Source organism: Vibrio sp. D401a, from assembly GCF_030248515.1.
GTDB classification, from domain to species: Bacteria; Pseudomonadota; Gammaproteobacteria; order Enterobacterales; family Vibrionaceae; genus Vibrio; species Vibrio rotiferianus.
In genome coordinates, this window is the sequence record NZ_JAHGAI010000034.1 from 57,672 (window position 1) to 114,474 (window position 56,803).

Genomic DNA, 56,803 nt, shown 5'->3' on the forward strand with positions numbered 1-56,803 from the left:
TTTCATATAAATACCCTTCTCCACTTTGAGGAGAAGAGTATTTAAATCGATCTAGCAGTTTACCAGCATCATAGCGTTAAGAGCTGGTACCTTAATGGGTTGGCCAAGTTCAAACTGTTCACCTGAGAGTAGATCCGTAACTAATGCATCGCCAGGTAGCTCTAACGTCTGGGAGCGTAGAGACTTGTTAAGAACCAAAATCCCCTTATCACCTCGCTGCAGCACAAGCATATCATCATTACCTTCTACCATTCTCATCGGCTCACCATGCGTTAGGTTGTGAAATGCGATCATCTTCGCCATTCGAGGATCACGCCATGAGTTTTGCCAACGAGGATTTCCAAGACGATCTTTGATACCACTTGGGTCAAGATCGGTATATACCAAAGGGACTCCTCCGTCGCGCCCCATGATATACGCATACGCTAACCATTCTTCTTCCTCACCCATTACATGCTCTAAAAATACATCATTGTTTGGGATATCGTGAGTAATGGCGAAGGTGATAGCTCGGCCATTGGATAACGCCTGCCCAAAGCAATACGGGTCGATGAGTGACTTGAAGCTACCACTTTTCTTAAGCGCTTTCGAGATTGTTGAAAACAGCGGAAAATCATACGCACCGAGTCGTGTTTCTTTCAAATAAGGTTCAAGAAACAGCTCATATTCTTCTTCAGTCGCGCCACCATCAGTAATTATTTCACCAAAAATGTGGACGTCATGCGTGATATCCTCAGTCCAAACCTGCTTCAAGTGCTCCAGCGTCATGTGCTTTGCTGCGTCAATACGGAACCCCTTCACGCCAAGCTGTTTCAAAGCTTGAAGATACAGTCTCTGCTGAGCGACAACATGCTCACACACTCGTAAGGTGGGTAAACCCGGATCGGTCGGCCCCCCTGTGATACGGCCATTTTGTACTTGCCACTTATCTTTCCAATCTTTGATTCCAAAAGCTTCGACAAAATCATTTTCATCAAACAGCGGCTCAGATAAGTCCCCAAATAGAACGAGGTCTTGATACTTATCTGCATTTTGCTGGTACTCGTCCATCACAGCTTGGCGCGGGTACTGCAAATCCGCGCGGAGATGGGCTTCATTAGCCATATGGTTAAATACTACGTCGGCATAAACTAATACACCTACACGGTCGAGAGCTTCAACCATGTTTTTGAAATCTGTGGTGTCTCCAAGTGCATTATCGATAACACGGTAATCTTGAGGTTGGTAACGCTGCCACCAGCGTTCGTCTTGTGCACTTTTCATTGGTGGAGAAACCAAAACCGAGCCATAACCTAGCTCGCTAATCTCCGCTGCACGTTGGCCAATATCAGCATACTTCCAATCAAAAGCATGCAAGATTACATTTGCACCCGTCGATTGTGTGTCTTGTAAGCCACTCATGTTTCTCTCCTCGTCGCGTTCGCTCACCCATTTATTGCTCGAATTCGTCGTGAGCGAATCCAATAGCCGAAATTATAAGAACTATTGGCGCCTCTCCCTCCCCCCTAATATGTTTGTGCTAGGGGGAAAAACGAGGCGTAGCTCCGCCTTGGGTACGGCTTAAAGGAGTACTTGAATACAATGTTCACTAAAAACAAACACCAGAACGACTCAGGGGCAATCATAAGTAATTGTTTTAAAAGTACTTTTAAAATAAACATTGGAAAGTAATGATATCGCTATTACGCCTTTCCTTGAGCACTTCGTCTAAGCCGATGCGCAAATTCAATATGTAACAAATATTTAAGAAGACGAAACTGTCGCTTATGTCACAGTTGGTGCGAGCTATAAAACGGCAACATTTAATGCTTGTCCGGTTTACTCCTTACTAAGGGTGATAACTGAGCTGGTTTTTGTAGCACTTAAGAATCAAACAAAAAGACAAGATGAGAAAAACTATGAAGTACGTCGTTACAAAAACCACGGACATTCACCTTTCTAAGCTTGATATGCAACAATTTGCCTTATTTTGAGTATGTGAGGATAAACATGTCTTTTTGGGGAGTGCTACTGGCAATCTTTGCCCAGTTTATTGCTTTTGGTATTTGTGGGTTGTTTCTCTTAATTTGCTGTAGTTCAAATACAGAGAAAACTTATAGAACGACCGAGCGACAACGATTGTTCTTCGAACTTAACCTGTGCGGCTTCTTCATTTCTTTCTTTGCATCCCTTGGCCTACTCATATATGGTCTGATATCTAGCAACTCATCTCACTATTATGCTTATTTAGCGATACCTTGGCTGTTTGTTTTGACAGGCCTTTGTTACGACCGCTACTGTCAAAAAAGGTATGGCTACTTAATCAATGCTAATTTTCAAGCTTGGCAGAAATACTGGCACAAAGAGCTAGATAAGCTGGAGAATGAAGAGCTGCCAAAGTACCGATATGACGACGTTGTTGTATTTGATATTTGGCAAGCATGCCCTAATAAGCAGGCATCTTGTATTGGCGCATTACCGAAGGGACAAGAACTTTACTCGAAGATTGAAAACGCGAAAGAATTCGCCAAAAGCTCAGAGTCAGTGGATGATGAAACGGTTCTAGACAAACTAAAAGAGTTTGAAAGCGCAGTCTCAAAAGTACACCAGACCTTTCTGAACACCCCTGACTTTTTGGGTTTCAATAGCAAAGGCTCTCATGCTTTTCGACGAAAAATTTATAGAGGATATAAGGAATCGTATCCAAACCTGTATGACGAGACTCAGTTCATACTCTTCGAACTGCAACAAATTATGCGAACAACAATAATCAATAACTTCGATGTAAAAATAGAAGATGCTTACGTCTTCTTACAATATTCGTTAGATGGGTTATTTGAAGAACAGGATATATTCACAAATTACGTACTCTGGACTTATGTTGAAGAATACTACGATGTCAATCCGTTTCGGTTAGCAATGGAGCTATCGCAAATGGGTGTCAAAATACTTAAGAATAACAATGAGTACTTTGGATTTATCGAACAACCAGTCTACGCCCCTTAAAAGCACGGGCTTTCAGTAACTTCCAGTTAAACAAAAAAGCCAAGCAATGCTTGGCTTTTTCTAATTCTAAGTGCGGTACAACACCTTCACAACGTGCCAACCGAATTTGGTTTTGACTAGATGTGGAGTTAGTACCTCTCCTGAAAAACAAACTTTATCGAACTGCGGCACCATTTGACCACGGCGAAATTCACCTAGATCGCCACCACGTTTACCAGATGGGCAAGTGGAGTATTTCTTTGCCAATGTCTGGAATTTAGCACCTTTCTTAAGTTGCTTAATGATGTCTTCAGCTTGTTCTTTGTGCTTTACAAGAATATGCAATGCAGCTGCTGTGTTTGCCATTTGTCTGTCTCTCACTATTTGTGGGGGCGCAAGTTTAACCAATGTATCCACTTACGCTCAAGCGTTAGTACACTTTTGTATGAAAATAAAAGTCAAATGAGATTTGCGATATTTCGTTAAGAGCTCAACTTTCTTCAGCCAATAGTTGAAGAGTAAGGATTATAAGATAAGATATACTACATAAATCAGTAACATTGATAAGGTTATTTCATGGCAAAGGTCGCAAGCAAAGCGAACCAATCTCAAGGCATGTTGGTGTTTAAACTCACCCTGCAACAGAACTTCGCAATTGGCACACTTAAAGTCCGTGAAATTGTTCCTTACATGCCAACGACCAAGATCCCTTATTCACATCACCATGTGATTGGAACCGTAACAATTCGCGATTTAACTGTACCCGTTATCGATATGGCTGCAGCGATTGGATTCCGTCCTATTCAAGAAGAGGAATACCAGAATTGCTATTTAATCGTGACCGACTGCTTACGTACGGTAGTTGCGTTCATGGTTCGAAGTATTGAGAAAATCATTGAATGTGATTGGAAAGCTATTGAAACACCACCAGAAAGTGCAGGTCACAACATCTTTGTAACTGGCATTACTCGTTATGAAGAGAAAATAGTTCAAATGCTGGATGTGGAGCTTTTGCTTTCGAAGATCTACCCTCAATACGAAAACACTAAGATTCCAATGCTGACAGACATCGAACGTGAACGCCTGAAAGCCCTGAGTATCCTCTTAGTGGACGATTCTTCTATTGCACGTAAGCAGTTAAGCGATGCATTAGACCGCATCAATATCCCTTATCAGATTTGTAAAAACGGTACTGACGCGCTCGACTTAATGAAACGAGAAGCTGAAGCCAACCGCCCTATTGACCTTCTGGTGAGTGATATTGAAATGCCAGGATTGGACGGTTACGAACTTGCGTTTGAAGTTCAAAATGATGCTTCGCTGAACAATTCTTACCGTATTCTTCACACATCACTCTCTAGCGAGATTTGTGTCGACCGAGCTCACCAAGTTGGCGCGCATGAAGCGTTAGAGAAGTTCAATGCTGGCGAACTGATTGAAGCAATGCTGCGCGGTGCAAAAGAGCTAGAAGCAAAAGCGATGGCTTCTTAACGACTTTAATTTGTCTCGTTATTTACTTGGCATTGTGTAGCTGCGAGACACAAACTCCGTTTCTTCTACTTTATATGTGTGGTTGATATAGGAAGCCAAGCTGTAGAGAACGTTGGCAAGCAGGTTTGAATATCGGAACAAAATTGGTGCGGGTTGCTTTTTACCCGAATGCTCTACCGCAACCAATGCACGAACGACCTTTTTGGCTTGGCAGCGACACAAATGCAATTGGCTGGAAGTTGGGTGACCACCGGGAAGGACAAACCCCTTAAAGCCGCCGTCAATGCGCGCTTTGATTTCATCGTAGTCGGCTTTGAGCTCATCAACTTCCGCTTCTGTGATCGCCAGCTTGCCGCGGATAGAACCATTAACATGGTACACGTTTGGCTGCATGCGAGTTAGGAGGTCGCGGCTAAAATCATCCAACTCCATCGATAGCACAAGCCCAATTCGACTGCACAACTCGTCTGCCGTAATTTCAAAATCGCAGACCGGGCTGTCTTCATAAATGAATGGGTAACAAATCTCGCCAAGTTCCTTACTTACTGGTCTCATGCTCTTTCTCTGTGCTTTGGTTCTAATAAAAAAGGGAGTTAGTATAACCTAACTCCCTTTGGGCATTCACATCCGTTTAGACGATAATAAGTTAGAAAATCGGCTTATGCGTTTTCGATTTTCTTGTGACCTTCTTGAAGGTGAACGAAATCAACCAGATCATCGCCTGATACTTGGTAAGCTTGACCAAAACCTTTCACGAACAGACCTTGTTCTGCTTTTAGGTTGAACAGAACGAAGTCTTCTAGTTGGCTCAGACCATCAATGATCTCACCGAAACGATCTTTCATTTGACCAACAACTTGTTGCCACATTTCAGTATCACGCTCAACAACGGTTGCAACCGCATCAAACGTTAGACGCTTACGAGCAAACAACTGCTTCGACGAATCTTCATCTTCAATCATCATCAAAGATACATTTGGATTCTCTAATAGATTACGTGCGTGACGAGCAATCTGAGAAATAAGAACGAAGTAACCTTCCTGGTTTTGAACGTATGGGGCGTAACTTACGTTTGGACGACCTTCCGCATCAACTGTTGCTAGTTGAATTGTACGGCGCTCCTGACGAAATTCCTTAATTTCTGGTCCTAGACGACCTTGTAAACGCTCTTGTTTAACTTGCTGATCCATTTTGATACCTAACTTTACTTGTTTTGTGTTTCCGAGTTTAAACTCGGTTATTCTTTGATAAACGACGCCACCCCACCTGTTGGCGGATGGAGCAAGCGTCGTACGCATTTAACATTATTAAACTACTGGTTGAACTCAGCTTGCATTGCACGGAATGCAGTTACTTGCTCTTCAATCAGTTCGCGCTTTTCATTACGACCGAGGTAGATCTTAAAGATGTTGCTACCGCACTCAGAGAAGAAACCAAAGTAGTGGCTTTCGCGTCCCATAAACGGCTTACTTACTAGCGCGATGTTTTTCACGTTATCCAGTTTAAGGTGGCCATGAAGCTCGCCTTCTTTACCCATTAAGTTATAGTAACCACGTGCTACTTTGCCTTTCGGGAACGGTGCTTTCACTTCAAATATTGAGCCGAAAGAGTGAACAATCGTCGTTACAGGACCAAAGCCAACAAGACCTTCCAAAATGCCTTGTGCTTGCTCACCCGGAGCCACCGCTACCATTTCTTGAGGTAATGCTGCAACCACTTCAAATTCAGATACGCCAAGGCGCTCTGCCATCGCCGCTGGCAGCAGTTGTGGTTCTTGTTCTAGTAGGGCTTCGACCTGTTGCTTAATTGATTCCATTGTTTTTTCCATTTCTTTCAGATTAATTGTTAGATACTTTTGGCACGTTTTCGTTCATTTCCGACGTTAGTACCTGAATACATGCCTGCGCGAGAGAAACTGCCCAGAAGCTCCCTGCAAGGGTTAGCACTAGGCTGCGCTCTTGAAGTTCTACCAAGCCCTTGCCATGCCAGACTTTGAACAGCGGCATTAGGAAGTTAAAGGTATCTTCACCCATGAAGTTTGGCAGTTTATTCCCTTGGACAATGCCACGGTCAAAACCTGACTTAAGCGCAGCAAAGAGTGGCTCTAGTGGGCTTTGCTTCATCATCATCACGATAGTGCTTTGCCCTTCATTCACGGCCTTCACATAAGTGTCTAGCGTGCGGTGTTGCATCATGCCGTAACCACCGATATTACCGCCAGCACCGCAGCCAATAGGAAGCACTTCTGCATACGTCTTCGCTAGGCTGTTGTACAAGCTTCGTTCACGGTTATCGATCGCCCAGTGGTTAACGCTGAGTTGCTTCATGTGGTGCTTCGACATGAATTTCGCACCAAGCTCGTACATACCAGCTTTTTCAGGCGCGGTTGCCGGTGGCGGCATCTTACCCTTCTCAACTAGGTTCAACATTGGGGCTGTCCCACCAACAACCAGTTGATATAGGTCCAAACCGTGCGCGCCAGTAGACATAAAGTCGTGCAAATCTTGTTCGAGCACTTCCTTTGTCTGATAAGGCAAGCCATATAGCAGATCTATAATGACGGGAATTTTGTCTTCTTTAGCGAGCTCAGCAACGCGGTTCAAGACATCTTCACGATCATCTAAACGCTTAGCACTACGACGTACTTTGGTATTGAAGCTTTGCACACCAAATGAAAAACGGTTGAAACCTCCGTCTAGCGCTCCCTGATACAGCTCGTCCGAGAATCGGTTAATACGCCCTTCTAGGGTAATTTCACAATCGGCGGCTAAAGGGAAATAGTCATGAATTGCCTGACCAAGAATACGAACTTGATCTGCAGATAAGTCTGTAGGCGTGCCTCCGCCGATATAAACCGCATGAAAAATGCCACTTTGTGTCCATGGCAGTGCAGCTTTCTCTTTCAGCTCTTTCATTAGAGCATCAAAGTACTCATCAACAAGCTTACGGCTCGCCGCATTTTGGAAGAAGTTACAAAAAGTGCAGCGCACACGACAAAATGGCACATGAATGTACAGGCAACGCTTATTGGTCTTTTGCGTTGTTTCGGAAGTGATCCGTGACAGAATTTCACCTTGTTGTGGCGGTGGCACTGGCATGCTGCTACCACCCGCATGTGCGGAGTGTTTTTTCACAAAAGCAAAGCGCAGCGGATCGGGGCTATCACTCCCAAGAATTGATTCGCCAAATTTATAAATGTCGACGCTCATATTTACTCACTTAAAGCCCACCACACAAAGGATTGAGGCTCATTTCAAAAAAACTGCAAAGATCATAATTTGCGCGTAATGATAATGCAATTGATAATTGATCTTATTTCCTTTTCGCGTAATAATCCCTTCCACTTGATAATGATTCCTACTACCGAGATTTATCCGTGAACGTTAAAAGATATGCCATTGCCGGAGGCGCCTCTTTAGTGGTGCACGCTGCGCTTCTTTTTGTCTCTCAAGAGACGAAAGTGTTTGCAATGCCAGCAGGCAATCCCACCAGCTCGGTAAGCTTGAATTTAGTCTCAGCGCCAAAACCGGTACAAGCGGCTCCAACGCCACAAGAAGTGGTGGAAGAAAAGCAACCGGAGCCAAAGAAACAACCTGAACCTAAGAAACCAAAGCCTGCGCCGGTTAAAAAAACGGTGGAAAAACCGATCGTAAAAAAAGAAGCGGTGAAGAAAAAACCCGTTGAAAAGAAACCTGAACTGGTTAAAAAACCTCAACCACCAAAACCCGTTGCAAAGAAAGATCCGCAACCAAAAGAAAAAGTGGAAGAGAAAATCGCAAAAGAACCTCAACCGCAACAAGCGGCTCCTAATAATCAATCTAAAGGGGCGACATCACAGCCTGTAATGGTTGATCAGCCTGCTTTTGTGTCTCAACCAGTTCAGCCCCGCTACCCACGTTCAGCACGCAAACGCGGTATTGAGGGTGTCGCCCTCTATGAAGTGTGGCTAGATGCAAACGGCAACCAGATTAAACAGGTTCTTATTGAATCATCAGGTGCAGAGATGCTTGATGTTTCTGCTCTACGTGCCATCAAACAATGGCAATTCTCACCACATATTTCTGGTGGGCAAAAAGTTGCTCACCGAGTTCAAATCCCAGTTCGTTTTAAGTTGGATGGATAATGGAACAGCTACAACATTTACAAAACCAATTTGGTCTTATGACTTGGCCTTTAGTTATTTGCTCTGCACTTGCAGTCATGATCATTGCGGAAAGACTCTTTCAAGTATTCATTAGCTTAGGCGTCGGAAAACGCGCGATTCGCCAAAAGTTGACCGACCTTGATCCAACCAACAACAAAGACATCGAAGCCCTAGCGGATGAGTTTTCCGGCAAGCGCCCCCTCTTATACCGTGGCGTTGCGATGCTGCTTGCCCACCACTCATTTTCTAAGTCATTACGAGAAGACGCAGCAGGGATTTGGCTACAAGAAAAACGTCATCAGTTGCACTCAGGGCTGCGTTTATTGACCCTGATTGGCGTGATCAGCCCTCTTATTGGTCTGTTGGGTACGGTACTTGGGCTTATCGACATGTTTAAAGGTATTGCTTCTTCTACAGGCAACATCACACCAAACGATCTGGCCGATGGTCTTGGCCTTGCGATGCGCACGACAGCTGCAGGTTTGATCATTGCATTGCCAGCAATTTCTGGCGCACAACTTATTGGTCTATGGGCTGATCGTGTTATCGCAAAGCTTGAACACACTCTGAACTACGTGAACCTATGGCTTGAAGGCATTTCACTTCAACACGTATCCCCTGAAAACAGCAAAGAAGTCGCGACTGTTGCAAATCATGTTGAAGCGAGAAGCTCATGATAAAGGCACCGCAAGACAATAACAGCCACGGCTTAACACCAGACTTAACTCCGCTGCTCGACATCATCTTCATCGTTATGGTGTTTCTGATGCTCACCGCCGCGGTGAAGTTAGATTCCCTCGATGTGAACCTACCAAGTACTGATTCCCAAGCAGTTGCTGAAGTAGACAAACAATCGATCACAGTGAACATCCTTAAAGAAGAGCCACATTGGGCGATCAATGGTAAGGCGTACATCGATTGGGAAAACTTCACGATAGCTCTGTTAGAAGAAAGCAAATCAACCGACAAACCCATTGTGATTGGTGCGGAAAAGACCGCAGATATTCAGTCACTGGTGAAGCTTCTTGGCTTTTTACAAGAAAACGGAATTCAAGCGACTCAACTGCTCACTGAAGAGTCGCAATAAAAGAACATAGATTGAGAACAAACTAATGAATAAAACACTCTTGCCCGTTCGTACCGCATTGACAGCCGCTATTACTATGCTTGCAAGTGCGACCCTGTTTGCCAACGAAGCACCATCAAATGAACGTATTGTCAGTGCGGGTAGCGCTGTGACTGAGCTATTGCTTGCTCTTGATGCCAAAGACAGCCTTGTTGCTGTCGACGTAACAAGCCAGCTACCGGAAGGGATGGAGCTACCAAAAGTTGGTTACCACCGCCGCCTGTCTGCTGAGGGCTTGCTAGCACTTAGTCCAACTAAAGTGATTGGCTCAGATGAAATGGGCCCAAACACCACGCTAGACCAATTGAAATCAGCGGGTGTTAATGTCGAGATCGTCAACACAGAAGCAAACGTGGAAGGTTTGGTTGATCGTATCGACCAAATAGCGACCATCATGCATCGTGAAGATCAAGCAATAGCACTGAAAACAAAAGTTGAAACGCAAGTAAAAGCACTTGAAGGCAATCAACCAGCGAAAGCTGACAAGAAGAAGGTACTTTTCCTACTGATTCACGAAGGTCGCCCAGCAAACGTCGCAGGCTCAGAAACCACACCGGATGCAATCATTCAACTTGCAGGTGGCGAAAACCCAGCAGCGAGCAAACTCTCTTCATACAAACCACTATCAACAGAAGCAATGGTCGAGATGCAACCAGACGTGATCCTTGTGAGTGGCCGTAGCTATCAAACAATGGGCGGTGCAGATGCGATTTTGAAAGCAATGCCACTTCTTGCCGCTACCCCTGCAGGGAAGAATAAAAACATCGTAACGATTGATGGCCATGCTTTGGTTGGCGGTTTAGGACTTAAGAGTCTTTCAGAAGCCAAGCGCCTTAACGAACTACTATACCCATAGAGAGACTCAATGCTGTTAAGACGTATCCCTTTATCTACTACTCTACTTGCGTTATCGGGCATTTTAGCCTTTATCGCTGTAGCGTCCATTACAGTAGGTCCAATGAATATTAGCCTCTCAGACAGCCTGAGAGGCTTAACAGGATCAGGTTCAGACCTTGCTCCTCATATTCAGCTCGTCATCAACGAAATCCGCCTTCCACGCACCATTCTTTGTATGTTTATTGGTGCGATTCTCGCTATCTGTGGTGTTGTAATGCAGGGGTTATTCCGTAACCCACTTGCCGAGCCAGGCATCATCGGTGTTTCTGCTGGTGCTGCGCTTGGTGGTGCATTTGCAATAGTCGTATTTGCCGACTTCAGCCAAAACTACCCAACACTAATGAACTTAGCTGCATTACCATTCTTCGCCTTTCTAGGCGGTGCGATTACAACGGTATTAGTTTACTGGCTAGGCACGAATAAGTTTGGTACGTCAGTAACCATCATGCTACTAGCGGGCGTAGCAATTAGTGCTCTTTCTGGTGCAGCGATTGGCTTTATGAACTTCATCGCCGATGATCAAATGCTTCGAGACTTAACGCTTTGGTCGATGGGATCACTAGCAGGAGCAAACTGGTCAGGGATTGGCTTAGCCGCTGTTACGCTCATCAGCTTGATGTTCTGGTTCCAGAGAAAAGCCATGTCATTAAATGCATTGCTTTTGGGCGAGTCAGAAGCCAAACACCTAGGGGTGCCGGTACAAAAGCTCAAACGCCAACTTATCCTCCTGTCTGCTGTTGGAGTGGGTATTACGGTGAGTATCTGTGGTGCAATTGGCTTTATTGGTCTGGTGATTCCACACCTTGGCCGTATGCTTGCAGGCCCTGACCACCGTACACTACTTCCTATTTCAGCGCTGATGGGCGCACTGCTTCTGACCGCCGCTGATATGTTTGCTCGCGTCGCTGTTGCGCCCGCAGAGCTACCTGTAGGCATTGTGACTGCGCTGATTGGCGCGCCATTCTTTATCTACTTACTGTTCCAACAAAAAGGGAAGATCCTGTAATGAATGACATCGTTTTGTCTGGCAGAAATATCTCAATGAGATACGGAAGCCGAGTAGTACTAGACGACATTAGTATCGATATTCGTGCAGGTGAGGTCACCGCATTGTTGGGGCCAAATGGCGCGGGTAAAAGTACGCTGCTCAAGCTATTGTGCGGTGAAATTCCCTCTCAGAGTGACATCCAGTTCTTTGGCAAACAAAAAAATGACTGGGAGCCCTCTGAAAGTGCAAAACACGTTGCCATGCTACCTCAACACAGCACGCTGACGTTTCCGTTCTTAGCAAGAGAAGTCGTCGAGCTAGGTGCGATTCCTCTATCGATTTCAAATAAAGAGACCACAGAACTTGCTTTGCAATACATGAAGCAAACCGATGTCTTGCATTTGGCAGATAACCTCTATCCTGCTCTTTCTGGCGGTGAAAAACAGCGCTTACACTTAGCTCGTGTATTAACGCAGCTTCACCTGTCCGGTGATAAGAAAATCTTAATGTTAGACGAACCAACTTCAGCGCTCGATCTTGCCCACCAGCACAACACACTCAAGATCGCTCGCAAGGCTGCGAAAGCAAACAACGCCGCCGTTGTTATCGTATTGCACGATCTTAACTTAGCCTCTCAATATGCCGACAGATTAGTGCTGTTGCATGATGGAAAGCTGGTTTGTGATGACACACCTTGGAACGCCCTGACACCAGAACGCATTGAATGTGTCTATGGCTATCGTTCTATCGTAACGAAGCACCCAAGTATGGATTTCCCGCAAGTCCACTCAGCGGCTTAAACAGAGAGCCTGTGCTACGACCACAGCAAAGTGCTCCAAGAAACAAAAAAACCCGCTCAATAGCGGGTTTTTTATTTGATTCGTGTTATTTGCTCATTTGAATTAGAGACTTACCTATTAACCACTCTAGCTCTCTGTCACTACCAGCGCCAAATTGGCTTTCTGCCATTTTGTACAAACGATCAATGCCGTTTGAAGCAAACTCGTGTGCGCTTTCTGAAGTAACAATATGATGGAATAATAGACGTAGAATTGCTAAGAATTCTTTGTCTTCTAAGGCCTTAACCCAGCTTTGAGAGAACGCATCAACACCTTTGTCAAATTCTAGATGTTCAACAAACATCTTAAAAATTCGACCATCTAGTGCTGCGGTAAAATCCGTTTTCTTCGGGAAATGGTGGCTAATACCTGTACGCGATACACCTGTTTGCTGGCTCAACGTTGTATATGACATTTTGTCATAACCAAGTCTAAGCAACTGATCAACAACAGCATCCATTATTTTTTGGATAGTGATTTCGGTATCTTCTTTACTACGCTTTGGCATATTTTAAGCTCTTCTCTTTTTAAATCCATCTAACTCACAGTTAAATGAGGCCAGAATGAAAATCATCTCAGCATTATCTATTGATGAGCTTTTTCTTCAATATAAGCTCAATCAACTCGAAACCACGCGGCGTAAATCGTGGTTTACATTGACCTTTTTATCAATATCTGTGATTAAAAATATGGCACTTAGTTCAATCCAATAAAAACCAATGCCAGACTATTCATCATGAATATGCTTTTGCCAAGAATGATAATTATGTAAAAATAATCAATCAGGAAATAGTCTTATAAATTAATACTTAGTTCAACTCACCTGACAAAAAACTGACTGCACAATTCATCAATTACTCTTAAATATTGATACACATCACATTTATCAATCAAATTGTAGCGTTTCATCAGCATTAACCTTCGGTTAACAACATAGCATACCGAGCCTTTTTTATCCAAATTCATTCATTTTTGTAGATACAGATCAAATACCTGATAGAATACCCATAGTTTTTACAAGAGGATTCGTTATGAGTGTCGAATTAGAAGAAAACCAAGTATGTGAAGCTTGTGGCTGCGCTGGTGAAATCGGCTTCATCATCAAAGAAGGTGACGATGTTGCTGACGTAACGATTTTTGCTGAGTCTAAAGCGGCATTAGAAGCAGAGTTTGCAAAATACCTAGAGCTAGCAAAAGCAGTATGCGCAGACGTTGAGTACAACACATCTGAACTTACTGAAGAATCGAAAGAGTTAAAAGCTCGCTTCAAGTTTGATGTAAGTGCTGAAAAGCTAATCTTTGAACTAAAGACCCGCTCTCTAGCGCGTTAATCAAAGGTCACTCCCTCTACATAAAGCGAGCCTTATGCTCGCTTTTTTTAGTTATTGCTTTCAAACACAACCCATTTTAAAGCACCATTGAGCTCAAAATCTTTCTCCGGGGCGCATTGAATTAAGACACTATCGATTTTAAGTACAGCGCCAATACTGTATGCCTTATCCTCATAATAGCAAACACGTTTACCGATACTTCCATCTGTAACAATCACTGGTTTTATGTCGGATGTTGTATATGTTTTCGCATGCGCATCATCAGTGACTAATAATATCCCCGAAACCGCAATAGCGAATAATGGTGTTAAGTAATTCATATTGTTTCCGCCCAGTAAGAAGATGCTTAGAGGTATTGTTCTATTTATAGACTCTATCATTATTTAGGGCCACAAACCGGAAAGAACATCAAGTTACTGAATATTATAAATTGCTAAACAACCTATGAAACTTAATAAGTAATATGATTGCTGATACGCATTTCTTAACGTCGCTATTTCAGTTAAATAGATATAACGTTCTAGCAGATATCTCGTGATTTAGTTATTCTTTCAAGTATGTTGTTGCCACTTGGTTCAAATAATATGTTTCGCGGCTTTCTTCTCACAATTTGCCTACTATGTCCATGGGCAGCAAATTCCTATGAACTCGATTCATACAGTAAGCTCAATCACGTTGATAACTATGGCAATATCGACTTAAGAAACAAGCCATATTCATCTTTGCCAAGTGGCCTTGTTGTCAAAGGCAACTTGAACATATCTAAAACCGCTATAACTAAACTTCCCAAAGGCCTCAACGTTAGGGGAAGCTTAGAAGCGACAAACAGTAGCTTGAAGAAAGTGATGCCCGGCGTATCCATTAAGGGCTATGCCAACCTACTAGGCAGTCAAATTGAGAGTTGGCCTAAAGGCGTCAAATTAGGCGGTTACCTAAACTTAACCGACACACCACTAAAGCGATTGCCTAATAGGCTCAAAGTTAAGGGTGACCTAAGCGTAATCAGAACGCCTATCGAATCATTACCAGAAGGCTTAGTCGTGGAAGGTAACCTATATATTGGAGGGTCTGCGCTAAGAGAGTTTCCCGATTCTATGACAGTTAAGGGTAATATTTTCTTAGGTGGTAATCGAATATCTAAATGGCCTACGACGCTTAACTTAGGCGGCGCGGTCGCACCATGAGGTGTTTTTAGACTTCGATGGGAGGAACGAGCTAAGAACCTATAGATAACACGCCTATGTTAAGTTCTTATTTACCTCGTTCCTCTGAACTGGTCAATTTCGGCTAACCGTCTAAGCCTCTTTATTGTTAACCGGATTCGCGTAACTTGCTACGAGAAAACGCTGGGCACCAACTGGTAACATCTCAAGCTTTGCTGCTAGTTGAGACTTGACGTCATCTGTAACACTCTCATCTTCACACCCTGCAGCAAGCAGGTTGATAGGGAATACTCGATACTTATTGTGAATTTGGCGGTCGATTTCGTTTGCTAACTCGTCTGGCGTCTCAAATTCTTGGTCAATTACATCACCAAATGCGACATGCACTTTACCTTTGTAACCCACGATACCTTGGATGATGCTTTCAATGTCTTCAAACTCACCTTTTTCGTAGCTACCGTTCTCTGATTTTTCATACAGCTCTTTGGCTTTCGCAATGTCGCAAGGATCGTTTTGATATGAAATTGATACTGGCACAATCTTCAATGAACGAGTGTATTCACCAAAGCTAATTTTTTGCTTACGACCTTCAACATGAAACATCTTTAAGATCGCTGGGTCGGTGAAATCATTACCGTCTTTAGCTCGGCCTTCTTTTTGGGCAATCCAAATAGAGTTGCCAGTATCTAGAGAGTGTTTGATGTAGCCTGATAGCTGGCCAAGTGCTTTCATCATTTCACGCGGGGCTTTGGCTGAGCGTTTAACAATGAAGCTCTTATTCAGTCTCATTAGCTCTGTAGCACACGGTTTCTTTAGCAGGTTATCACCAATCGCGATACGTACAGTACGATGATCCGTTTGATGTAAACCATAGTTAACGAGCGCAGGGTCCATCGCAATATCACGGTGGTTAGAAACAAATAAGTAAGATGTGTTTTTGTCCAGTTTATCCAAACCAGAGAAGGTGACACCATCAGTCGTTGTATCCAACGTATCTTGAAGGTATTTCTTTACTTCTAGCTGAATGGCTTCCACAGAATCCAGTTTACTCCACTTCGCTTTTAAGTAGACACGGATAATCGGACTCATGAGTGTTTTGAACCACGCCGCTTTGTCTGCAAAACGGTGGTTTAAAATCGCGCTGATAAACTCATCGTCTTTGATCAGGCGGTCCAGCGCTGCTGGAATTTCTTCGTCATTGTATGGACGAATTTCAAAATAAGGATCTGTATTAGAAGTCATTGTTCACTACATTTCAAAAAAAGCTGGCACATTCTACGCGGAGTTTTGCAAGCCCGCAGCATTTCTCCCCATACTTTTAACATGGTCATACCAGTAACATCACAAGATAATCCCCCAATTTGCCTTTATATCTGGTTGGCATTTGGGGGGTTTAGCGTTACCCTTAGCGCCCCGAAAACTCAGGTCTTTCTAATGAACTACGCGATTGAATTTCACAACGAATCATACTCCCTTCTCACCACAACAGCTCGAAAGAAGGCGTTAAAACACAGCTTGTTAACCGTTGTTGAAGGGCTCGCAACCATCAGATTAGGTAAACATGAGTATGCCATTGAGCCGGGTAACTCTTTTTGGATTCCTCAAGGATGTTTGAGTTCCATCACTTATTTTCCAAACTGTATTGTTATTCGTTGCGATTTCTCTGTTCGTTTGCGAGATAACTTTGCTCCGCAGGCTGGTTTTGTTGAGCGCTCTCTTCTGCTTCAAGCCGCACTTGAGAAAATACAAGTATGTGACGCAGAAACGTCACTTCACAATGATCTACTGCGCATTATCAAGCATGAAGTGCTCGACGTTGAGCCGAAAATCATCACATCTAAAGTAAGCGAAGCCTTGAAGCAATGGAGCCCGCAGAGTAAAGATCAGGCATTAAAGGAACTCCATCTTGCTCTATTGGTACGAGAAGCTCGAAAGAGAACGCTTTCTGGCATTAAGAAAAGGCAGGTAGTTGAGGATTTGTTTGACGGCAGTGAGCAGCAATGTGATCAGCTAAGTGAACTGTTATTAGGCAAGAAACTGTAACCAAAGAAATTCAAAAGCGTGCACTTGGCACGCTTTTTATTGGTTCAGAAAGGGACTTCGATTTGCATCATCCAATTGGCGTCATAATAGTCATGCCATCGATAATCAAATCTCATTCGAGGCTCTCCATCCCCTTTGTCTCCAAAACCGACACTAAACATCAACCCATGGCTTTTTAGCCATTCTTCTGTCGTCATGTCTCTTTCAAAGTCTCTCAGCTCTTCAGGCATCCAAACACCTAACCCAAAGTAGTTCTTTTCCAAGCTTTGGGTCAATATTGGAGTATCTTCCGGCTTGATGGCCCATTGTTCCCAATAACTTTCTATCGGCTCATCCAAAAGGACTTTCGGCTTATACCACCTCAGAGCATCGGAACTTAACACACCGACACTATCAAAGAGCTCTTCGCACACAGACATCGTATTATCGGCAAATACAACAGAGCGATCCGATTCGTAGTTACATGCAGAATACGCCTGGCTTATAACAAGCAAGGAGCATGTACTCACTAAAATCGCTCTGAACATAGATCTAAGACCTCTTATTTACCGAACGGCATTGTCTTATATAAGCCTTCATCAATCAACATGCGCTTGACCGAAATCGTCGTATAACGGTCTATGCTTTCACCTTGGTTGATTGCATTTCGAATATCAGTGCTTCGGACTTTCAACTTTTCTGGACAAGCCATAACAGACCAACGCTTGGTAATTTCTTCTGCTTTATAAAACTTAGCAAATTTGAAAAAATTATCAGGACCAATAACAAAAGTTATATCGGCCGTCGGATAAATTTCTTGAATTTTTGTCAGCAACGCAAAAGTCGTCACACTTTGCTCAGGTTGGTACAAAGTTTGCTCCAAATCCGAACGTTGAACATTGGAAAGCGCCATATCCTTGATAAATGCATCGACAAGCCTGCACCGAGTTGGGTAATCCAACATGTCTTTGCCCCATGCGTGTGCAATGCTTGGTTCAAGAAGCACAACGTCGAAGTGACTCAATGACTCGATCACACTTTTGTGACCTAAACTCGGCGGGTTAAATGCACTACCAAAAACGGCGATTTTTTTCATATCCGGTGATTACCTGGTTGAAGAGAGTTTTCTAATCCAATGAATTCGGTATGATACTACTAATCTTTAGAGTTTTTTGACACTAATGCGACGTTTGTGAGCATCAAGTGAGTGTTTTATCACCATTTAAGAACCATGAGCGCTCGCCTCGGTATGAGCCTCTTTATACTGATTTGGTGTCTAATATATTTGCAGGAAAAGGAACCCGAAATGGAACAATCCATCCGCGATGAAATGCGTGTACTACCTTCTATCGACCCGCATTTCGAAATTGAACGCCGTGTCGCTTTTATTAAGCGTAAATTGCAAGAAGCAGGCTGTAAGTCTCTTGTTCTTGGCATCAGCGGTGGCGTTGACTCAACGACATGTGGTCGTTTAGCTCAACTGGCTGTAGACCAACTAAACGAAGAAGCGAGCGACAATAGCTACCAGTTTATCGCTGTTCGTTTGCCTTACGGCGAGCAACAAGATGAAGATGAAGCACAACTTGCACTTTCTTTCATCCAGCCAACGCACTCTGTATCGGTAAACATCAAAGCAGGTGTAGATGGCCTTCACGCCGCTTCTCACGTTGCATTAAAAGATACTGACCTTCTTCCAACGGATGCTGCGAAAGTTGACTTCGTGAAAGGTAACGTAAAAGCGCGTGCTCGCATGGTTGCTCAATACGAAATCGCTGGTTACGTTGGTGGCTTGGTTCTAGGTACTGACCACTCGGCAGAAAACATCACTGGTTTCTACACCAAGTTTGGTGATGGCGCGTGCGACATGGCGCCACTATTCGGCTTAAGCAAACGTCAAGTTCGTGAAGTAGCTGCAACACTAGGTGCTCCTGAGCAGCTAGTGAAGAAAGTACCGACCGCAGATTTGGAAGAGCTTGCACCACAAAAAGCTGATGAGGATGCACTGAGCCTAACTTACGAACAGATCGATGACTTCCTGGAAGGTAAGCCAGTATCGCAAGAAGTGAGCGATCGTCTTGTAGCAATCTACAAAATGACTCAGCACAAACGTCAGCCAATCCCAACGATCTACGACTAAAATGCGATTTTATTCCTGAGCGATTTCTTTCTGAATCTGCTCTGAAGTAAATAAAGAAAACGCCGCTAAGTTAGCGGCGTTTTTATTTGTTACGGTTTATTTTTTGGAGTTCAGTCCGTAAGTGTCACGTCCGTCTGCGGAATAGCACAACACGCGAGCACTTTACCCATTGCACGTTCTTCTGCGCTTAATGCAGGTACATCCGGATGATCGACCTGCCCTGATTCTAATTGCACCTTACACGCCCCACACAAGCCCGCACGGCAGCTGTTCGTGATACTCTTACCTGAACTCTCAACTTGCTCAAGTAACGTTTGTTGATTGTTCCCCATCAACTTAAAGCCATTGAACTCAACCTCAACACTTTTCTCAGGTTTGGTCGTCGCAACCGAAACGCCAAAGGCTTCTTGATGGTAGTTATCTTCAGGTAGCCCTTTTTTAAGCAGAAGGTTTTTCGCTTTTTGCATAAAACCATCTGGGCCACAAACGAACACTTGGCGTTGTTCAACATCTTTAATCTGTTTTATATGAGACAGGCTGATACGCCCTTTCAGACCAAACCAGTCCACCGCAGGCTGAGTTAAGCAGATCTTCACATCTAAGCCTGGATGCTGGCGTTTTAGTTCGTTTAACTCATCTTTGCACGGGATATCAATCTCGCTACTACATTGATGGTAGAACACCACGTCATCGAGCTGGTTGTGATCAGCCAAGTAACGCACCATCGATAGCATTGGCGTTACACCGCTACCGGCAGACAGCAAGAGTAGAGGCTGAACAGAGTGTTCTTTTAAATGAAATTGACCATCTGGCGTTTCCGCTTCCAATACATCCCCCACTTGCAGGTTATCCAGTAACGCGTTAGATACACGACCACCAGAAACACGCTTGACGGAAATCGCATAACGGCCTGGGCGAGATGGGCTAGAAGAAAGCGTATAACGACGCCCAACTTTCTTACCGTCTATATCCACTTCAATTGGTAAATGCTGACCCGGCAAGTATGTTGGCAACTGGCCTTTACTCGGCTCAAGCCATAAGGTGACGAAGTCACGCGCAATCTCTTCTCGCTCGACACAGGTGAGCGACATGCGATTAGGAGAGTTATCTGGATAGAACTCAGCTTCTTTGTATTCCAGCACTTCCACCTTGTCTCCCTGACGAATAATACCTTCGTTAAGGGCAACAAGGTTTTGACCGAAGAACACACCACCACGTTCATTAGCACGGAACTCTTGCAGTGTTTTCAACGGTTCTTTGCTTTCGCGGAAAGTGCCACGTTGAGTATTAACGGTGGTTAGAATGCAACGCTCACAAGGTTTCACTGATTCAAATTCGACTTCACCAATGCGAATGCGCTTCCATGAATCTTCTTCAAATGGCTTGGTATCGGACACCACAAGGTTGGTTCTAAACTGGTCCATCGAGTGCTGTTCAGAGCTTCTGCGATTTAGCTCTTCCAGTGACGCCTCACTGATCACAAGCACCGGATAGCCATCAGCAAAGCTAACGTTGTGGCCCAACTTCTCTCTTACACGATTAGATTGCTCACCAGTAAAAAGTAACTCAACGCGAAGACCTAACACTTTACTAAACCAATCATCTGCTTCGTCAGTGGTGGTGTATGCAGTAAAACTGTCTTTCCAAACCGTCGCGGGTGCTTCCTGCATTTTGAAATCTTGATAACGGATCTTTAATGGCTCTTCCCCAAGGCTGGTAAACACCACACCATCTGGCAATAACGCTGATTTGATGGTCACCATTTGTGGGAATTTACGGGCCGTCACCATTGAGCCATCTGACGTCGCAATCATAAATCGACGATCAAAACTTAATCCTTGTTTTTCAACCCAAGCGGAAGACAGCGCGACGCCTCCTACGGATTTCACTGGAAAAACATTAATTTGGGATAAAACTGATTGCGACATAACCTACTTCCTACAGGTGCTTTTTAATTGTTCTACTATCATATCCCCATAAGCTTGGTGACCCAAGTGTCTCGAGGTTACTCGGGGATAAAACTCCAATTTGCACGTGATATATTCATAAGGGATTCATTGTTGAGCTCTAGGATATGTGTCAGTGCGTCGCATTTTATGAATAACGTCCCATAAATTTGCACATTATTGACGAAATTAGGATTGCCAAGATGTGACATTGAGCACATAATTCGCCAACTTTTTGACACTAAAAATAACCTATCCGGAGCATAGACCATGGATACTAACAAACTGATTCTAATTCTACTTTGTATCTTTCTTCCACCAGTGGCGGTTTACATGGAAAAAGGTCTAGAGAAAGACTTCTTCATCAATCTAATCCTGACGTTTTTCTTCTTCCTACCAGGCACAATTCACGCGCTTTGGTTGACGATGAAGTAACCAGCTGAGCTCCTACCGTAAAGAAATGTGAAAAATGGGGTGAAATGGAAGAGCAATTCCACTATCATCCTGTCGCCTAAGCGCAAGCGTTTGCTCTTGAGGTAAATGCAGCGTTTAGGCTCCAAACATAACTTTTTAATGGTGGGAGCAATTAATGACAACACTGACTATTACTCGTCCTGACGATTGGCACGTTCACTTACGCGATGGTGAAGTTCTAAAAGATACCGTTCGCGATATTAGCCGTTATAACGGTCGTGCACTGATCATGCCGAACACCGTCCCACCAGTGACCAATACTGAAATGGCGCTAGCCTACCGTGATCGAATCCTTGCTGAGCAACACGGCGAGCAATTCGAGCCTCTTATGGCGCTGTACCTTACAGATAACACCACACCAGACGAAATCCGCAAAGCCAAAGCAACAGGAAAGATTGTCGCTGCAAAGCTCTATCCTGCGGGCGCAACCACCAACTCTGATTCTGGCGTAACCGATGCAAAGAACATCTACCACGTTTTTGAAGCGATGGAAGAAGTTGGCATGCTGCTTTTGGTTCATGGTGAAGTGACTCACAACCACGTTGATATTTTTGACCGTGAGAAGGAATTCCTAGACACGGTTCTTGCTCCTATCGTCAACGACTTCCCTAACCTAAAAATCGTTCTTGAGCACATCACGACTGCGGACGCGGCTAATTTCGTAAACAACGCTTCTGATAACGTTGCAGCAACCATCACTGCTCACCACCTGCTGTTTAACCGCAACCACATGCTAGTAGGCGGCATTAAGCCACACTTCTACTGCTTGCCAATTCTTAAGCGTAATACCCACCAACAAGCGCTTATCGAAGCAGCAACGAGTGGTAGCAAGAAATTCTTCCTAGGTACAGATTCAGCACCACACGCAAAAGGCGCAAAAGAGTCAGCTTGTGGTTGTGCAGGTTCTTACACTGCACACGCAGCGCTAGAGCTTTACGCTGAAGTCTTTGAGAACGAAGGCAAGCTAGAAAACCTAGAAGCATTCGCTAGTTTGAATGGCCCTGATTTTTACGGTATCGCTCGTAACACAGATACCGTGACGCTAGAAAAAGCAGCTTGGGATGTACCAGAAACGATGCCGTTTGGTAGCGACATCGTTGTGCCAATTCGTGCAAATGAAAAGATTGAGTGGGAAGTGAAGTAATCATCTCCACGAAATAAAAATGGGTCATGCCACCATATTCGATATGGAAACGCATGACCCTTTTCTTTTGGCTCCTTTAAGCCTTATGTCTACTGTCTACTGTCTACTGTCTACTGAGTAATTATTTACCACGAACTTTCTCTACTAAAGTCCAAGCTGCAACCACAACCAAGCCAGCGATGACACCAATCACACCATTAAGCAATGTCGGCACAATCGCCGTCGCAATTGTATGACCACGGAAATCCATGATGATCGGTTCAATCAGATGATGAATTGCAGGCACGTTATGGACAACAATACCGCCCCCAACAAGGAACATTGCCGCAGTACCCACCACAGCAAGCATCTTCATCAACTTAGGTGCAAACGCCACTAACGCTCCACCTAGCTTGGCTTTCAGTCCTTCACCATTTGATGTGCGTTCTAGGTAAAAACCTAAGTCATCAAGCTTAACGATGCCTGCGACTAAGCCGTAAACACCAATGGTCATCAATACCGCGATTAAGCTGACCACAAGAATTTGCGTTACGATGCTTGAGCCTGTCACCGTACCCAAAGCAATCACGATGATTTCTGCAGAGAGGATAAAGTCAGTACGAATCGCACCGGCGACCTTTCTCTTCTCGTACTCTTCAACCGATTCTCCGGTATTGAGCTCTTCTTTCTTCTCTTCATGTTGGTGCGCATGAGGAAAAAGCTTTTCTAAGATCTTCTCAGCCCCTTCAAAGCAAAGAAACAAACCACCAATGAGAAGTAATGGCATGATCAGCCAAGGAATGAAGGCACTGATCAACAACGCCGATGGCACTAGAATCAGTTTGTTTTTAAACGACCCTTTTGCCACCGCCCAAACCACCGGGATTTCTCGTTCTGACGCTACGCCAGACACCTGTTGCGCATTTAGCGCTAAATCGTCGCCCAGTACACCAGCGGTCTTTTTCGCCGCCATCTTCGACATCAACGCGACATCATCCAATACAGCTGCAATGTCATCCAACAGTGTTAGTAAACTTGCTCCAGCCATTTATTTATCTCTTTTATGGAATTGAATAAGTAACAAAATGTAACACCAATAAACTACTCAGCAAAGTTATGATTTCGCAAAGAATAAGGTCACAAATTGTGTTTTCTATTGCCGTGGCTTTGAGACAGGACTAGTCTTGTCTTACCTTTCACGCACACAAAAGAAAAAGTATAGATGAAAAGCGGATACACTTACCCAATTGGTACCCCAGGTCAGTCATGGGGTGAAGCAGAACGTAAAGCTTGGCGTGAGCAACGTGACGTAAAACGTAGCTACCAAGAAGAAGTCGTGACCAAAATTGATGCTCTTCGCGAGCGTTTTGATGTTGAGCAATACGGCGCACTCTCTTACGACGAAGCGCGCTTCCCTCTGTTTTGTATCAAGACTCGTAACTGGGATGCTGCAAAACCGGTTGTTTTAGTAACTGGCGGCGTACATGGCTACGAGACAAGTGGCGTACATGGTGCGCTGAAGTTTGTTGATACGCAGGCAGAGCGTTATGCAGAACACTTCAATATTGTCGTTGCACCATGTGTCAGCCCTTGGGGGTACGAGGTGATCAACCGCTGGAACCCAAATGCGATTGACCCAAACCGCTCTTTCTACGCAAATAGTCCTGCGGAAGAGTCAGCTAACTTGATTAAGCTTGTTGCGACCTTAGGTGATGTTCTAATGCACATCGACCTGCACGAAACCACCGATTCTGACGAGACCGAATTCCGCCCTGCACTTGCAGCACGTGATGGTCTTGAATACATCGAAGGCATGATCCCAGATGGTTTCTACACGGTGGGCGATACAGAAAACCCACAACCAGAGTTCCAAAAAGCCGTCATCGAGTCAGTAGCGAAGGTGACCCACATTGCCCCAGCGGACGACCAAGGCGAAATCATTGGCTCGCCAGTGGTGCAATTTGGTGTGATTAATTATCCAATGGTGAAACTAGGTCTGTGTGGCGGCGTCACCAACTGCACTTACGGCACCACAACAGAAGTTTACCCAGACAGCCCGAAAGTCACTGACGAAGAGTGTAACGACGCTCAAGTGGCGGCGGTTGTTGGTGGTCTAGACTACGTGCTCGCTCAGCTATAACAAGCGGTTCTTATATTGCTCCGGTGTTATGCCGGAGTATTTCTTGAACATAGCAATAAAAGGACTGGCTTGGTTGTAGCCCAGTGTCAACGCCACCTCTTTTACAGTCTGCCCCTTTCTCAGCAACTCCATCGAATGCAGGTAACGCACCCGCAATCGCCACTCGGTAAAGCTCATCCCCAATTCACTTTGGCAATGGCGAGCTAACGTACGCTCTGTAGTGTGCACCTTCTCCGCCCACTCTCCCAAACTAATTTCATCGGTTGGAGCTTCTTCAACAGCTTTTAAGATTGGCTCTAGGTACTTATTGTCAGTGGTTGGCAAGAAGTGATGCTCAACCTCTTGTTTGGCTAGCTGATCGAGAAGGACTTGGACAAGACGCTTATCTTCTTCGTTTTGAGCAACATTAATATCGCGCTGACGGAAATCTTCTACAATCGCCGAGACAATGGGCGTCACTTTGATCAAACTGGTTTTGGAGGGGAAGTGCTTCGTCAACTCTGGTGCAATATTTAAAGAGCAGTATTCCAATGGTTTGCGGTTATAGCTCTTATGTCGAATACCCGCTGGCACCCAAATCGCAAGATGAGGAGGAGCTAAGAAGCGAGTATCTTCCGCATCCATTTCTAAGATACCACCACTGATTAGTTGAACTTGCCCCCATGGGTGACTATGAATACGAGTTTCCGTATTCGACAGGAAGGCCTCAAAATTCATAAATACATCTGATGGTGCTCTATCAATCGATAATGACGGGTGAAGATTCCTAGTGCTCTTTTTCAAATTTGTCTTCCTATCGCTTACTATGTCTTTCCAGAGATACTTTTCATTATAAAGACCTGTCAGACTAGCGCCATCAATTATTCTGCGATGAGGTTCTCATGGTTTATTTGCTTCCGTTCTTTACTGTCATGATTTGGGGTGGGAATTCCATCGTAAATAAAATGGCAGCAAGTGCCATCGAACCGAGCGCAATGAGCTTCTACCGTTGGTTTGTTGCCATGGTGCTTCTAACACCATTTTGCTTACCTGCGGTGATCAGACAGCGTCATGTGATTCGTCCATACCTTGCTAAGCTAGCATGCCTAGCCCTACTGGGCATGGTACTAAACCAATCACTCGGCTATTACGCGGGTCTTACGACGACAGCTTCTAACATGGCCCTGATCACCTCTCTCGTCCCATTGATCAGTGTTTTCTTGAGTGTGCCTTTATTGGGTAAATCAATTTCCATGTTGAGCGTAGCAGGTGGTGTAATTTCATTAGGCGGCTTGGCATTTATGCTTGGTCATGGCGACATTTCCTACTTCCTTCACCAGGACATGACCCAAGGTGACAGCTTGATGTTGTTGGCAGCTCTTTGCTACGCGATTTATTGTGTGCTGCTTAAACGCTGGAAAATGCCTTTCAACAGCATGACTTTGGTTTACATGCAGGGCTTTTTCTCGTTAATAATGCTAGCACCATTGTGGTTGAGCAGCGATCAACTCCTGCCAAGCCAAAGCGCACTACCTTTAATTGCTTACGCTGGTATTGCCGCATCTATCTTTGCCCCATTAATGTGGGTGAAAGCGATTGATTTGATTGGTGCAGATTCAAGTGCCATGTTTATGAACCTAATGCCAGTGGTTTCGGTAGCCTTAGCTTCAACCATGCTTGGGGAGGAGGTACATGTCTACCACATCATTGGCGGCATGCTGGTTATCTCCGGCGTTATTCTTTCACAAATTAAGATTCGTAAGAAAGCACCCACTACGCCCCCAGAGTTACCCGCAACCTCTCAATAAGCGTTTAAAAAGCCATGGTCATCACCGTGGCTTTTTTCTATCGAACACAAACGGGTGGTAGCGTTGATAGAAAAGTTAATATTTTGTTGCATTGCCTATTCCAGATTCAACTCCTTACTGATACATTGAAATCAGTAACAACGCACAAAGGAATGACAGATGAGCAGTGGTCAAAGAGACATTACCCTTCGTTTTCTTGCTGAGCCAGGAGACGTTAACTTCGGTGGGAAAGTACACGGTGGCGCCGTGATGAAATGGATCGACTTAGCCGCTTACGCATGTAGCGCGGCTTGGAGTGGTAAATACTGTATAACTGCTTACGCGGGTGGTATTCGTTTCGTTGCTCCGATTCATGTTGGGAACTTGGTAGAGGTAAGTGCAAAGGTTATTTATACTGGTCGCAGTTCAATGCATATCGCGATTGATGTACAGGCTAGCGATCCTAAAGAACTTAAAAACCGCCTCACTACGCATTGTATCGTTATCATGGTTGCGGTAGATGAGGATGGAAAACCTACTGACGTACCTAAATGGATACCTGAATCAGCTGAAGACAAAGCTCTAGAGCAGTCGGCAATACGTCTAATGAACATGCGCAAAGAAATTGGCGAGGAGATGGAAGCTCACGTCAAGTATCTCAAATAGAGTGTTTAGTGTGGAGCGATAACTTCCTAAGCATACTCGCTCCTTAGCTCTCAAGGTTTTCTTTCTTTATGGCTTCATTTTGAGGGCTCAGCTCAGTTCCCTTCCCTTTCCACTGTCATATTTCTTTCACTTTGTTTTGCTTAAATCTCTGCACTGTCAGGAAGCTTGAGTTTAAGCCTTGAAAATAATTACAACTCTCAGTGAAACCACTCTTACTAATCTTAAAGCCGTAGAGTATCAATGGGTAAGAACCATGTATGTCGAAGGGTATAACGATGATGAAATAAACCATTACATCCAAACTTGCTTTGGAGGTGATGCTACTTTTGCCGATCTATTCCGTCGCGTCGCATTGCAACAAACAAGCATGTATACATTGCTTCAATACGTAGGGTGCGCGCCATCCAGCAAAGAGTTTTAACTTTCTCCTCGCACATAACGGAACCGAACAACCACCCACTATTTATGTGAAGTGCGACGCACAGCATTCTAACCGTACTGTGTAATCCTTTGCAAAACGGCTAATCTCACCTGACTAACCAAACGATTTATAGATATAAAAATGCCCGAGCTAAAACTCAGGCAATGGTTACAAAAACTGTTAGTGATTTTCATAGTAAGGAACAAAGCTAACAGCCAGCTATGCGTAACGCCAATATTGCTGATATTACTGATCGGCGGCCAAACCAAAAACGTAATATCGAAGCAAATACAAGGGCGACCAAGCGGTCGCCCTTATTCTTTTTATTCTTAATCCTTAGCGACCCACTAAGATTAACCTTTCACACCACCAGCTGTTAGTCCACCAACTAACCAGCGCTGTGCAAGCAAGAATACTACTGTGATTGGCACTGCAGAAAGAACTGCTGCTGCGGCAAAGTCACCCCACAGGTAGTTCTGAGGGTATAGATATTGCTGCATACCAACCGCTAGAGTGTATGAGTCTACATCAGAAAGCAGTAACGATGCTACCGGAACTTCACCAATCACCATAATAAATGACAAGATGAACACTACCGCTAGGATTGGCACAGACAGTGGTAGTAGTACCAGACGGAACGCTTGCCATGGTGTCGCACCGTCCAATGCCGCAGCTTCTTCTAGTGAAGAGTCAATGCTCTCGAAGTAACCTTTGATTGTCCATACGTGTAGTGCGATACCACCAAGGTAGGCAAAGATCAAACCACCATGCGTATTCAGGCCAAGGAACGGAATGTATTGTCCAAGCTTGTCAAACAGCGCGTACAATGCCACCAATGCCAGTACAGCCGGGAACATTTGGAAGATCATCATCGCTTGCAGGATGGTGTTCTTGCCCTTGAACTTCATACGAGCAAATGCGTATGCCGACGTAGTAGACAGTGCCACAATCAAGATTGAAGAAATGCCGCCAACCTTAACTGAGTTCCACAACCAAGTTAGAACTGGGAACGGAGGTGGTGTCACCGTGCCATCCGCATTGGTAACCGCAATACCTAACGCTAGTTTCCAGTGGTCCAGCGTTGGGTTATCTGGGATCAGGCTACCCGTTGCGAAGTTACCTTCACGGAATGAGATAGCGATGACCATTAATAAAGGGAAAATAATCAGTGCTAAGAACGCCCACATTGCGGCGTGCGTAGCCCATACACGATACTTTAATGACTTACCTTGTACCATTGCCATTGTGATGTCTCCTTAATCTTGAGCTACTTTAGTTACACGCAGGTTGATAAGTGCTAGTGCGCCAACCAACAGGAAGATAAGCGTTGCTACTGCACTTGCCAGACCAAAGTCCTGACCGCCCGCACCTTCAAAGGCGATACGGTATGTGTAGCTAACCAATAAGTCGGTGTAACCCGCAGGTTCTGAAGTTCCGATCATGTTCGGACCACCACCTGTCAACAATGCAATCAGTACAAAGTTGTTGAAGTTAAACGCGAAGCTGGCAATCAGGAGCGGCGTTAGCGGCTTGATCATCATCGGCAGCGTGATACGCGTAAAGTTAGAAACAAAGTTAGCACCATCAATTGCCGAAGCTTCATACAAGTCTTCAGGTATCGCTTTTAGTAGGCCCATACACAAGATCATCATGTAAGGGAAACCTAGCCAGGTGTTCACAATTAAGATCATGGTTTTTGCCATGAATGGGTCAGAGAACCACGCTGGGCTAATACCAAACAAGCCTTCAAGCAACATGTTGATCTCACCAAAGCTTTGGTTAAACAAACCTTTGAAGATCAGGATAGAGATAAACGCTGGTACGGCGTAAGGCAAGATAAGCAGCAAGCGGTAGATAGAACGACCTTTCAGTTCTTCCCATTGAACTACACTCGCTAATACCAAGCCGATAATCAGTGTAAACAATACTGATAGTGCAGAGAACAAAACCGTCCAGATGAAGATACTGATGAACGGCTCTTTGATGCCATCATCTTTCCATACACGTTCAAAGTTGTGTGAACCAATCGTTACGATGAAACCTGGAGAAACAGTATTGCCGACAAATTGACCGCTTTCATCGACTGGCTGGTAGTAACCCACTTCCATGTTAGGCAGTAGAGTTTCACCCGATTTATTGTTGTAAAGTGACTGACCATCTTCCTGTAGTGTGAACAGTGGTACCACAGCAGCGAACTTACGTAAGCCACTCATACGGATATCATCACCACTAGGCAAATGCAGATCGACGCTGCTCAGTGCACTACGGTTTTTCACGATCGTTTTGATCGGTTCTTTCTCACCGCTAATCTCTGTCACTGGCGTCAAATCAAGATCTGAGACTGACATACCTTCAAGCTGAAAACTTGGCGTAGCAAGTAGCTCACCACCTTTTTCAACTACGATCTGGTGACCTTGTTCAGTTTTATAAAGGGTAAATGGGTAGCTGTCGCCACTCTGATAAGTTCTGTCTAATAGGACGCTTTGAGCACGTTCCAGCGAGAGTTGGTTTTTCGCGCTGTAGTTGGTAAACGACAAACCAACGGTGTACGCCAATGGGAAAAGGATAAACAGAATCATTCCGGCGATACCCGGATAGATATAACGGTGGGCGTAGGTCTTTTTACTACCAAAGATATACAACGCCAATGCAGTAAGAATGAGCGTAAGCAGTGCAAACGCAATCTCACCACGAGAATACATTAGAATAGTAGCGTAACCATTTATAAAACCGATTGAGCCTAATAGTGCCCACTTGATAAACACTTTTTTGCTGCTCGGAAGGTTTGCATCTGGTGCTGTCATAGCATCTGTACCTTGAACTGACTGCATAGGGAACCTGCTAGCGATATAGAATAAATATAGAAAAGTAAGGAGGAGTTGCCTCCTCCTTAAAAGGTATTACTGAATTATTTTGTCATTTGTTTTTCTGCATCTGCTAGAGCAGCATCTACAGTTTGACGACCGTCTACAACGTTGATGATAGCGTTCTTAGCTGCACCCCAGAATGCGTTCATTTGTGGGATGTTAGGCATGATTTCGCCGTTCATCGCGTTATCCATTGTTGCAGCGATACGTGCATCTGAATCTAGTTCACGCTGGAATGAGTTAAGTGCTACTGCACCTAGTGGCTTGTCGTTGTTAACCTTGCGTAGACCATCGTTAGTCAGTAGGTAGTTCTCGATGAACTCTACCGCTAGGTCACGGTTAGGTGATGCTGTGCTGATACCAGCAGTTAGAACACCAACGAATGGCTTAGAAGACTGACCTTGGAACTTAGGAAGAGTTGTTACGCCGTAGTTGATGCCAGATTTCTCGATGTTGCCCCAAGACCATGGACCGTTGATAGTCATCGCAGCAGTACCTTGGTTGAACGCTGATTCAGATACTGAGTAGTCCATATCTGGAGAGATAACTTTGCTGTCAACTAAACCTTTAACGAAGTTCATTGCGTCTTTCACGCCTTCTTTCGCAATACCAGCGTCTTTCACATCGTAGCCTTCAGACGTGTATTTAAACGCGTAACCACCGTCAGCAGCCATTAGTGGCCATGTGAAGTACGGTTCTTTTAGGTTCCACATGATTGCAGACTTGCCTTCTTTCTTAAGTTTTGCATCTAGTGCAGCAACTTCTTCCCATGTCTTAGGTGGGTTTGGAACAAGGTCTTTGTTGTAGATTAGAGATAGAGACTCAACCGCTACTGGGTAGCCAATTAGTTTGCCATCGTAACGTACTGCATCCCATGCAAAATCAACGATGCCTTCTTGGATTTCTTTCGAAGGTTTGATTTCAGCAAGTAGACCTGCTTCTGCATAACCACCGAAACGGTCGTGAGCCCAGAATACGATATCAGGACCATCACCGGTAGCCGCTGTCTGAGGGAATCGGTCTTGAAGGCCATCTGGGTGAGCCACTGTTACTTTAATACCAGTGTCTTCTTCAAACTTTTTACCAACTTCTGCTAGACCGTTGTAGCCTTTATCGCCGTTGATCCAGATTGTTAGTTGTCCTTCTTCGATGGCAGCATTAGCACCAAAAGAACCCAAAGCAACAAGAGTACCTAGTGCTAGAGCGCTTAATTTTTTCATGTTCGTATCCTTTTTATATTTTTGATGTAGGGCGAGTCCATTGAGGTTCAGCCGTATTTCGACATATATCATCTGAAATTATCCAATATGTCTCATCCTCCTAATCCCTACGCCCTTGTAATTATGACGTATTTTCGTGATCTGAATCGCCAAGGGTTAGCGACCCAAATCACAAAATGAGCACTTCTTGTGATCGAATTCACCTTTGGGTCACGCAATAATGTGATATCCGCCCAACTTGCTCTCTACTCCTCCTTTTTCACTCCTCCCTGCCTACTCCCCCTGCAATTATTTCTATTGGGAGGATGTATCAGTGAACAGAATCTTAGAAACTGCAGTCATCCAAGAGTGGATGGTAAGAACCCTTTCCCAGCAGTACCTACCCTATAGGTTACAAGATTTGCTGGTTTTGCATTGCCATACGAGTGGAATGTCATTATTGGTGTTGTTTGTGGTAATTATTTCACGGGGGAGACAACACGAATAATGTGGGGGAGAGAAACTCGTACTTGGCCTTGGTGGGTAGCGCTCGTTAAGAGTTTTACATGAGCGCTACCCTGTTTTTCTTACCTCCATTAATAACTTACCAATTCCTACTGTTACTGCTCGCTAGATAATTCATATAATGATGAGCGGTGAATAATAAAAATTGATCGAGGACGAGCTACATGGCGAGTGTCACGTTAAAAAATGTTTGTAAAGCGTATGGCGACGTACTGATTTCTAAAAACGTAGACCTAGAGATCAACGAAGGTGAATTCGTTGTCTTCGTAGGCCCATCAGGTTGTGGTAAATCTACCCTGTTACGTTGTATTGCCGGTCTTGAAGACATTACTTCAGGTGACTTGTATATTGGTGACCAGCGCATGAATGACATAGAACCATCTCAACGTGGTGTTGGTATGGTATTCCAGTCTTACGCTCTTTACCCACACCTAAACTTATATGACAACATGTCATTTGGTCTTAAGCTGGCAAAAGCAGACAAAGCAGAAATCGACAAACGAGTTGAGCACGCGGCAGAAATCCTTCAACTTGGTCACCTACTAGAGCGTCAACCAAAAGCGCTATCTGGTGGTCAACGTCAACGCGTTGCAATTGGTCGTACCTTGGTTTCTCAACCAAACGTATTCCTTCTTGATGAACCACTTTCTAACCTTGATGCAGCATTACGTGTAAATATGCGTGCTCAAATAACAAAACTACAACGCCAGCTAGGCTGTACCATGATCTACGTAACTCACGATCAGGTAGAAGCAATGACAATGGCAGATAAGATTGTAGTACTGGATGGTGGTTACGTATCTCAGGTTGGTAAGCCTCTAGAGCTATACCACTACCCACAGAACCGTTTTGTAGCGGGCTTTATCGGCTCACCAAAAATGAACTTCATGAGTGTGTTCATTGATGAAGTAGAAGCGGAGCGCGTGAAAGTACAGCTTTCGAATGGCGTGTCATTCTGGATCCCAGTAGACGGTACAACTGTAAACCGTGGTGATCGTATGTCTCTAGGTGTTCGTCCTGAGCATCTACTTTCAGCATCTGAGTCTGACGCCACCATTCACGGTGAGGTAATGATTGTAGAGAAGCTAGGTAACGAAACTCAGGTTTACCTAAACCTTGAAGGCGCAGACGCAGACGTTATCTACCGTCAACCTGACACATTACCAGTGGAAACTGGTGATAGACTTGAAATTGGTATCCCAGCTCATCGCTGTCACCTTTTCCATAGTGATGGTCGCGCATGCCGACGCCTATACAAAGAAAATGGCATCGACGTAGAGTAAGAATTCAATCACCTTTGCTTGCTACCAATCCCTCTCATTCGAGAGGGATTTTTTATTTTCAAACCAATTAACCACAATCGCTAACTTAGACTCTCTACTTTGTTGTGAGATTAAATAAGTAACAGTAAACCTTAGTCTTTAATGCAAAGTCCTTCCTCTACCACTTTTTCCACTCAACTTTCCAAAAGTACCATTTTTTTCTTAACTCAACGGAATTCAGCTCAAAGCGAAATTTCATGCTTATTTCCACTTAACGAAAGAGTGTGAATTTCTACACTATTTTGCGCTATTCAGCTCCGCCACCCTTAGTTGTGGCACTTAGTAACAAGCCGAACTAGCCCTTCTAAACCACCCTATAAATCACGGATTTTGAGAGACGAAACTCAAGGGCGGTAGCATGCGTAAAAAGGAATTAGCTTATGAAACACAAAGGTTTGATACGCTCTCATGAAATGGAATTCGCCTTTCTATATAGAGTTGCAGACTTATTCGTCATTATTTCTCTTATGATGGTATTTCTCATCACAGGCCCTCAAACTGTCGCAAAAGACTCTATCATCCTATCTGGCGTAGCGAGCCTTTCATTTTTGGTATTAGCCGAGAGCGGCAAACTCTATCGCTCGTGGCGTACCAGTTCGTTTAAAGAGCAAGTCTTCATCGTTTGTATTTCTTGGTTTGTTAGCTGTGCTTTCTTGTTCATCGTTGTTTATTACTCGCAAACTTATACGCTGTTCAATAAATCACTCATCACAAGCTGGGTTCTATCAACACCAATCTTCTTAATTTCATGGAGACTGATTGTGCGAAGCTTGCTCTCTTACCTACGTAAGCAGGGATACAATACTCGCACCGCAATTATTGTCGGACAAACACCTCATGGGCTTACGCTAGCTCAAGAACTGAAAAAACATGGCGAGCACGGCGTCGTATTCGATGGATTCTATGATGAACGCACACCGGATCGTCTTCCTAAAACGCCGAGCTATCCAATTAAAGGTAACGTAGCCAGTGCTCTTGAGCGCGCTAAAAATGGTGAGGTTGATTACGTCTATATCGCAATGCCAATGCATGCAAACGAACGCATTACGACTTTCTTAAATCAGTTTTCTGACACAACGGCGAACACCTATCTTATTCCCGATTTTTTCACCTACAACTTACTTCATTCACGTTGGGATCAAATTGGTGACGTACAAACATTAAGTGTTTTTGATACACCGTTTTCTGGCTTTGCGACGTGGGTAAAACGAGTAGAAGACATAGTGCTATCGAGTCTCATCTTACTACTTATTTCTCCTGTTCTACTCGCTATCGCTTTAGGGATAAAGCTGACGTCAAAAGGCCCCGTTATTTTCAAGCAAGACCGATATGGGTTAGATGGCCGCAAAATCGCCGTTTGGAAGTTTCGCTCCATGACCACCATGGAACAAGGTAGTGACGTAAAACAAGCAACAAAAAACGACCCTAGAATTACACCATTTGGAGGATTTTTACGCCGAACTTCGCTTGATGAATTACCTCAGTTTATCAACGTACTGCAGGGCACTATGTCTATCGTTGGCCCGCGTCCACATGCGGTAGCACACAATGAAGAGTATCGTCAAATCGTTGACCGCTACATGCTTCGCCACAAGGTTAAACCTGGTATTACTGGATGGGCGCAAATTAACGGATACCGTGGAGAAACGGACACCCTAGACAAAATGGAAAAGCGAGTTGAATTCGACCTAGATTATATCCATCACTGGTCAGTATGGATGGACATCAAAATCATCTTTATGACTATTTTCAAAGGGTTTACTGGCTCAAATGCGTATTAAATCACTTGCTCTCGCCATGATTTCTTTACTGGTGTCTTACAACCTAAAAGGCGAGCCGATGTCGTACACAACGGAATCAGGAATAGAGCTCACTCCTAAACTAACGTTAGACTACGAGTACAATGACAACATCGCTAGGATCGAGAAAAACCATTCTTCTGCCGTATCGGTTTATTCCGCTATTCCAAGTATCGATGTCGCAATTGAACGCAACTTATACAAAAGCTTACTTAGCTATAAGTTGGATTCGGGGCTCTCTTCCGATGAAAGTAACGACTTCAATGATCATACAGTTAGATGGTTTAACCATTTCGAGTTCAATCATAGAAACCGATTTAATGTGCGATACCAGTATCAACGCAAACATGAGAATCGCGGTGAAGGTTTGACTGAAGGACAAGGTGACACACTTCCCGACCTTGTTTATTTTCAAACTCATCAGTTGAACACCAAATATCGATTTGGCGCCAACGGCGCACGTGGAAACATCGAGCTAGGTATCAACTACTTTGATAAACGCTATACCAACTACCGTGAGAACCTGCCATTTTCACAAACTAAAAAAGCTAAGTACAACGACTTTCGGTCGCCTTCAATGACAGCTGAGTTCTATATGAGAATGGCCGCTGATACTTATTGGTTGATTGGTACCGAACAAAAGAAAACAACCTACATAACACCTAATCCAAACCAAATCTCTCGTGACGGTTTATCTTCAACGTATTTTACCGGTGTAAGTTGGGCGATTTCCGGAAAAACAACGGGGGTTGCACGCATAGGTGTACAAGACAAACACTTTGATTCAGTGCAGAGAGAAGACTTTACCGGCCTTAGTTGGGATATCGGTGCAGAGTGGACACCACAAAATCAAACTTTAGTCAGCCTATCAACCAAACAAGCGGCAATCAATCCAGATCTATATGGCGACTACAACCTACAAACCCGCGTTCATTTGACGATTGAACACAATTGGAACAGTTACCTTAAAAGCGACTTTTCTACTTCCTACCTCAATGAAGACTATACCGGAGTCGACAGAAAAGAAGACTCATACACATTGAAGGTAGGAGTCGATTACCAGTTTAGACGCTGGCTTAGTGTTAGTGGCCAATGGCAATTCATAGAAAAAGAGTCTAACTGGGCTGGTTATAGTTATGACCAAAATCTGTGGTCTCTCGCTTTTAACCTTTCCCTGTAGCAAGGATGGAACAACATGTTCAGAAATATTTTTATCTTATTTTTCAGCCTCATACTCACCCCCGCACTAGCCGAACCTATCGAGCAAAACTATGTTCTTGATACGGGAGATACTATTTCGATTCAAGTCTACGGTGAGCAAGACCTGTCCATCGAACGCATTCTGATTACTTCTGACGGTTACTTTGACTACCCCTATTTAGGCCGTATCAAAGCGATACAAAAGACACCCAAACAACTAAAGGAGGAACTTGAGGCAGGCTTAAAAGGCGACTATTTGGTCACCCCTAAAGTCATGGTTACCATCACAAGTTTTCGCCTATTTTTTGTCAACGGCGAGGTAAGAAAACCTGGTGGTTTTGCATATCAACCTGGATTGACCATCGAGAAAGCCATCGCGCTAGCAGGAGGCTTAACCGATCGAGCCTCACGAACGCAAATTCACCTAACGCAGCACTCTACAGGAAAAACTATAGAGAAAGCGAAGATGACAAGAGCAGTTAAGCCAGGCGACATTTTGTTTATCGATCAAAGCTTTTTTTAATTCGCAGGCAACACCAATGAATGGAACTCACATGACAAGCCCTCAATCAAATACCGCTGAACTCATTCGCTTTAGCCTGCATTGGCAAACACTAAAAAAGCACTGGTTTAGTATCGCACTATTTACACTGATCTTTTCTTTAGCCTGCACATGGCACATCTACTCAAAAAAGTCCGTTTATCAAGCGACAGCTACTCTACTTATACAAGAGCAGCAAAAAAGTGCTCTCTCCATTGAAGAAGTCTATGGTGTAGACACCACGCAAAAAGAGTATTTTCAAACGCAAATTGTAATACTGAAATCCAATCACATTGCTGAAAAAATCATCAATGAGTTTGAGCTCACTCGCCACCCAGAGTTTACTGGAACAAGCAAAGTCAAAAAGCTGTTTAATCAGCTTAAATCGATACCATTTGTTCAGCAGGCCTTGAATGTATCACCAAATCCTAAAGAAACATCACAGTACTCAAACACGTTTTACCAAGCACTCCATTCATATAAGCGCAAGCTAGATATTGAACCAATACGAAATACACAGCTCGTAAAAATACACTTTCGCTCAACTGACCCACAGCTAGCTACCGATATCGCCAACGCCATAGGACAGGCCTATATCGAATCTAATTTTGAAGCCAAGTTAGTCGTGACACAGAACGCGGCTTCTTGGCTAACAAACAACGCTAGCAAGCTAGAAGACCGTTTGCGCGCATCAGAATTAGCATTACAAAATTACCTTCTTCAAGAAGGTCTGATTGATATCAATGGTATCGATGATATCTACGCTAACGAACTAGAAGAGCTCAATAAGAAGCTAAACATTGCCGTTAATAAGCGAATTGAGGCACAAACTCTCATCGAGCTACTGCAGAATAAATCATCACAAAACCTGGATAGCTTATTATCCATCAATGAATTTGCAAACCACGCGCAAATTAGAGATTTAAAACACTCTGAGGCTCAAGTTCAAAAGTCGCTGTCTGAGCTTTCACAGCGATATGGGCCCAAACACGACAAAATGATTCAAGCAACAGCACAGCTTAAGTCTATTCAAAGTCGAGTACGTCAGTTGATCCAAGAACTGTCCATGAGTAAGCAACAAGACTTATTGGCAGCACAGGCTCAGGAAAACCTTCTGCGAACGGAACTAAATAACAAAAAGTCTGATTTCCAATCCCTTGGGAAACAAAAAGCAAAATACGACCAACTAAAAAGAGAAGTCGAAACCAACAAAAACCTGTATGAAACATTCTTGAGCCGCCAAAAAGAGACAACCGCAACTAGCGACTATAAGAATGTAACCGCTCGATTTACCGATCAAGCGATCATCCCTCTGCTACCCGTGGCTCCAAAGCGCATCAAATTGGTGGCTATCGCATCAATATTTGGATTCATCATTGCCTGCGTGTTAGCCGTTATCATTGAAACACTGAGAAACGTAGTAAGAACACCGCAGGAAGTAGAAGAAAAACTGGGGGTGATTTGCTTAGGCTCAATACCTAAAGTTAAACAGTTTAAATTACGCAAAAACGGTATTGATCACCGCGCATATAATCATGAGAAAGAGACGCTGTTCAGGGAAGCTTGTCGCTCAGTTCGTACTTCCTTACTACTTAAAATGGTGAACAAGAAACAGCAGGTCATCCCTTTCACATCAGCTATTCCGAAAGAAGGAAAAACGTCGACCGCCATCAGTATGGCGATGTCACTTTCATCGATGGAAAAGGTAATCATCATTGATTGTGACCTAAGAAGGCCTTCGGTAGCCAAACGCTTTGAGCTACCAGAAGATAGCATAGGCTTAACACACCACCTAACCATGGGGATCCCATTATCAGACTGTATTTATCATATAGATGATACAGAACTAGATGTATTACCAGCAGGTCTCCATGCACCAAACCCACAAGAGCTTCTATCTTCGCCTCAGTTTAAATCCCTGATAGAGCAGCTTTCGACTAAATATGATCGAATTATCATTGATACTCCGCCGCTTCTGTCAGTCTCGGACGCGCTCATTTTAGGCAAAATCGCAGATGGTTTGGTTACTGTCATTCGCTATGAATCAACCAAAGTTTCACTGGTTAAACTCGCCCTTTCAAAGCAGTTTAACCACTCAATTCCTATATTAGGCTCGTTAATTACTCAGGCTCAATTCGATATTGGTGAAACACAATATATAAAACTATACGCACACCAGTAATTATACGGGAACCGTTTACATGAAAATCTTACATATTATTAATGACTTATCAAAAAATGGTGGAGCACAACGATTCCTAATAGACCTCGTATCGCACTATGACCCACATTTCGAGATCAAGGTTTTAATCCTTTCAGATGAAAATGAGTATCAGGCGGAGCTAAAAGAGTGTGGGGTTCAATACCTAAGTTGGAAATCCCTAACTTTTCAACAAAAGTGGAACCTACTGCGTTGGCCAGACCTAGTCCATGGTCACCTCTATCCTTCTATCTATCTAGCCCTACTCGCCATTGGAAAAAAAAGGTTACAGACCGAGCACAACACGACAAATCGCAGAAGAGACTACCCAATGCTCAAATTTATGGAGTATTGGTTGTATAAAAGTTTCGACATGACCATTTGCATTACGGGTCGAGTTCAAGAAGAGCTCATTAGGTTCATGCCCCGATACCAAAGCAAATATAGCGTCGTTTACAATGGTGTTGAGTTAAGTAAATTTACAATGCAGCCGAAAATCCGCAGCGCTTTTGCTAAAGATAAAGTGTTCAAAATAGGCATGGCTGGCCGCCTACATAACTATAAGGATCACGAGTCTTTATTACGGGCCATGCAATCTTTGCCGCAGAATTATGAGCTGCATTTAGCAGGTGGAGGCCCTAAGCAAGAAGAGTTGCAAGCACTCGCTACATCGTTAGGAATAGAGCAGCGAGTACACTGGTATGGTGTTATCTCTGATATACCGAATTTTTTAAATAGTTTGGACGTCTACGTCCAGTCATCTTTGGTAGAGGGGTTTGGCCTAGCCTCTGTTGAAGCGATGGCAAGTGGATTGCCCGTATTGGGCTCTGATGTTCCAGGGCTCGATGAAGTAATTGGCGACTCACGCTACCTTTTCCCTACAGGATCGCCCACTTTACTTGCAGATAAAATTCTTACCATCACCAATGATATCGACACATATAACGAGGCGAGCCGTTACTCCGTAGAGCGAGCCAGCCTATATACAATCGATAAGTTTCGGGAGGGATATTATGCAGCCTACGCTCAACTATGTCCCGAGAAGTAAGTCATATAGTTATTTGGCTGCGTTGATCCTGGCTTTATTTTTTATCCCCGTAAAAATATCAATGTTTGGCGTAAAACTGGCGCTCTCCGATATCGCCAGTCTTGCTTCACTTGGCCTCTCATTGCTTATTATTCTTGAAGGGAAAGCCACAAGGCTCTATCACCCATTTTTTGGCTTTATACTCTGCTTCATTGCCTATATCGGGCTTAATGGTTTATTAAATCAAGTGCCTGCTAGGTTTGTAATAACAGAGGTAATTCAATGGCTAGCTATCTTAAGCCTGCTCAGTATTCTCTATGCTTACAAGTGCTTTGAAGACAAACTCACCATCATTTGCTTTATTCAATGGCTGTTTTTGATTTGCTTCGTTGTCGCAGCATGGCACTTCATACAAGGATACCAATCTGGCTTTAAGTTACTCGGGACCAGTAAGTATGCATTCGGTGCACTCTGTGCCCTACTTTACATCTATCGCAACCATGTGCCTTGGTTCAAAGTTATGATGCTATGTGCCTTTGCTATGCTGATTCTTTCCCAAGAGCGAAAAGCACTACTCGCATTTTTCTGCATGGTCACTTTTGATCAAGTGATATTACAAAAAGAGCTAAATAAACGGTCAAGCAACTTGCACTTTGTTTTGCTCATATCAACCTTTCTTTTAATCGCTTTGGCCTTCTGGTCTTTTTTCCTTTACTTCGGTTCAGAGCAGTTGTCAGAGCTACTAGAAATTACCCGAGAAGACATCGTTTTTGCTAATCAAAGTGAGGCCCGCTGGGTATCTAATTTACATAGAAAGCTATTGTTAGTTAATGGCACTGACATTTTGATGAATAATATTATGCTCGGCGTCGGTGCAAAAATGCTTCCTTCTTATATGATCAATTACTTTACCTACGACCAACTCGCTATTTATACCCATAACTTTATACTCGACACATCTATTGAGTATGGTGTGATTGGTATTGTTCTGTTATTTGGAGGTTATTTATCTTTCATTTTAAAAGGGTTGAAAACACTAGATAAAAACAGATCAACGGTACTACTTTCTATCTACGCATTAATAATGGTCTTTTTTGTTGCTGTTAATACAACCATTATTTTACTGCTTTTGATACCGGTAGCCATGAGCCAACACTCACATGTATTTCAAAGCAAATTTACTGCAATCTCTGAATGAGATTACTATTTAAAAATCAAGGAAGAATTAATGAAGTATTCTATTCGTCGACAATTAGAAAAAAATAAATATCTTAATGATGAAAATTTTGTACTTGTTTATCAAATGGGCAAAGTTGGGTCGTCTTCGATCGAGCACTCATTAAACTTAAACAATATCCCTAGTTACCATATCCATACATTTGATGATCATGAAGAGTTTCACATGTATCACAATACCCATGATGTCAAAAAGTTTTTTGAGCCGACCAAGAGATTTGCTTACCGTATGGTTCTTAAGCACCGCAGGCACTTGCTTCAAAAAAGAGATAACTTAAAAATAATCACATTGGTTAGAGATCCTGTTGCTACGGTCTTGTCACGTTTCTTTCAAGACTTACATATACAGTTTATCGAAGGAAAAAAGAACGAATCTATCCATAAGGATATGAATGAAACTTATCTTCACCTCGAACATTGCTTTGATAATCACATTAATAAAAGCTACTTTTCAAATTGGTTCGATAATGAACTAAAGAGAAATTTCAACATCGATATTTTCACCGAAGAGACGGACTGTTCACAGCCATCTTTCCGATTCACCCACAACAATCGGGATGTTCTATTAGTTAAGTGCGAATCACTATCAAATCTGAATAATGAATTATCTGAATTTCTTCAGATAGACGACTTTGAATTAAAAAACAGTAATGAAGCCAAAAACAAATGGTATTCAAACATATATGCATACTTTAAGAAAAGGTATGACTTCTCAAAACTATTTTATATGTACGATCTTCCTCTTTATCGCCACCTCTACTCCGCTCAGGAAATAGATCAATTTAAGAATAAGTGGCTAACGGCGATGGAAGGCACTCGATAATGAAAAAGATTCTCCACATAACAGAAGCATTTGGTGGCGGAGTGCAAACCGCACTTTATAGTTATCTTCAATCTTCTCGAACTGAGCCATACCAACATTTTCTCTTTGCCCGTGCTCGCCAAGAAGATATGACTAGAGAAGGAGGCGAAGACGGTTTTAGTCACGTTCAATGGAGTCAAGGTAATGTCCTCCAATTTATGATGGATGCAAATAGGTTTATCGATCAAGTTCAGCCCGACATTGTTCATTTGCACTCAAGCAAGGCTGGATTTCTTGGTCGTTTCCTCCGTTTAGGTAAAGCGCAGCTTGTCTACACGCCACACTGCTACTCATTTGAACGTAAAGACATTACTCCTCTTGAAAGAGCGGTTTATCGGACTCTAGAAAAACTCTTGATTCGGCGTATCGATGTTGTTGCAGGTTGCAGTCAGCGTGAATGTGATTTGGCATTACAGCTAGGAGCCAAAAAGTCAGAGCTGTTAAACAACTTCGTGACGTATACCGATATTGCTAGTTCCCCTTCTATCGATACAGATACCGTAAAAATCACAATACTAGGTCGCGTAGCACCCCAAAAAGATCCTCAATTTCTGATTGATACTCTTACAGAGCTAAAACATCTACCGGTAGCTAGGAAGTACACCATTAATTGGATTGGTGGAGGAGACAATGAGCTAGAAGCGGCGCTGAAAAAATGCGGTATAAACGTCACTGGTATGCTGCCTCGCGATGAAGTAATGATTCGGCTAAAAGAATCCGATTTATATTTACACACTGCTGCTTGGGAGGGGATGCCATTAACGATCCTTGAAGCATCCAAACTGCACGTCCCAATGGTAATCCGCTCTATAGGGGCAACCGAAAATCTCAATTACCCATTTTTGGCTAAAACATCCGTCGAAATGGCTAAGCAAATCGCTCACTGTATAAATAATTATGATGAGATAGATTTCAAGCGTTATTCACAGGAGGTCAATCATTCTTTCAGTGAAAATAATCAACGCCTCGCACTCGTTAACATCTACGGGTAGCAATGCAAATTAGAGCCTTTAGTTATCTAAAAGAATATAGCCGCTACAAAGGTAGGTTATTCAGCTCGCTGGCAATTGCTGGAGCGTTGAGAGTGGTTAGCTCAGCTTGCGCTATTTCACTAACCATTTTGGTGGCGCATATTTCAAATGCTCAAACCACAGGTGAATTTTTCCTTATGTTCAACCTGTTGTTTTTTCTATCTATCGTTGGTCAGCTCGGATATGACCATGCCTTACTGAAAACGAATGCAATTGCTCATAGTCACCAACACAGAACACAGCAATGTAAAAATCTTCACGTAGCTCTACAAAATAGTCTGGTCTTCTGTATCGTTCTTTGCAGCTTATCGTTCATGGCTTTTCGATTGTTTATGCTGCAAACAACGATACCAGAATTGGCCTTTATAATGATGCTTTGCGGTGTACCACTGGTCGCTTTCAGCCAGCTTATTAGTCGCGCCTTGCAGGCACAGAACAAGCTGTTTTCATCGTTGTTTTCATTTCAACTTGGAATTAACAGCTTAATAGTATTAGTGCTAATCAGCATACCGCTAAAAAGACCATTAAGTAGCGATGAGCTTATGGCAGTTCTGCTAACAGTAATTGCAGTAGTGGCGATACTCTCCACCATTTTTGGAATCAAATCCGGTGCTCTTACTTCGATAAAGCCAGCACGCAACGGAGCATTGACTAGGTCTGCACGGAAAATATGGGCAGGGAATGTTGTCCTACACTCTACACAGTGGCTTAGCCTTCCGCTAGCAGCGACGTTAGTGACATCAAGTGAACTGGGCTTACTCGCAACAGCTCAAAGAACATCACTTGTTGTCGGTTTTATACTAGTCACAATTAACTTCGTATTTGCACCGAAATTTGCTTCTTTTTATCAACAAAAAGAGCTCAACAAACTCAAAAAATTGAGTCAGGTATCTTGCCGATTAAGTCTAATCGCATCGATACTGCCTGTGCTAGCTTTACTCTTCTATTCTGAGTACATCATGCGATTGTATGGTGACGAATTTGCCTCAGCAGCGTCTATCTTAAAAATACTCTCGCTAGGGCAAATGGTTAATGCGGCTACTGGCTCAACAGGCTGTCTCTTACTGATGACAGGATTTGAAGAAACAGTAAGAAAAATCTCCTTTACTTCATCATTTGTTCTCATACTTTCGCTTGTTATCCTCACCTATCTTTATGGTGTAATCGGCTCCGCGTGGGCAATGACGATTAGTATGACACTGCAAAATCTACTATCCCTTTACTACGTCAGAGTGAGACTTGGATTTTCACCCATAGGCTAACAAATATGTACCTCTCGATTTCACGAATCATTTTTATCATTGTCATTCTCATCGCCTTGTCTCTCACTACATGGAAGAGTTCAAGTTTTTATCATCCAGAATACCTTCACTTCGAGAACTTTTTTGGAGGATCCGTTACATTTCATGCCCTGTTTAGCTTCTTAATTGGACTCACCTCCGTATTCAGTTTTCCGGCTCTCGCTCGTACGACAGGCCATGACCTTTTTGGGATTCGGCTCCTAATCCTTTTACTGCTCATTGTCTCCTTAGAGGAGTTCAGCCAACTATTTATTTCAACTCGCTCTTTTAGTTTTGATGACTTAAGCACTAACTGGATCTGGATTATATTAGGTTATTTCTGTGCCAAACTTATGAAACTCATTGTTAAACAATAATATTTTCGGCGCACTCACACTCTAAAGCAACAAACTACATGCCTCGAAATAGCAACTCAACATAGGTGTCTTTGGTGAGCACTTTTTTGGATATTTTTCTTAAAGGGCGAGATATACTCTCGCCCTATTACATTAATATGAGCATCGGTTATGTCTTCACATCCAACTAAAATCACGTTCTTTGAATTCCTAACGCCACTTATCACTGCAGGTAAAAAGACGATCACGATTCGTGATGAATCAGAAAGCCACTACGTGCCAAACACCGAAGTGGAAGTATTTACCCTAGAAACAGACCGCAAAGTATGTGACATCAAAATCCTATCAGTTGCACCACTGAAGTTTGATGACATCAACGAGTTCCACGCAGAACAAGAAGCGATTGAACTGCCAAAACTGAAAGAGCTTATTCGCGAGATCTACCCGAACATCGATGAGTTGTATGTCATTGAGTACGAGCTGATCAAGTAAGAACCATAAATTACTAGACGACTGGTCTAATCGCTTTTATAGTATTGCTCATGAACGCAAAAACGAACGATACACGCCAACACATTCTCGATGTCGGCTACCAATTGGTAGTGACCAAAGGTTTTACCAGTGTTGGACTCTCTGAACTGTTAAAGGCAGCGGATGTGCCGAAAGGCTCTTTCTACCATTACTTTAAATCGAAAGAGCAATTTGGTGAGGCATTGATTGAAGATTACTTCTCTCACTACCTTAAGATGATCACAGCCCACTTTACTGAAAGTGAAGGCTCTGGTTGCGACCGCCTTTTGAGCTATTTCGAACGCTGGATGGCGATTGAAAATGGCCAATGTAACGCCAATAAATGCTTAGTGGTGAAGTTGAGTGCTGAAGTCTCTGATCTTTCAGAAGCAATGCGCGTAAAACTGGCTTCGGGAGCCACTCAAGTGGTGAAAACCATCGAAGATTGTGTCCAAGCGGGCATTGAAGACGGCTCTATCCAAGTTGAGTCAGCAGAGCAGACTGCCCACTTGATTTACCATCAATGGATTGGTGCAAGCTTACTCAACAAACTGTATCAGGATCGTTCCGGTTTAATGCGTAGCTTTGAGAGCACTCAAAGTATGCTAAAAGGCAAATAACGAACCACACTTAATCCGCCTTATCTTTACCCAAAAAGTACGGCGGATTTTTTAGGAATCAAAACTAGACGACTGGTCTAATAATTAATATAGGAACTTACCATGACCCAAACGCTCAACCGTCAAATCGTATTGGCTAACCGTCCAAAAGGTTCGCCAGTCCCAGAGAACTTCCGTTTAGAACAAACTGCCATCCCTACTCCGAGTGAAGGTGAAGTGCTTTTGCGCAGCGTGTATCTGTCTCTTGACCCATATATGCGCGGCCGTATGAATGAAGGCAAATCCTACGCTGATCCTGTAGAGCTAAACGATGTGATGGTTGGCGGAACCGTTTGCCAGGTGGTGGAATCGAAGAACTCTGATTTCCAAACTGGCGAATGGGTTGTGGCTTACACAGGCTGGCAAGATTACGCGCTATCTGACGGCGAAGGTCTGTTTAAGTTAGGCAATGAGCCGACGCATCCTTCTTATGCCCTTGGTGTGCTTGGTATGCCTGGCTTTACCGCTTATGTGGGTTTATTGGAAATTGGTCAGCCTCAAGCTGGTGATACCCTAGTTGTCGCTGCGGCAACCGGTGCAGTAGGCTCCATGGTTGGTCAAATCGGTAAGCTAAAAGGTTGTCGCGTAATCGGTGTCGCAGGCGGTGCAGAGAAGTGCCAGTACGCAAAAGAGACCCTAGGCTTTGATGAATGTCTTGATCACACTGCAGATGACTTTGCTGAGCAACTAGCAGCAACATGTGACAAAGGCATCGATGTCTACTTCGAAAACGTAGGCGGAAAAGTCTTTGATGCCGTATTACCTCTGCTAAATGTCGGCGCTCGCGTGCCACTTTGTGGTTTGATTTCTCAATACAACGCGACAGCATTACCAGAAGGCCCAGATCGTATGTCGATGCTGATGGGTAACATTCTGGTTAAACGCATCAAGATGCAAGGCTTCATCATTTTTGACCACTATGAGCAAAGCTACACAAACTTCGTCAAAGATGTAAACCAATGGCTAGCAGAAGGCAAAATCCACTATCGCGAACATCTAGTAGAAGGTTTAGAAAACGCGCCAGAGGCATTCATCGGTCTACTGGAAGGCAAAAACTTCGGCAAGCTTGTTATTCAAACCAATCAACCTGTATAAGAAAGGATTCTTCTATGATTAAACTGCATCATTTAAACCAGTCTCGCTCAAAACGTATCATTTGGTTGTTAGAAGAATTGGGGGTGGATTATGAGATCGTGCCTTACCTTCGTGACAGCGTCACCTTCCTTGCGCCACCTGAGCTCAAGAGCATTCACCCACTCGGCAAGTCACCTGTATTGGAAGATGGCGACGAGATCGTTACAGAGTCTGGTGCTATCACTGAATACTTAATTGAAAAGTATGCAGATGGACGTTTTGCACCAGAGCGTGGCAGCAAAGCTTACACGCAGTACATTCAATGGCTGCATTTTGCAGAGAGCTCAGCCATGGTTCCCCTGCTGCTCAAGATGTTTGTTGCTAAAGATGGCGCACAGACCAATTTCCTTGCGGACTACGCCGATGCGGAAACCATGAAAGTCATGGGCTACGTTGATCAAAGCCTAGAAGGGAAAACCTACTTTGTAGAAGAGCGACTAACAGGCGCAGATTTCATGATGTCTTTTGTCGTCGATGTCCTAAACAAGTTTGGCGTCATTGAGCGCTTCCCAAACATCCAACGTTATGGTGCACAGCTCGCGACTCACCCTGCGTTTACTAAAGCAGAAGAACTTGAGGTGAAATTCGGTTAATCGAGTTGAGGCCTTCTCAAACCATTGAGAATTTCTGCCTATTTGAACGATTTAGAATAGGCAGGAATTATTCACACAGACCACAGTTAGAAGTTATCTTTAATCCATACGACAAATAATGTTAATTGACACAAAGCCATTAATTAACAACCACTTAAAGCATAGGTGATACCTATCACACTGATTGCTAATAACAGTTTTTTTATTCTCAGTTGCAGCGCTATTCTCCTCGCATAACTTTCGAGCAGTTGCCGAAAAGTCGATAAATAATCACTATATTGCAAGGAAACTCAAATGAGCAAAAAACTGACTACGGCAGCAGGTTGCCCTGTCGCCCATAACCAAAACGTTATGACTGCTGGTCCTCGTGGCCCTCAACTACTACAAGACGTTTGGTTCCTTGAAAAACTAGCACATTTTGATCGTGAAGTGATCCCAGAGCGTCGTATGCACGCGAAAGGTTCTGGCGCTTACGGTACATTCACCGTAACTCACGACATCACTAAATACACTCGCGCTAAGATCTTCTCTGATATCGGTAAAAAAACCGAACTATTCGCTCGATTCACTACCGTAGCTGGTGAGCGCGGTGCAGCAGACGCAGAACGCGACATCCGTGGTTTCGCACTAAAATTCTACACTGAAGAAGGTAACTGGGACTTGGTTGGTAACAACACACCAGTATTCTTCCTACGTGACCCACTAAAATTCCCAGACCTAAACCACGCAGTAAAACGCGACCCTCGCACTAACATGCGTAGCTCTACCAACAACTGGGACTTCTGGACATCACTACCAGAAGCATTCCACCAAGTGACTATCGTAATGAGTGACCGTGGTATCCCAGCGTCTTACCGTCATATGCATGGTTTTGGTAGCCACACATTCAGCTTCATCAACGCAGAAAACGAGCGTTACTGGGTGAAATTCCACTTCAAAACTCAGCAAGGCATCAAAAACCTGACTGACCAAGAAGCTGAAGCGATCGTAGGTAAAGACCGCGAAAGCCACCACCGTGACCTTTACGAGGCAATTGAGCGTCAAGACTTCCCTAAATGGAAGATGTACGTACAGATCATGCCGGAACTAGAAGCGGATGAGGTCAACTTCAACCCATTCGACCTAACAAAAGTATGGTCTCAGAAAGATTACCCACTGATCCCAGTTGGTGAGTTCGAACTGAACCGTAACCCAGAAAACTTCTACGCAGAGGTTGAGCAATCAGCGTTCAACCCAGCAGCAGTAGTACCTGGTATCGGCTTCTCACCAGATAAGATGCTACAAGGTCGTCTGTTCGCTTACGGCGATGCTCAGCGTTACCGTCTAGGTGTGAACCACCATCAAATCCCAGTGAACGCACCTCGTTGCCCTGTTCACAGCTACCACCGCGATGGCGCAATGCGCGTTGATGGCAACTTTGGTTCAACACTAGGTTACGAGCCAAACTACAAACAAGAATGGGCAGAGCAACCAGATTACTCTGAGCCACCTCTACGCATCAATGGCAACGCTGATCACTACGATCACCGTGTAGACGAAGACTACTTCAGCCAAGCGGGTGACCTATTCCGTCTGATGAACGAAGAGCAACGTCAAACTCTGTTCGACAACACAGCTCGCGCAATGGACGGTGTGCCAGAGTTCATCCAACAGCGCCACGTTCAACATGCATACCAAGCGGACGAAGCGTACGGCAAAGGTCTTGAGGTTGCGCTAGGCTTAAACAAGTAAGCAAACGCTGTAATCATCACACCGAGTGATTAAAAGACATAAAAAAGGAGGTGCTCTAAAGCACCTCCTGATTACAAATCATTAATCACTAATCAAAAACCATGCTCAAGGAGATTCATTATGATCAACTTAGATTTCTTTAAGCTCTTTGATACCAAAGAACTGTTTATCTATTACTGATTCATCAACTACTGATTTTTAGCGACCGCTTTGATCAGTACTGATGTATCCATGCGACCTAAACCATCTCGTTGAAGGTCTGCGTATTGCTCATCCACTTTCTTAGTCAGTGGAAGCTCTAGACCCATTCGTTCTGCTTCTTGCAGACAGAAACCCAAGTCTTTGCGCATCCAATCAATAGCGAAGCCAAAATCGAACTTATCTTCCGCCATGGTATTTGCGCGGTTTTCCATCTGCCATGAACCTGCAGCGCCATGCTTCAGCGTTTCTACAACTTGAGCGATGTCCAAGCCTGATTTTTGTGCCAGCAACAAAGCTTCACTCAGCCCTTGTAAAACGCCACCAATACAGATTTGGTTTACCATCTTACAGCGTTGACCCTGACCGTTTTCACCCAGTAGCGTCATCTGCTTCGCGTACACATCCATTGCTGGAGACACACGGTCAAAGATGCTCTGCTCGCCGCCACACATGATAGTTAGAACACCATTTTCTGCGCCCGCTTGACCACCAGAAACTGGCGCATCAATGAAGTGATTGCCGTACTTAACACACGCTTCAGCCAGCTCAACCGCTAAGTCTGCAGAAGTCGTCGTGTGATCCACTAACACTGCATCCGCTTTCAAGCCAACCAGAATGCCTTCTTCACCGTAAACAACGCTACGAACGTCATCATCATTACCCACACAGGTGAAAACGATGTCACAGCCTTCTGCCGCTTCACGTGGTGTTTCACAAGCCACACCTTGGTATTCTTCAGCCCACTTATCGGCTTTCGCTTTTGTGCGGTTGTATACTTTGGTTTCAAAGCCCGCTTTACTTAGGTAACCAGCCATTGGGTATCCCATCACACCCAGACCAATAAATGCTACTCTTAGTTTTTCCATTGCAAGCCTCCTTGAATTCGAAATAAGTGACGTTTTGAAACTATTACTATTTGAAACCGTTAATATTTGAAACATGTTACTAAAGATTTCAGAACATTACTTGCAATAATTTCGTCTTAAATAAGCGCAACAAACTCAATTAAAGGCGAAGCCACCAAAAGTGATAATAAAAGCGTCACCATTGACGGAATCGCATCTTTCCAAGTATCAAAACGAAAATGGAAAAACATCGCACCAACTGAGGTGAAAACAATAAAACTTGCACCTATCGCACTTAACAAGTTGTTCGTCGATAACAAGCCAATTAACATCAAAATTGCACCCGTTACCTCGACCAGTCCAACCAAAAACATAGCGGCACGGTTCAGTCCATATTTATGAAAGAAAGCGAGCTGTGGCCCAAAAATCGGCTTCACCCAACCGATGATTTTGATAGAACTAGCAAACAAGAAAAATGCGATTAACAACCCTTGAATCAATACCATAATTTTAACTCCCGAACAGATAATGGAAGTATTAAAGCATTCCACTTAAAACTTAAGGAGGGTAGTATTTAGCTACTTATCATTCCAAACAGGAATGCATCATGGATAAATTTGATTGTTTGAAAGTCTTTTCTCGTGTCGCTCAGTTAGGTTCATTTACTTCCGCGGCTAACGAACTCAATACCACTCAGAGTGCGGTGAGCAAGAAGATCGCTTGGCTTGAGAGTGAAGTCGGCATCACCTTGTTTCATCGTCATGCTCGCGCTATCAGCTTAACTTCTGGTGGAAAACAATATCTCGAATTGGCGCAGACACTCACAGAACAAATGGATTCCTTCGAGTCGCAGCTTAGACAAGAGCAAGCGTCGGTCTCTGGCGAGCTCAAGCTTTCAGTGCCGAGTGCGTTTAGCGTTCGCTTATTATCTGCGCCACTGAATGAGTTTCTCAACCAACATCCAGAACTTAGCGTTGATGTGTCGGTTTCAGACAAGTTTGTCGATTTAGTTGAAGGCAATGTTGATATCGCGATTCGTGCCGCCTACCTAAAAGACTCGGGGTTAAAAGCACGTTGGTTGATGGATAACGAATTGGTTTACTTCGCCTCTCCAAGCTACCTCGACAAGCGCGACCCTATTCTTAGTGCTAACGATTTGAGTACGCACTGCTGCTTAACCTACTCACTCTCCAACCCATCCAACTTGTGGCGTTTCAGCGATGGTGATGAAGCCATTAAAGTCAAAGTGAAAGAGCAGGTTCGAAGTGATAGTCCTGAAATGTTGGTGCAAATGGCAAAGCTTGGGCAAGGCATCGCTGCAATGCCAAAATGGATGGTAGAACAAGAGCTTAATAACGGTGAGTTAATCCAAGTACTAACGCAATATCAATCAGTTAAGCTACCAATGTATTTGGTTTACAAAGATAGTGAGTACCAACCTCAGCGCATTCGCACTTTCATTGATTTCTTGGTTAAGCACTTTTCTCAGGGATAAAAAAAGCTCCACCAAAAATGATGGAGCTAACGAGCAGATAGCCGGGGGCTATATACTTAAGGGATTCTTTTCACCTGCAACAGTGCTGCGGCATTGAGCATCGCATCTTTAGTGCTGACATCCAGCACCTTCATTTTTCTGAAGCGCTCCGGCTCTTTGATGGCTACATCGTGAGCAAAGATAACAAACCTAGCCTTGGCGATATCTTTGTCAGTGATTCGGTTAATGATGCCGTTCGCTCCTTGCGTTTCGACCTTGATCTTAATGCCTAACGCACAGGCAGCTTTCTCTAATGACTTCGCCGCTAAGAAGGTGTGCGCCACACCTGATGGACAAGACGTCACGGCAAGAATGTCTGCTTCGCCCTCGCCTTGCACAGACGTGTAAGCTTGAGATTGACCAACCGGACTATCGTCTTCTGTGACTGTCTTCTTAAGCGCAATAACAATCAATGCTGTGGTAAGCGACCCTGCGATTGTGCCAACTATGTAGCCAATCTTGCCGTCAACGACTGGCAGTACAATCCAGCCGCCCCACGGAGCATGGTTAATAACATGGAACATAAATCCAATCACGTTACCGACAATACCACCAGCAACAATAGCAGGTAGTACGCGTGCTGGGTCTCCGGCTGCAAACGGAATCGCCCCTTCGCTGATACCAATCATGCCCATGATGCCCGCCGCTTTACCCGCCTCACGTTCATCACGTTTAAACTTACTTGGCGATAGGAAAGTTGCTAACGCCATGCCCAGAGGCGGGGTACAAATCGCAATACCGACACCACCCATTAGCCACGGTTGAGTATTTACCTGTGTCTGAGCAAACAAAGTCGCCACTTTGTTGATAGGACCGCCCATGTCAAACGCGGTCATTGCGCCTAGTACGGTCCCCAACATCACTTTGCCAGAGCCCGCCATCCCCGTGAGCACATCATTCATGGTCGTCATTGCGCTGGCGATAGGCGCACCAATCACCCACATCACTGCGCCACAGGTAACAAACGTACCAACCAGTGGGTAGATAAAGATCGAGCCAAGCGAGCTCATGCTGTCCGGCAATTGAATTTTCTTCAGCAACCAAACCACAAAGCCGGCGAAAAATCCGACCACAATCGCGCCCAAGAAGCCGGTGTTGTAGTGACTAACTGCAATCCATGAGCCAATCATGCCCGGAGCAAGCCCTGGCTTATCCGCAATCGAATAGGCAATGTAACCGCCTAACACCGCGGTAAACAGCGTCAAACCTGCGATACCCATCTCAGCAATATCTGCCAAAATACCTTCTTTTGGAACGCCGCCATGGCCTGAAATCATCACAGAAAGAGACAGCAACACGCCACCTGCGACAATAAACGGGATCATGTGAGAAGTACCGAACAGCAAGTGCTCTTTCATTCTACTCAGCTTTTGCGCCCAAGGACTGAGGGGCTCAGACGCAAACTCCAAAGGGTTTAACCCTGAGTCATTCGCATTCGATTGAATATCAGTGAGTAGCTCGCGAGCTTCCTCCACTGACTCCGCCGCTTTTAACTTATTAACGAAACCATCTTCAATGATTTTTGTGGAGATTTGTGCCAAGACTTCAATGTGGTGGTGATCATCCCCATCCGGAGAAGCCAGCATAAAAAATACGTCAGACAGTTCGCCATCATCAGCACCGTAATCAATCCCTTTTCGGCTGATGCCCACTGCCACTGCGGGTTTAGCGACCGCATTGCTTTTGGCGTGAGGAATGGCAATACCCTCGTCAAAGCCGGTATTGCCAATCTCTTCTCGTTTCCAAATATCCGCCAAGAACTGACTTTTGCTAGTGAGCTTGCCCGCCGCGTCCAACAATTCGACGAGCTCTTTGAGCGCTTCATCTTTGGTTTGAGCCTGCAAATCCAAGCAAATGGTTTCCGGCTCAATAAGGTTTAATATGTCCATTGTTTGTACCTTGCAATGTTCACGCTCGTGAGTCATGAGTTAAATTTGTCCATCTATGACTGCGTACAGAGTAACCAACACTCGTCCTTTTCAATACAGGACAAAAAGTGCATTAACTGGATTAATGTAACATGAGATTTAAACTGTGATAGAGCTCTTGTGATTATCTGCTTTAAATCCATCTTTTCGACGACCACTATGCTAATATCCACAAAAATATAAAGTGGATAGAACATGAAAATCGTAGCGGTGACAGCGTGCCCTACAGGCATCGCTCATACCTATATGGCAGCAGATGCTCTTATGAAAGCTGCGCCTAAGCATAACGTACAAATTAAGGTCGAAACGCAAGGTGCGATGGGTATTGAGAATCAGCTCACTCCCCATGACATTGCACAAGCAGATCGAGTCTTAATTGTGTCCGATATCGAGATTGAACAGCCAGCTCGCTTTGAAGGCACTAACAAAATCCAAATCCCAATTGAAGACGTGCTACTTAATGTTGATAAGGTGTTCCTTGTACACTGTCGATGATACTCTTTGCAGATGAACGAATACCAGATTACCTTTTTTGTCGATGATATTAATGCTAGTGCTCATATCGCACAGCCCCTCAATCGCGTCGCCAAAAAGTTCAAAAGCACCTTACACATCATCAACATAACCCAAAACCGCATCGCTGAACTTACCAAGTCAGTCGCGGTTTTACAGGTCGGCTTGCAACAAGGCGACCTGTGCCAAATCACTGCCATCGGTATTGACGCCGAGCTTGCCTGTTTCGTTATCAAAGACATCATCGCCGAAAACTTTACTGTTGTGGGTTCCCACATCAATTACGAGTTCTCAAGCCAACTTGCCGGGCGACTTCCGCAAATTTGTCCGCCGTGTGAAATCCAATGGCATTACGCCAAAGCACACACCGAGCTCACCAAGTTCGAATGCTTGAAAGGCTTGGCTCAGCTTATTCATCCAATTCACCCAGACGAACTCATTCTCGCCTTTATCAAACGCGAAGAACGCTCTTCAACTGCCGTAACTCCGGGTATTGCCCTACCCCATGTGATGTTCGAAGGTGTAGAACACATTTCCATCGCGGTTATCGCCAACGAAATCCCAATGGATTGGGCGTCCAAAATGGGTGAAGTTCATCTCGCCATAGCACTGGTGATGCCAGCTAAGCCCACTCGAGAACAAATCATCGCCGCCACCAACCTAACCCGCAACCTGCTCACTGACCAAATGGCGGAGCGTTTACTGCTAACAAAAAGCAGCGTCGACTTACAGGCGCTTCTGATGTACGCCATGTCGAGGCTGCTTGCTTAATCTTTACAATGTTATCCTTAAATTGAACCGCGATATTCCGTCGGCGTTCTGCCCGTTCGGTTCTTAAAGACCCGGCAAAAGTAGTTCACATCTTTGAATCCACAGCGCACCGATACCTCATTCAACTTAAAGTTGTATTTCTTGAGCATAAACTTCGCGCGGTCTACCCGTACCCACGTAATGTAATCGGCTAACGTCATGTGACCTTGCTGACGGAACAAACGCGACAAATGGTTAGAAGAGATGCTGAACCTCGACGCAATACTGTCACGCGTTATTGGGCGGTGGAAGTTCTCTTGGATGTAGATACAAATACCCTGATACAGGTCTTGCACTCGGCTGTGCGCCTGCGTCTCAATAGGCGCATCTAACATCGACTTAGCGTATTGCAACAAGGCTTGTAGCAACAACTCATCCATTGGCTTCTTATTACACTCACGAGCCAATGAACTCAGCGCTTCCAAGATATTATCAATGGCAAATCCAGAACGAGTTTGAATACTGTGTTTTTGGATATCGTAAAAGCTCGCTTCCCCTTTACGTTTGGACACAAGACTCAAACCCAATTGACGGCGACCAAAGAGAATACTCAATACCGAGCAATCTGTGTCCCAGTCAGGTTTATTCCAGCAGTTTGGCGGAATAAATATCGCATCACCGGTTTTCGCTACGATATGCGTCACTTTGCGATCATGACTTTCCATTTCATTAATATATTCACCAGACAAGACCAATTCTAATCGAGGGAAGTTAACCTGATAACTAAATTCAGGGGGTGTATGAAAATCACCAGCAAACCATATATTGTGGAATGGTTCTCTCTCGTTTAATACTGATGAAATCAAATCATGAAAAATCATTTTACGTACTCTTAAACACGCATCCATGATGCTATACCTATAGATATACACCCTACTGGATTTTTGTGCTATTGAGCAAAATCACACTTCCATTTCAAGGTTACAAAAATCTAGTTAACGCATCAATAATCCAGTCTAACAAATCATCAACAAAGCCCTCAAACCCTTATATATTGGAGCAATAACACATTTTACTTATCATTCACCTGCCACCACATAATGTCACAGATATGCAGTAAGTTTATCCAATAGACGATCTACATCACACTCTAGTCGGGCGGTTACAATCGTCCAGTAAATGCATTTTTTCTTCACTACTGTCTCCACTTGGTTAATTTCAAAATACCCCTGAAATAAAAATTATATTTATAGGGGTTCGACAATGATCACCAAACTAATAAATGAAGACTTGATTAAGCTTGATCTTCAAGCGACTTCAAA

At 44.0% G+C, this 56,803-nt stretch carries 59 protein-coding genes (1 of these 59 running past the window's edge); 38 read left to right on the forward strand and 21 right to left on the reverse strand.

The features are described 5' to 3' along the window. Window positions 1-51: 51 nt before the first annotated feature. A complete protein-coding gene (locus KIV41_RS13295) occupies window positions 52-1,401 on the reverse strand; it encodes an alpha-amylase family protein (protein ID WP_285336654.1) in 1,350 nt (449 codons plus the stop codon). Between the two features lie 588 nt (window positions 1,402-1,989). On the opposite strand from KIV41_RS13295, the gene KIV41_RS13300 reads away from it, so the two are divergent. Then, a complete protein-coding gene (locus KIV41_RS13300) occupies window positions 1,990-2,985 on the forward strand; it encodes a hypothetical protein (protein ID WP_010452633.1) in 996 nt (331 codons plus the stop codon). Between the two features lie 66 nt (window positions 2,986-3,051). Here KIV41_RS13300 and ppiC read toward each other — a convergent pair whose 3' ends face one another. Then, a complete protein-coding gene (ppiC, locus tag KIV41_RS13305; protein ID WP_005375342.1) occupies window positions 3,052-3,330 on the reverse strand; it encodes a peptidylprolyl isomerase PpiC in 279 nt (92 codons plus the stop codon). A 210-nt stretch (window positions 3,331-3,540) separates the two neighbouring features. Here ppiC and KIV41_RS13310 point away from each other — a divergent pair, with 210 nt between their 5' ends. Beyond that, window positions 3,541-4,455 carry a chemotaxis protein gene (locus KIV41_RS13310; protein WP_010452636.1) on the forward strand — a complete coding sequence of 305 codons (915 nt, stop codon included), beginning with the start codon at window positions 3,541-3,543 and terminating at the stop codon, window positions 4,453-4,455. Between the two features lie 18 nt (window positions 4,456-4,473). On the opposite strand, the gene KIV41_RS13315 is transcribed toward KIV41_RS13310, so the two are convergent. The 4 genes from KIV41_RS13315 to hutW form a co-directional block, all read right to left on the reverse strand. Next, entirely contained in the window at window positions 4,474-5,010 is a 537-nt protein-coding gene (locus KIV41_RS13315; RefSeq protein WP_285336655.1) for an ATP:cob(I)alamin adenosyltransferase, read from the reverse strand. A 104-nt stretch (window positions 5,011-5,114) separates the two neighbouring features. Next, window positions 5,115-5,645 (reverse strand): heme utilization protein HutZ, encoded by a 531-nt coding sequence (gene hutZ, locus KIV41_RS13320; protein ID WP_005441121.1) that lies wholly within the window; start codon window positions 5,643-5,645, stop codon window positions 5,115-5,117. A gap of 122 nt (window positions 5,646-5,767) precedes the next feature. Further along, window positions 5,768-6,271 (reverse strand): heme utilization cystosolic carrier protein HutX, encoded by a 504-nt coding sequence (gene hutX / locus KIV41_RS13325; protein WP_010452642.1) that lies wholly within the window; start codon window positions 6,269-6,271, stop codon window positions 5,768-5,770. 22 nt (window positions 6,272-6,293) lie between these two features. Beyond that, on the reverse strand, window positions 6,294-7,664 hold the full coding sequence (hutW, locus tag KIV41_RS13330; RefSeq protein WP_285336656.1) for a heme anaerobic degradation radical SAM methyltransferase ChuW/HutW: 1,371 nt from the start codon (window positions 7,662-7,664) through the stop codon (window positions 6,294-6,296). Window positions 7,665-7,831: 167 nt separating this feature from the next. Here hutW and KIV41_RS13335 point away from each other — a divergent pair, with 167 nt between their 5' ends. From KIV41_RS13335 to KIV41_RS13360, 6 genes are read left to right on the forward strand one after another with little or no spacing between them, the layout of a single operon-like run. Further along, entirely contained in the window at window positions 7,832-8,578 is a 747-nt protein-coding gene (locus KIV41_RS13335; RefSeq protein ID WP_285336657.1) for an energy transducer TonB, read from the forward strand. After that, window positions 8,578-9,276 carry a MotA/TolQ/ExbB proton channel family protein gene (locus KIV41_RS13340; RefSeq protein WP_285336658.1) on the forward strand — a complete coding sequence of 233 codons (699 nt, stop codon included), beginning with the start codon at window positions 8,578-8,580 and terminating at the stop codon, window positions 9,274-9,276. Before KIV41_RS13335 ends, KIV41_RS13340 begins: the two co-directional genes overlap by 1 nt. Beyond that, the gene (locus KIV41_RS13345) at window positions 9,273-9,686 is read left to right on the forward strand and encodes a biopolymer transporter ExbD (protein WP_038882707.1); all 414 of its coding nucleotides are present in this window, start codon (window positions 9,273-9,275) and stop codon (window positions 9,684-9,686) included. The genes KIV41_RS13340 and KIV41_RS13345 overlap by 4 nt, the downstream gene beginning before the upstream one ends. Before the next feature lie 25 nt (window positions 9,687-9,711). Beyond that, the gene (locus KIV41_RS13350) at window positions 9,712-10,581 is read left to right on the forward strand and encodes a hemin ABC transporter substrate-binding protein (RefSeq protein WP_285336659.1); all 870 of its coding nucleotides are present in this window, start codon (window positions 9,712-9,714) and stop codon (window positions 10,579-10,581) included. A 9-nt stretch (window positions 10,582-10,590) separates the two neighbouring features. Continuing rightward, window positions 10,591-11,628: an iron ABC transporter permease gene (locus KIV41_RS13355; RefSeq protein WP_088879963.1), complete on the forward strand. Its 1,038-nt coding sequence runs from the start codon at window positions 10,591-10,593 to the stop codon at window positions 11,626-11,628. After that, window positions 11,628-12,410 carry a heme ABC transporter ATP-binding protein gene (locus KIV41_RS13360; RefSeq protein ID WP_285336660.1) on the forward strand — a complete coding sequence of 261 codons (783 nt, stop codon included), beginning with the start codon at window positions 11,628-11,630 and terminating at the stop codon, window positions 12,408-12,410. The genes KIV41_RS13355 and KIV41_RS13360 overlap by 1 nt, the downstream gene beginning before the upstream one ends. 85 nt (window positions 12,411-12,495) lie before the next feature. On the opposite strand, the gene KIV41_RS13365 is transcribed toward KIV41_RS13360, so the two are convergent. Further along, complete coding sequence (locus KIV41_RS13365; protein WP_010452658.1) at window positions 12,496-12,957, reverse strand: TetR/AcrR family transcriptional regulator; 462 nt, start codon at window positions 12,955-12,957, stop codon at window positions 12,496-12,498. Window positions 12,958-13,480: 523 nt separating this feature from the next. On the opposite strand from KIV41_RS13365, the gene KIV41_RS13370 reads away from it, so the two are divergent. Beyond that, window positions 13,481-13,780: a YfcZ/YiiS family protein gene (locus tag KIV41_RS13370; protein WP_010452661.1), complete on the forward strand. Its 300-nt coding sequence runs from the start codon at window positions 13,481-13,483 to the stop codon at window positions 13,778-13,780. A gap of 47 nt (window positions 13,781-13,827) precedes the next feature. On the opposite strand, the gene KIV41_RS13375 is transcribed toward KIV41_RS13370, so the two are convergent. Continuing rightward, window positions 13,828-14,100 carry a YnjH family protein gene (locus KIV41_RS13375; protein WP_285336661.1) on the reverse strand — a complete coding sequence of 91 codons (273 nt, stop codon included), beginning with the start codon at window positions 14,098-14,100 and terminating at the stop codon, window positions 13,828-13,830. Window positions 14,101-14,364: 264 nt separating this feature from the next. Here KIV41_RS13375 and KIV41_RS13380 point away from each other — a divergent pair, with 264 nt between their 5' ends. Then, window positions 14,365-14,964, forward strand: coding sequence for a hypothetical protein (locus tag KIV41_RS13380; protein ID WP_285336662.1), 600 nt, complete (start codon window positions 14,365-14,367; stop codon window positions 14,962-14,964). Window positions 14,965-15,075: 111 nt separating this feature from the next. Here the strand turns inward: KIV41_RS13380 and KIV41_RS13385 are convergent, their stop codons facing one another. Beyond that, window positions 15,076-16,185, reverse strand: coding sequence for a 1-acyl-sn-glycerol-3-phosphate acyltransferase (locus KIV41_RS13385; protein ID WP_088879960.1), 1,110 nt, complete (start codon window positions 16,183-16,185; stop codon window positions 15,076-15,078). 192 nt (window positions 16,186-16,377) lie between these two features. Here KIV41_RS13385 and KIV41_RS13390 point away from each other — a divergent pair, with 192 nt between their 5' ends. Continuing rightward, window positions 16,378-16,986 (forward strand): hypothetical protein, encoded by a 609-nt coding sequence (locus tag KIV41_RS13390; protein WP_038882695.1) that lies wholly within the window; start codon window positions 16,378-16,380, stop codon window positions 16,984-16,986. 44 nt (window positions 16,987-17,030) lie between these two features. Here KIV41_RS13390 and KIV41_RS13395 read toward each other — a convergent pair whose 3' ends face one another. Continuing rightward, window positions 17,031-17,513: a hypothetical protein gene (locus tag KIV41_RS13395; protein WP_010452671.1), complete on the reverse strand. Its 483-nt coding sequence runs from the start codon at window positions 17,511-17,513 to the stop codon at window positions 17,031-17,033. Between the two features lie 14 nt (window positions 17,514-17,527). Then, complete coding sequence (locus KIV41_RS13400; RefSeq protein ID WP_010452673.1) at window positions 17,528-18,061, reverse strand: nicotinate-nicotinamide nucleotide adenylyltransferase; 534 nt, start codon at window positions 18,059-18,061, stop codon at window positions 17,528-17,530. A 210-nt stretch (window positions 18,062-18,271) separates the two neighbouring features. Between KIV41_RS13400 and nadE the strand changes: the two genes are divergently transcribed. Beyond that, a complete protein-coding gene (gene nadE, locus KIV41_RS13405; protein ID WP_038882690.1) occupies window positions 18,272-19,102 on the forward strand; it encodes an ammonia-dependent NAD(+) synthetase in 831 nt (276 codons plus the stop codon). Between the two features lie 110 nt (window positions 19,103-19,212). On the opposite strand, the gene KIV41_RS13410 is transcribed toward nadE, so the two are convergent. Further along, window positions 19,213-21,030: a hybrid-cluster NAD(P)-dependent oxidoreductase gene (locus tag KIV41_RS13410; protein WP_285336663.1), complete on the reverse strand. Its 1,818-nt coding sequence runs from the start codon at window positions 21,028-21,030 to the stop codon at window positions 19,213-19,215. Between the two features lie 288 nt (window positions 21,031-21,318). On the opposite strand from KIV41_RS13410, the gene KIV41_RS13415 reads away from it, so the two are divergent. Together KIV41_RS13415 and pyrC are read left to right on the forward strand one after the other, a co-directional pair. Then, entirely contained in the window at window positions 21,319-21,483 is a 165-nt protein-coding gene (locus KIV41_RS13415; RefSeq protein WP_005453437.1) for a YqaE/Pmp3 family membrane protein, read from the forward strand. A 154-nt stretch (window positions 21,484-21,637) separates the two neighbouring features. Beyond that, window positions 21,638-22,666 (forward strand): dihydroorotase, encoded by a 1,029-nt coding sequence (pyrC, locus tag KIV41_RS13420; protein WP_020194060.1) that lies wholly within the window; start codon window positions 21,638-21,640, stop codon window positions 22,664-22,666. Between the two features lie 121 nt (window positions 22,667-22,787). Here pyrC and KIV41_RS13425 read toward each other — a convergent pair whose 3' ends face one another. Continuing rightward, window positions 22,788-23,693, reverse strand: a complete 906-nt coding sequence (locus tag KIV41_RS13425) for a DUF808 domain-containing protein (RefSeq protein WP_009697135.1) — start codon at window positions 23,691-23,693, stop codon at window positions 22,788-22,790. Window positions 23,694-23,867: 174 nt separating this feature from the next. Here KIV41_RS13425 and KIV41_RS13430 point away from each other — a divergent pair, with 174 nt between their 5' ends. Further along, window positions 23,868-24,785 (forward strand): M14 family metallocarboxypeptidase, encoded by a 918-nt coding sequence (locus KIV41_RS13430; RefSeq protein ID WP_285336664.1) that lies wholly within the window; start codon window positions 23,868-23,870, stop codon window positions 24,783-24,785. On the opposite strand, the gene KIV41_RS13435 is transcribed toward KIV41_RS13430, so the two are convergent. Then, on the reverse strand, window positions 24,780-25,568 hold the full coding sequence (locus KIV41_RS13435; protein WP_010452704.1) for a helix-turn-helix domain-containing protein: 789 nt from the start codon (window positions 25,566-25,568) through the stop codon (window positions 24,780-24,782). The two genes, KIV41_RS13430 and KIV41_RS13435, sit on opposite strands and share 6 nt — an antisense overlap. Window positions 25,569-25,666: 98 nt before the next feature. Here KIV41_RS13435 and KIV41_RS13440 point away from each other — a divergent pair, with 98 nt between their 5' ends. From KIV41_RS13440 to KIV41_RS13450, 3 genes are all read left to right on the forward strand, one after another. Next, the gene (locus KIV41_RS13440; protein WP_252042515.1) at window positions 25,667-26,572 is read left to right on the forward strand and encodes a DMT family transporter; all 906 of its coding nucleotides are present in this window, start codon (window positions 25,667-25,669) and stop codon (window positions 26,570-26,572) included. Window positions 26,573-26,731: 159 nt separating this feature from the next. After that, window positions 26,732-27,217, forward strand: coding sequence for an acyl-CoA thioesterase (locus KIV41_RS13445; protein WP_010452707.1), 486 nt, complete (start codon window positions 26,732-26,734; stop codon window positions 27,215-27,217). A 178-nt stretch (window positions 27,218-27,395) separates the two neighbouring features. Then, window positions 27,396-27,638 carry a hypothetical protein gene (locus KIV41_RS13450; protein WP_029561135.1) on the forward strand — a complete coding sequence of 81 codons (243 nt, stop codon included), beginning with the start codon at window positions 27,396-27,398 and terminating at the stop codon, window positions 27,636-27,638. Between the two features lie 353 nt (window positions 27,639-27,991). Here the strand turns inward: KIV41_RS13450 and malG are convergent, their stop codons facing one another. The 3 genes from malG to malE form a co-directional block, all read right to left on the reverse strand. Continuing rightward, entirely contained in the window at window positions 27,992-28,882 is an 891-nt protein-coding gene (malG, locus tag KIV41_RS13455; RefSeq protein WP_010452709.1) for a maltose ABC transporter permease MalG, read from the reverse strand. A gap of 12 nt (window positions 28,883-28,894) precedes the next feature. Beyond that, window positions 28,895-30,469: a maltose ABC transporter permease MalF gene (malF, locus tag KIV41_RS13460; RefSeq protein WP_010452712.1), complete on the reverse strand. Its 1,575-nt coding sequence runs from the start codon at window positions 30,467-30,469 to the stop codon at window positions 28,895-28,897. 77 nt (window positions 30,470-30,546) lie between these two features. Further along, the gene (gene malE / locus KIV41_RS13465; protein ID WP_045394602.1) at window positions 30,547-31,725 is read right to left on the reverse strand and encodes a maltose/maltodextrin ABC transporter substrate-binding protein MalE; all 1,179 of its coding nucleotides are present in this window, start codon (window positions 31,723-31,725) and stop codon (window positions 30,547-30,549) included. 668 nt (window positions 31,726-32,393) lie between these two features. Between malE and malK the strand changes: the two genes are divergently transcribed. The 16 genes from malK (at window position 32,394) to KIV41_RS13545 (ending at window position 49,710) form a co-directional block, all read left to right on the forward strand. Further along, window positions 32,394-33,512 carry a maltose/maltodextrin ABC transporter ATP-binding protein MalK gene (gene malK, locus KIV41_RS13470; protein ID WP_045394604.1) on the forward strand — a complete coding sequence of 373 codons (1,119 nt, stop codon included), beginning with the start codon at window positions 32,394-32,396 and terminating at the stop codon, window positions 33,510-33,512. Between the two features lie 419 nt (window positions 33,513-33,931). Then, on the forward strand, window positions 33,932-35,332 hold the full coding sequence (locus tag KIV41_RS13475) for an undecaprenyl-phosphate glucose phosphotransferase (RefSeq protein ID WP_045394607.1): 1,401 nt from the start codon (window positions 33,932-33,934) through the stop codon (window positions 35,330-35,332). Further along, a complete protein-coding gene (locus KIV41_RS13480) occupies window positions 35,322-36,530 on the forward strand; it encodes an outer membrane beta-barrel protein (protein WP_252042513.1) in 1,209 nt (402 codons plus the stop codon). The genes KIV41_RS13475 and KIV41_RS13480 overlap by 11 nt, the downstream gene beginning before the upstream one ends. 15 nt (window positions 36,531-36,545) lie before the next feature. Next, complete coding sequence (locus KIV41_RS13485; RefSeq protein WP_045394610.1) at window positions 36,546-37,073, forward strand: polysaccharide biosynthesis/export family protein; 528 nt, start codon at window positions 36,546-36,548, stop codon at window positions 37,071-37,073. Between the two features lie 16 nt (window positions 37,074-37,089). After that, window positions 37,090-39,273: a polysaccharide biosynthesis tyrosine autokinase gene (locus KIV41_RS13490; RefSeq protein WP_252042512.1), complete on the forward strand. Its 2,184-nt coding sequence runs from the start codon at window positions 37,090-37,092 to the stop codon at window positions 39,271-39,273. Between the two features lie 19 nt (window positions 39,274-39,292). Beyond that, a complete protein-coding gene (locus tag KIV41_RS13495; protein ID WP_252042511.1) occupies window positions 39,293-40,339 on the forward strand; it encodes a glycosyltransferase in 1,047 nt (348 codons plus the stop codon). Beyond that, window positions 40,305-41,516, forward strand: coding sequence for an O-antigen ligase (locus KIV41_RS13500; RefSeq protein ID WP_252042510.1), 1,212 nt, complete (start codon window positions 40,305-40,307; stop codon window positions 41,514-41,516). Before KIV41_RS13495 ends, KIV41_RS13500 begins: the two co-directional genes overlap by 35 nt. A 30-nt stretch (window positions 41,517-41,546) precedes the next feature. Continuing rightward, entirely contained in the window at window positions 41,547-42,377 is an 831-nt protein-coding gene (locus KIV41_RS13505; protein ID WP_252042509.1) for a putative capsular polysaccharide synthesis family protein, read from the forward strand. After that, on the forward strand, window positions 42,377-43,408 hold the full coding sequence (locus tag KIV41_RS13510; protein ID WP_252042507.1) for a glycosyltransferase: 1,032 nt from the start codon (window positions 42,377-42,379) through the stop codon (window positions 43,406-43,408). Before KIV41_RS13505 ends, KIV41_RS13510 begins: the two co-directional genes overlap by 1 nt. A gap of 2 nt (window positions 43,409-43,410) precedes the next feature. Next, a complete protein-coding gene (locus tag KIV41_RS13515) occupies window positions 43,411-44,709 on the forward strand; it encodes a lipopolysaccharide biosynthesis protein (RefSeq protein ID WP_045394626.1) in 1,299 nt (432 codons plus the stop codon). A 5-nt stretch (window positions 44,710-44,714) separates the two neighbouring features. Continuing rightward, window positions 44,715-45,104, forward strand: coding sequence for a hypothetical protein (locus KIV41_RS13520; protein ID WP_010452734.1), 390 nt, complete (start codon window positions 44,715-44,717; stop codon window positions 45,102-45,104). Window positions 45,105-45,254: 150 nt separating this feature from the next. Then, the gene (gene yqfB / locus KIV41_RS13525) at window positions 45,255-45,575 is read left to right on the forward strand and encodes a N(4)-acetylcytidine aminohydrolase (protein ID WP_005432046.1); all 321 of its coding nucleotides are present in this window, start codon (window positions 45,255-45,257) and stop codon (window positions 45,573-45,575) included. Window positions 45,576-45,625: 50 nt separating this feature from the next. Continuing rightward, complete coding sequence (locus KIV41_RS13530; protein ID WP_045394627.1) at window positions 45,626-46,213, forward strand: TetR/AcrR family transcriptional regulator; 588 nt, start codon at window positions 45,626-45,628, stop codon at window positions 46,211-46,213. Between the two features lie 102 nt (window positions 46,214-46,315). Then, a complete protein-coding gene (locus KIV41_RS13535) occupies window positions 46,316-47,347 on the forward strand; it encodes an NADP-dependent oxidoreductase (protein WP_285336665.1) in 1,032 nt (343 codons plus the stop codon). A 14-nt stretch (window positions 47,348-47,361) separates the two neighbouring features. Further along, window positions 47,362-47,979, forward strand: a complete 618-nt coding sequence (locus KIV41_RS13540; protein WP_020194040.1) for a glutathione S-transferase family protein — start codon at window positions 47,362-47,364, stop codon at window positions 47,977-47,979. Between the two features lie 294 nt (window positions 47,980-48,273). Further along, window positions 48,274-49,710 (forward strand): catalase, encoded by a 1,437-nt coding sequence (locus tag KIV41_RS13545; protein ID WP_088879945.1) that lies wholly within the window; start codon window positions 48,274-48,276, stop codon window positions 49,708-49,710. 188 nt (window positions 49,711-49,898) lie between these two features. Here the strand turns inward: KIV41_RS13545 and KIV41_RS13550 are convergent, their stop codons facing one another. Continuing rightward, a complete protein-coding gene (locus KIV41_RS13550; protein ID WP_285336666.1) occupies window positions 49,899-50,777 on the reverse strand; it encodes an NAD(P)-dependent oxidoreductase in 879 nt (292 codons plus the stop codon). Between the two features lie 116 nt (window positions 50,778-50,893). Next, window positions 50,894-51,262 carry a DoxX family protein gene (locus KIV41_RS13555; RefSeq protein ID WP_285336667.1) on the reverse strand — a complete coding sequence of 123 codons (369 nt, stop codon included), beginning with the start codon at window positions 51,260-51,262 and terminating at the stop codon, window positions 50,894-50,896. Between the two features lie 101 nt (window positions 51,263-51,363). On the opposite strand from KIV41_RS13555, the gene KIV41_RS13560 reads away from it, so the two are divergent. Next, window positions 51,364-52,251, forward strand: coding sequence for a LysR family transcriptional regulator (locus KIV41_RS13560; protein WP_285336668.1), 888 nt, complete (start codon window positions 51,364-51,366; stop codon window positions 52,249-52,251). Window positions 52,252-52,307: 56 nt separating this feature from the next. Here the strand turns inward: KIV41_RS13560 and KIV41_RS13565 are convergent, their stop codons facing one another. Next, window positions 52,308-54,179 carry a fructose-specific PTS transporter subunit EIIC gene (locus tag KIV41_RS13565; RefSeq protein ID WP_285336669.1) on the reverse strand — a complete coding sequence of 624 codons (1,872 nt, stop codon included), beginning with the start codon at window positions 54,177-54,179 and terminating at the stop codon, window positions 52,308-52,310. Between the two features lie 234 nt (window positions 54,180-54,413). Here KIV41_RS13565 and KIV41_RS13570 point away from each other — a divergent pair, with 234 nt between their 5' ends. Next, window positions 54,414-54,713, forward strand: a complete 300-nt coding sequence (locus KIV41_RS13570) for a PTS fructose transporter subunit IIB (protein WP_005432059.1) — start codon at window positions 54,414-54,416, stop codon at window positions 54,711-54,713. Between the two features lie 12 nt (window positions 54,714-54,725). Then, window positions 54,726-55,502, forward strand: a complete 777-nt coding sequence (locus KIV41_RS13575) for a PTS sugar transporter subunit IIA (protein WP_038885481.1) — start codon at window positions 54,726-54,728, stop codon at window positions 55,500-55,502. 17 nt (window positions 55,503-55,519) lie between these two features. On the opposite strand, the gene KIV41_RS13580 is transcribed toward KIV41_RS13575, so the two are convergent. Continuing rightward, window positions 55,520-56,362, reverse strand: a complete 843-nt coding sequence (locus tag KIV41_RS13580) for a helix-turn-helix transcriptional regulator (protein ID WP_005451367.1) — start codon at window positions 56,360-56,362, stop codon at window positions 55,520-55,522. A 382-nt stretch (window positions 56,363-56,744) separates the two neighbouring features. Here KIV41_RS13580 and KIV41_RS13585 point away from each other — a divergent pair, with 382 nt between their 5' ends. Next, window positions 56,745-56,803, forward strand: partial view of a fructose-specific PTS transporter subunit EIIC gene (locus KIV41_RS13585; RefSeq protein WP_029856912.1) — the beginning only. It continues 1,849 nt past the right edge of the window; the window shows 59 of its 1,908 coding nt (coding positions 1-59); the start codon lies at window positions 56,745-56,747; its stop codon lies off the right edge, out of view.

Excerpts from the sequence above, each read along its gene's own strand:
- KIV41_RS13295 (WP_285336654.1), bottom strand. The coding sequence starts at position 1,401 with ATGAGTGGCTTACAAGACACACAATCGACGGGTGCAAATGTAATCTTG.
- KIV41_RS13300 (WP_010452633.1), top strand. The coding sequence starts at position 1,990 with ATGTCTTTTTGGGGAGTGCTACTGGCAATCTTTGCCCAGTTTATTGCT.
- ppiC (WP_005375342.1), bottom strand. The coding sequence starts at position 3,330 with ATGGCAAACACAGCAGCTGCATTGCATATTCTTGTAAAGCACAAAGAA.
- KIV41_RS13310 (WP_010452636.1), top strand. The coding sequence starts at position 3,541 with ATGGCAAAGGTCGCAAGCAAAGCGAACCAATCTCAAGGCATGTTGGTG.
- KIV41_RS13315 (WP_285336655.1), bottom strand. The coding sequence starts at position 5,010 with ATGAGACCAGTAAGTAAGGAACTTGGCGAGATTTGTTACCCATTCATT.
- hutZ (WP_005441121.1), bottom strand. The coding sequence starts at position 5,645 with ATGGATCAGCAAGTTAAACAAGAGCGTTTACAAGGTCGTCTAGGACCA.
- hutX (WP_010452642.1), bottom strand. The coding sequence starts at position 6,271 with ATGGAATCAATTAAGCAACAGGTCGAAGCCCTACTAGAACAAGAACCA.
- hutW (WP_285336656.1), bottom strand. The coding sequence starts at position 7,664 with ATGAGCGTCGACATTTATAAATTTGGCGAATCAATTCTTGGGAGTGAT.
- KIV41_RS13340 (WP_285336658.1), top strand. The coding sequence starts at position 8,578 with ATGGAACAGCTACAACATTTACAAAACCAATTTGGTCTTATGACTTGG.
- KIV41_RS13345 (WP_038882707.1), top strand. The coding sequence starts at position 9,273 with ATGATAAAGGCACCGCAAGACAATAACAGCCACGGCTTAACACCAGAC.
- KIV41_RS13350 (WP_285336659.1), top strand. The coding sequence starts at position 9,712 with ATGAATAAAACACTCTTGCCCGTTCGTACCGCATTGACAGCCGCTATT.
- KIV41_RS13355 (WP_088879963.1), top strand. The coding sequence starts at position 10,591 with ATGCTGTTAAGACGTATCCCTTTATCTACTACTCTACTTGCGTTATCG.
- KIV41_RS13360 (WP_285336660.1), top strand. The coding sequence starts at position 11,628 with ATGAATGACATCGTTTTGTCTGGCAGAAATATCTCAATGAGATACGGA.
- KIV41_RS13365 (WP_010452658.1), bottom strand. The coding sequence starts at position 12,957 with ATGCCAAAGCGTAGTAAAGAAGATACCGAAATCACTATCCAAAAAATA.
- KIV41_RS13370 (WP_010452661.1), top strand. The coding sequence starts at position 13,481 with ATGAGTGTCGAATTAGAAGAAAACCAAGTATGTGAAGCTTGTGGCTGC.
- KIV41_RS13375 (WP_285336661.1), bottom strand. The coding sequence starts at position 14,100 with ATGAATTACTTAACACCATTATTCGCTATTGCGGTTTCGGGGATATTA.
- KIV41_RS13380 (WP_285336662.1), top strand. The coding sequence starts at position 14,365 with ATGTTTCGCGGCTTTCTTCTCACAATTTGCCTACTATGTCCATGGGCA.
- KIV41_RS13385 (WP_088879960.1), bottom strand. The coding sequence starts at position 16,185 with ATGACTTCTAATACAGATCCTTATTTTGAAATTCGTCCATACAATGAC.
- KIV41_RS13390 (WP_038882695.1), top strand. The coding sequence starts at position 16,378 with ATGAACTACGCGATTGAATTTCACAACGAATCATACTCCCTTCTCACC.
- KIV41_RS13395 (WP_010452671.1), bottom strand. The coding sequence starts at position 17,513 with ATGTTCAGAGCGATTTTAGTGAGTACATGCTCCTTGCTTGTTATAAGC.
- KIV41_RS13400 (WP_010452673.1), bottom strand. The coding sequence starts at position 18,061 with ATGAAAAAAATCGCCGTTTTTGGTAGTGCATTTAACCCGCCGAGTTTA.
- nadE (WP_038882690.1), top strand. The coding sequence starts at position 18,272 with ATGGAACAATCCATCCGCGATGAAATGCGTGTACTACCTTCTATCGAC.
- KIV41_RS13410 (WP_285336663.1), bottom strand. The coding sequence starts at position 21,030 with ATGTCGCAATCAGTTTTATCCCAAATTAATGTTTTTCCAGTGAAATCC.
- KIV41_RS13415 (WP_005453437.1), top strand. The coding sequence starts at position 21,319 with ATGGATACTAACAAACTGATTCTAATTCTACTTTGTATCTTTCTTCCA.
- pyrC (WP_020194060.1), top strand. The coding sequence starts at position 21,638 with ATGACAACACTGACTATTACTCGTCCTGACGATTGGCACGTTCACTTA.
- KIV41_RS13425 (WP_009697135.1), bottom strand. The coding sequence starts at position 23,693 with ATGGCTGGAGCAAGTTTACTAACACTGTTGGATGACATTGCAGCTGTA.
- KIV41_RS13430 (WP_285336664.1), top strand. The coding sequence starts at position 23,868 with ATGAAAAGCGGATACACTTACCCAATTGGTACCCCAGGTCAGTCATGG.
- KIV41_RS13440 (WP_252042515.1), top strand. The coding sequence starts at position 25,667 with ATGGTTTATTTGCTTCCGTTCTTTACTGTCATGATTTGGGGTGGGAAT.
- KIV41_RS13445 (WP_010452707.1), top strand. The coding sequence starts at position 26,732 with ATGAGCAGTGGTCAAAGAGACATTACCCTTCGTTTTCTTGCTGAGCCA.
- malG (WP_010452709.1), bottom strand. The coding sequence starts at position 28,882 with ATGGCAATGGTACAAGGTAAGTCATTAAAGTATCGTGTATGGGCTACG.
- malF (WP_010452712.1), bottom strand. The coding sequence starts at position 30,469 with ATGCAGTCAGTTCAAGGTACAGATGCTATGACAGCACCAGATGCAAAC.
- malE (WP_045394602.1), bottom strand. The coding sequence starts at position 31,725 with ATGAAAAAATTAAGCGCTCTAGCACTAGGTACTCTTGTTGCTTTGGGT.
- malK (WP_045394604.1), top strand. The coding sequence starts at position 32,394 with ATGGCGAGTGTCACGTTAAAAAATGTTTGTAAAGCGTATGGCGACGTA.
- KIV41_RS13475 (WP_045394607.1), top strand. The coding sequence starts at position 33,932 with ATGAAACACAAAGGTTTGATACGCTCTCATGAAATGGAATTCGCCTTT.
- KIV41_RS13480 (WP_252042513.1), top strand. The coding sequence starts at position 35,322 with ATGCGTATTAAATCACTTGCTCTCGCCATGATTTCTTTACTGGTGTCT.
- KIV41_RS13485 (WP_045394610.1), top strand. The coding sequence starts at position 36,546 with ATGTTCAGAAATATTTTTATCTTATTTTTCAGCCTCATACTCACCCCC.
- KIV41_RS13490 (WP_252042512.1), top strand. The coding sequence starts at position 37,090 with ATGAATGGAACTCACATGACAAGCCCTCAATCAAATACCGCTGAACTC.
- KIV41_RS13495 (WP_252042511.1), top strand. The coding sequence starts at position 39,293 with ATGAAAATCTTACATATTATTAATGACTTATCAAAAAATGGTGGAGCA.
- KIV41_RS13500 (WP_252042510.1), top strand. The coding sequence starts at position 40,305 with ATGCAGCCTACGCTCAACTATGTCCCGAGAAGTAAGTCATATAGTTAT.
- KIV41_RS13505 (WP_252042509.1), top strand. The coding sequence starts at position 41,547 with ATGAAGTATTCTATTCGTCGACAATTAGAAAAAAATAAATATCTTAAT.
- KIV41_RS13510 (WP_252042507.1), top strand. The coding sequence starts at position 42,377 with ATGAAAAAGATTCTCCACATAACAGAAGCATTTGGTGGCGGAGTGCAA.
- KIV41_RS13515 (WP_045394626.1), top strand. The coding sequence starts at position 43,411 with ATGCAAATTAGAGCCTTTAGTTATCTAAAAGAATATAGCCGCTACAAA.
- KIV41_RS13520 (WP_010452734.1), top strand. The coding sequence starts at position 44,715 with ATGTACCTCTCGATTTCACGAATCATTTTTATCATTGTCATTCTCATC.
- yqfB (WP_005432046.1), top strand. The coding sequence starts at position 45,255 with ATGTCTTCACATCCAACTAAAATCACGTTCTTTGAATTCCTAACGCCA.
- KIV41_RS13530 (WP_045394627.1), top strand. The coding sequence starts at position 45,626 with ATGAACGCAAAAACGAACGATACACGCCAACACATTCTCGATGTCGGC.
- KIV41_RS13535 (WP_285336665.1), top strand. The coding sequence starts at position 46,316 with ATGACCCAAACGCTCAACCGTCAAATCGTATTGGCTAACCGTCCAAAA.
- KIV41_RS13540 (WP_020194040.1), top strand. The coding sequence starts at position 47,362 with ATGATTAAACTGCATCATTTAAACCAGTCTCGCTCAAAACGTATCATT.
- KIV41_RS13545 (WP_088879945.1), top strand. The coding sequence starts at position 48,274 with ATGAGCAAAAAACTGACTACGGCAGCAGGTTGCCCTGTCGCCCATAAC.
- KIV41_RS13550 (WP_285336666.1), bottom strand. The coding sequence starts at position 50,777 with ATGGAAAAACTAAGAGTAGCATTTATTGGTCTGGGTGTGATGGGATAC.
- KIV41_RS13555 (WP_285336667.1), bottom strand. The coding sequence starts at position 51,262 with ATGGTATTGATTCAAGGGTTGTTAATCGCATTTTTCTTGTTTGCTAGT.
- KIV41_RS13560 (WP_285336668.1), top strand. The coding sequence starts at position 51,364 with ATGGATAAATTTGATTGTTTGAAAGTCTTTTCTCGTGTCGCTCAGTTA.
- KIV41_RS13565 (WP_285336669.1), bottom strand. The coding sequence starts at position 54,179 with ATGGACATATTAAACCTTATTGAGCCGGAAACCATTTGCTTGGATTTG.
- KIV41_RS13570 (WP_005432059.1), top strand. The coding sequence starts at position 54,414 with ATGAAAATCGTAGCGGTGACAGCGTGCCCTACAGGCATCGCTCATACC.
- KIV41_RS13575 (WP_038885481.1), top strand. The coding sequence starts at position 54,726 with ATGAACGAATACCAGATTACCTTTTTTGTCGATGATATTAATGCTAGT.
- KIV41_RS13580 (WP_005451367.1), bottom strand. The coding sequence starts at position 56,362 with ATGATTTTTCATGATTTGATTTCATCAGTATTAAACGAGAGAGAACCA.